This window comes from Pleomorphochaeta sp. (genome assembly GCF_050031695.1).
In the GTDB taxonomy this organism is placed as follows: Bacteria; Spirochaetota; Spirochaetia; order Sphaerochaetales; family Sphaerochaetaceae; genus Pleomorphochaeta.
The window spans coordinates 1-57,671 of sequence record NZ_JBNAIC010000012.1 but is presented as its reverse complement, the minus strand read 5'-3'; the positions used below and the strand labels follow the sequence as shown (position 1 = coordinate 57,671).

The 57,671-nt window shown below is 28.1% G+C and carries 47 protein-coding genes and 1 pseudogene (1 of these 48 running past the window's edge); 18 read left to right on the top strand and 30 right to left on the bottom strand.

Annotated elements, in window-relative coordinates; all coding sequences use genetic code 11:
- A protein-coding gene (eno, locus tag ACPKM0_RS01730; protein WP_472473070.1) for a phosphopyruvate hydratase crosses the window boundary here: on the top strand, nucleotides 1-1,231 show its 3' portion. 65 nt of this gene lie to the left of the window's left edge; only the last 1,231 of its 1,296 coding nucleotides appear in the window; the start codon falls outside the window, past its left edge; its stop codon occupies nucleotides 1,229-1,231.
- A gap of 75 nt (nucleotides 1,232-1,306) precedes the next feature.
- Here eno and ACPKM0_RS01725 read toward each other — a convergent pair whose 3' ends face one another.
- The 11 genes from ACPKM0_RS01725 to ACPKM0_RS01675 form a co-directional block, all read right to left on the bottom strand.
- On the bottom strand, nucleotides 1,307-2,350 hold the full coding sequence (locus tag ACPKM0_RS01725) for a calcium/sodium antiporter (protein WP_472473069.1): 1,044 nt from the start codon (nucleotides 2,348-2,350) through the stop codon (nucleotides 1,307-1,309).
- Nucleotides 2,351-2,398: 48 nt separating this feature from the next.
- Nucleotides 2,399-3,019 carry a regulatory protein RecX gene (locus ACPKM0_RS01720; protein ID WP_472473068.1) on the bottom strand — a complete coding sequence of 207 codons (621 nt, stop codon included), beginning with the start codon at nucleotides 3,017-3,019 and terminating at the stop codon, nucleotides 2,399-2,401.
- A gap of 9 nt (nucleotides 3,020-3,028) precedes the next feature.
- On the bottom strand, nucleotides 3,029-3,439 hold the full coding sequence (gene rpsI / locus ACPKM0_RS01715; RefSeq protein WP_472473067.1) for a 30S ribosomal protein S9: 411 nt from the start codon (nucleotides 3,437-3,439) through the stop codon (nucleotides 3,029-3,031).
- 12 nt (nucleotides 3,440-3,451) lie between these two features.
- Nucleotides 3,452-3,880, bottom strand: coding sequence for a 50S ribosomal protein L13 (gene rplM / locus ACPKM0_RS01710; protein ID WP_472473066.1), 429 nt, complete (start codon nucleotides 3,878-3,880; stop codon nucleotides 3,452-3,454).
- 494 nt (nucleotides 3,881-4,374) lie between these two features.
- Complete coding sequence (locus ACPKM0_RS01705; RefSeq protein WP_472473065.1) at nucleotides 4,375-6,660, bottom strand: ATP-dependent helicase; 2,286 nt, start codon at nucleotides 6,658-6,660, stop codon at nucleotides 4,375-4,377.
- Complete coding sequence (rimO, locus tag ACPKM0_RS01700; protein ID WP_472473064.1) at nucleotides 6,650-7,996, bottom strand: 30S ribosomal protein S12 methylthiotransferase RimO; 1,347 nt, start codon at nucleotides 7,994-7,996, stop codon at nucleotides 6,650-6,652. The genes ACPKM0_RS01705 and rimO overlap by 11 nt, the downstream gene beginning before the upstream one ends.
- A gap of 87 nt (nucleotides 7,997-8,083) precedes the next feature.
- The gene (locus ACPKM0_RS01695; RefSeq protein WP_472473063.1) at nucleotides 8,084-9,154 is read right to left on the bottom strand and encodes an ABC transporter ATP-binding protein; all 1,071 of its coding nucleotides are present in this window, start codon (nucleotides 9,152-9,154) and stop codon (nucleotides 8,084-8,086) included.
- On the bottom strand, nucleotides 9,147-10,193 hold the full coding sequence (locus tag ACPKM0_RS01690; protein ID WP_472473062.1) for an ABC transporter ATP-binding protein: 1,047 nt from the start codon (nucleotides 10,191-10,193) through the stop codon (nucleotides 9,147-9,149). The genes ACPKM0_RS01695 and ACPKM0_RS01690 overlap by 8 nt, the downstream gene beginning before the upstream one ends.
- 14 nt (nucleotides 10,194-10,207) lie before the next feature.
- Nucleotides 10,208-11,806 (bottom strand): ABC transporter permease, encoded by a 1,599-nt coding sequence (locus tag ACPKM0_RS01685; protein ID WP_472473061.1) that lies wholly within the window; start codon nucleotides 11,804-11,806, stop codon nucleotides 10,208-10,210.
- A 22-nt stretch (nucleotides 11,807-11,828) separates the two neighbouring features.
- Complete coding sequence (gene oppB, locus ACPKM0_RS01680; RefSeq protein ID WP_472473060.1) at nucleotides 11,829-12,755, bottom strand: oligopeptide ABC transporter permease OppB; 927 nt, start codon at nucleotides 12,753-12,755, stop codon at nucleotides 11,829-11,831.
- A gap of 269 nt (nucleotides 12,756-13,024) precedes the next feature.
- Nucleotides 13,025-13,597 carry a hypothetical protein gene (locus ACPKM0_RS01675; protein WP_472473059.1) on the bottom strand — a complete coding sequence of 191 codons (573 nt, stop codon included), beginning with the start codon at nucleotides 13,595-13,597 and terminating at the stop codon, nucleotides 13,025-13,027.
- Between the two features lie 191 nt (nucleotides 13,598-13,788).
- Between ACPKM0_RS01675 and ACPKM0_RS01670 the strand changes: the two genes are divergently transcribed.
- The 6 genes from ACPKM0_RS01670 (at nucleotide 13,789) to ACPKM0_RS01645 (ending at nucleotide 21,254) form a co-directional block, all read left to right on the top strand.
- Nucleotides 13,789-15,489 (top strand): peptide ABC transporter substrate-binding protein, encoded by a 1,701-nt coding sequence (locus ACPKM0_RS01670; RefSeq protein ID WP_472473058.1) that lies wholly within the window; start codon nucleotides 13,789-13,791, stop codon nucleotides 15,487-15,489.
- A gap of 88 nt (nucleotides 15,490-15,577) precedes the next feature.
- Nucleotides 15,578-16,834 (top strand): 3-phosphoshikimate 1-carboxyvinyltransferase, encoded by a 1,257-nt coding sequence (gene aroA / locus ACPKM0_RS01665; protein WP_472473057.1) that lies wholly within the window; start codon nucleotides 15,578-15,580, stop codon nucleotides 16,832-16,834.
- Nucleotides 16,835-17,842 (top strand): threonine aldolase family protein, encoded by a 1,008-nt coding sequence (locus ACPKM0_RS01660; RefSeq protein ID WP_472473056.1) that lies wholly within the window; start codon nucleotides 16,835-16,837, stop codon nucleotides 17,840-17,842.
- Nucleotides 17,843-17,854: 12 nt separating this feature from the next.
- On the top strand, nucleotides 17,855-18,631 hold the full coding sequence (locus tag ACPKM0_RS01655; RefSeq protein WP_472473055.1) for an EFR1 family ferrodoxin: 777 nt from the start codon (nucleotides 17,855-17,857) through the stop codon (nucleotides 18,629-18,631).
- Nucleotides 18,632-18,634: 3 nt separating this feature from the next.
- Nucleotides 18,635-19,888, top strand: a complete 1,254-nt coding sequence (locus tag ACPKM0_RS01650; protein WP_472473054.1) for a MalY/PatB family protein — start codon at nucleotides 18,635-18,637, stop codon at nucleotides 19,886-19,888.
- 16 nt (nucleotides 19,889-19,904) lie between these two features.
- Entirely contained in the window at nucleotides 19,905-21,254 is a 1,350-nt protein-coding gene (locus ACPKM0_RS01645) for a hypothetical protein (protein WP_472473053.1), read from the top strand.
- On the opposite strand, the gene ACPKM0_RS01640 is transcribed toward ACPKM0_RS01645, so the two are convergent.
- A complete protein-coding gene (locus tag ACPKM0_RS01640) occupies nucleotides 21,251-24,622 on the bottom strand; it encodes a UvrD-helicase domain-containing protein (RefSeq protein WP_472473052.1) in 3,372 nt (1,123 codons plus the stop codon). The two genes, ACPKM0_RS01645 and ACPKM0_RS01640, sit on opposite strands and share 4 nt — an antisense overlap.
- Nucleotides 24,622-27,318 (bottom strand): PD-(D/E)XK nuclease family protein, encoded by a 2,697-nt coding sequence (locus ACPKM0_RS01635; RefSeq protein WP_472473051.1) that lies wholly within the window; start codon nucleotides 27,316-27,318, stop codon nucleotides 24,622-24,624. Before ACPKM0_RS01635 ends, ACPKM0_RS01640 begins: the two co-directional genes overlap by 1 nt.
- Nucleotides 27,319-27,446: 128 nt before the next feature.
- Here ACPKM0_RS01635 and ACPKM0_RS01630 point away from each other — a divergent pair, with 128 nt between their 5' ends.
- From ACPKM0_RS01630 to ACPKM0_RS01620, 3 genes are all read left to right on the top strand, one after another.
- A complete protein-coding gene (locus tag ACPKM0_RS01630; RefSeq protein ID WP_472473050.1) occupies nucleotides 27,447-28,334 on the top strand; it encodes a CPBP family intramembrane glutamic endopeptidase in 888 nt (295 codons plus the stop codon).
- 82 nt (nucleotides 28,335-28,416) lie between these two features.
- On the top strand, nucleotides 28,417-29,454 hold the full coding sequence (locus ACPKM0_RS01625) for a DNA/RNA non-specific endonuclease (RefSeq protein WP_472473049.1): 1,038 nt from the start codon (nucleotides 28,417-28,419) through the stop codon (nucleotides 29,452-29,454).
- Nucleotides 29,454-30,635 carry an aminoacetone oxidase family FAD-binding enzyme gene (locus ACPKM0_RS01620; protein WP_472473048.1) on the top strand — a complete coding sequence of 394 codons (1,182 nt, stop codon included), beginning with the start codon at nucleotides 29,454-29,456 and terminating at the stop codon, nucleotides 30,633-30,635. Before ACPKM0_RS01625 ends, ACPKM0_RS01620 begins: the two co-directional genes overlap by 1 nt.
- Here ACPKM0_RS01620 and ACPKM0_RS01615 read toward each other — a convergent pair.
- From ACPKM0_RS01615 to ACPKM0_RS01600, 4 genes are all read right to left on the bottom strand, one after another.
- Complete coding sequence (locus tag ACPKM0_RS01615) at nucleotides 30,627-31,226, bottom strand: carboxymuconolactone decarboxylase family protein (protein ID WP_472473047.1); 600 nt, start codon at nucleotides 31,224-31,226, stop codon at nucleotides 30,627-30,629. The two genes, ACPKM0_RS01620 and ACPKM0_RS01615, sit on opposite strands and share 9 nt — an antisense overlap.
- Before the next feature lie 112 nt (nucleotides 31,227-31,338).
- Nucleotides 31,339-32,139 carry a hypothetical protein gene (locus tag ACPKM0_RS01610; RefSeq protein WP_472473046.1) on the bottom strand — a complete coding sequence of 267 codons (801 nt, stop codon included), beginning with the start codon at nucleotides 32,137-32,139 and terminating at the stop codon, nucleotides 31,339-31,341.
- A 5-nt stretch (nucleotides 32,140-32,144) separates the two neighbouring features.
- Complete coding sequence (locus tag ACPKM0_RS01605; protein ID WP_472473045.1) at nucleotides 32,145-32,987, bottom strand: ATP-binding cassette domain-containing protein; 843 nt, start codon at nucleotides 32,985-32,987, stop codon at nucleotides 32,145-32,147.
- Nucleotides 32,968-33,348: a GntR family transcriptional regulator gene (locus tag ACPKM0_RS01600; RefSeq protein ID WP_472473044.1), complete on the bottom strand. Its 381-nt coding sequence runs from the start codon at nucleotides 33,346-33,348 to the stop codon at nucleotides 32,968-32,970. The genes ACPKM0_RS01605 and ACPKM0_RS01600 overlap by 20 nt, the downstream gene beginning before the upstream one ends.
- A 162-nt stretch (nucleotides 33,349-33,510) precedes the next feature.
- Here ACPKM0_RS01600 and ACPKM0_RS01595 point away from each other — a divergent pair, with 162 nt between their 5' ends.
- The 3 genes from ACPKM0_RS01595 to ACPKM0_RS01585 are packed head-to-tail and all read left to right on the top strand — an operon-like array spanning nucleotide 33,511 to nucleotide 35,099.
- Nucleotides 33,511-33,891, top strand: coding sequence for an ArsR/SmtB family transcription factor (locus ACPKM0_RS01595; protein ID WP_472473043.1), 381 nt, complete (start codon nucleotides 33,511-33,513; stop codon nucleotides 33,889-33,891).
- 24 nt (nucleotides 33,892-33,915) lie between these two features.
- Complete coding sequence (locus tag ACPKM0_RS01590) at nucleotides 33,916-34,308, top strand: rhodanese-like domain-containing protein (protein WP_472473042.1); 393 nt, start codon at nucleotides 33,916-33,918, stop codon at nucleotides 34,306-34,308.
- Nucleotides 34,308-35,099, top strand: coding sequence for a sulfite exporter TauE/SafE family protein (locus ACPKM0_RS01585; RefSeq protein WP_472473041.1), 792 nt, complete (start codon nucleotides 34,308-34,310; stop codon nucleotides 35,097-35,099). Before ACPKM0_RS01590 ends, ACPKM0_RS01585 begins: the two co-directional genes overlap by 1 nt.
- Here the strand turns inward: ACPKM0_RS01585 and ACPKM0_RS01580 are convergent.
- The 6 genes from ACPKM0_RS01580 to galE form a co-directional block, all read right to left on the bottom strand.
- Complete coding sequence (locus ACPKM0_RS01580; protein ID WP_472473040.1) at nucleotides 35,096-36,151, bottom strand: GntR family transcriptional regulator; 1,056 nt, start codon at nucleotides 36,149-36,151, stop codon at nucleotides 35,096-35,098. The two genes, ACPKM0_RS01585 and ACPKM0_RS01580, sit on opposite strands and share 4 nt — an antisense overlap.
- An 8-nt stretch (nucleotides 36,152-36,159) precedes the next feature.
- Complete coding sequence (locus ACPKM0_RS01575) at nucleotides 36,160-37,515, bottom strand: sulfatase-like hydrolase/transferase (RefSeq protein ID WP_472473039.1); 1,356 nt, start codon at nucleotides 37,513-37,515, stop codon at nucleotides 36,160-36,162.
- Nucleotides 37,508-39,007, bottom strand: coding sequence for a tripartite tricarboxylate transporter permease (locus ACPKM0_RS01570; protein WP_472473038.1), 1,500 nt, complete (start codon nucleotides 39,005-39,007; stop codon nucleotides 37,508-37,510). Before ACPKM0_RS01570 ends, ACPKM0_RS01575 begins: the two co-directional genes overlap by 8 nt.
- Nucleotides 39,008-39,018: 11 nt before the next feature.
- Complete coding sequence (locus tag ACPKM0_RS01565; protein ID WP_472473037.1) at nucleotides 39,019-39,534, bottom strand: tripartite tricarboxylate transporter TctB family protein; 516 nt, start codon at nucleotides 39,532-39,534, stop codon at nucleotides 39,019-39,021.
- 67 nt (nucleotides 39,535-39,601) lie between these two features.
- A complete protein-coding gene (locus tag ACPKM0_RS01560; RefSeq protein WP_472473036.1) occupies nucleotides 39,602-40,570 on the bottom strand; it encodes a tripartite tricarboxylate transporter substrate-binding protein in 969 nt (322 codons plus the stop codon).
- Nucleotides 40,571-40,828: 258 nt separating this feature from the next.
- Complete coding sequence (gene galE, locus ACPKM0_RS01555) at nucleotides 40,829-41,833, bottom strand: UDP-glucose 4-epimerase GalE (RefSeq protein WP_472473035.1); 1,005 nt, start codon at nucleotides 41,831-41,833, stop codon at nucleotides 40,829-40,831.
- A gap of 169 nt (nucleotides 41,834-42,002) precedes the next feature.
- On the opposite strand from galE, the gene ACPKM0_RS01550 reads away from it, so the two are divergent.
- On the top strand, nucleotides 42,003-42,599 hold the full coding sequence (locus ACPKM0_RS01550) for a transcription termination/antitermination NusG family protein (RefSeq protein WP_472473034.1): 597 nt from the start codon (nucleotides 42,003-42,005) through the stop codon (nucleotides 42,597-42,599).
- Between the two features lie 45 nt (nucleotides 42,600-42,644).
- Here the strand turns inward: ACPKM0_RS01550 and ACPKM0_RS01545 are convergent, their stop codons facing one another.
- The 4 genes from ACPKM0_RS01545 to ACPKM0_RS01530 all read right to left on the bottom strand — a co-directional run bounded on the left by ACPKM0_RS01545 (nucleotide 42,645) and on the right by ACPKM0_RS01530 (nucleotide 47,290).
- Nucleotides 42,645-43,559 (bottom strand): ABC transporter permease, encoded by a 915-nt coding sequence (locus ACPKM0_RS01545; protein WP_472473033.1) that lies wholly within the window; start codon nucleotides 43,557-43,559, stop codon nucleotides 42,645-42,647.
- Nucleotides 43,559-44,608 carry an ABC transporter permease gene (locus ACPKM0_RS01540; RefSeq protein ID WP_472473032.1) on the bottom strand — a complete coding sequence of 350 codons (1,050 nt, stop codon included), beginning with the start codon at nucleotides 44,606-44,608 and terminating at the stop codon, nucleotides 43,559-43,561. The genes ACPKM0_RS01545 and ACPKM0_RS01540 overlap by 1 nt, the downstream gene beginning before the upstream one ends.
- Nucleotides 44,601-46,127 carry an ABC transporter ATP-binding protein gene (locus tag ACPKM0_RS01535; RefSeq protein WP_472473031.1) on the bottom strand — a complete coding sequence of 509 codons (1,527 nt, stop codon included), beginning with the start codon at nucleotides 46,125-46,127 and terminating at the stop codon, nucleotides 44,601-44,603. Before ACPKM0_RS01535 ends, ACPKM0_RS01540 begins: the two co-directional genes overlap by 8 nt.
- Before the next feature lie 149 nt (nucleotides 46,128-46,276).
- Nucleotides 46,277-47,290: a BMP family protein gene (locus ACPKM0_RS01530; RefSeq protein ID WP_472473030.1), complete on the bottom strand. Its 1,014-nt coding sequence runs from the start codon at nucleotides 47,288-47,290 to the stop codon at nucleotides 46,277-46,279.
- Between the two features lie 303 nt (nucleotides 47,291-47,593).
- On the opposite strand from ACPKM0_RS01530, the gene ACPKM0_RS01525 reads away from it, so the two are divergent.
- From ACPKM0_RS01525 to ACPKM0_RS01515, 3 genes are all read left to right on the top strand, one after another.
- Complete coding sequence (locus ACPKM0_RS01525; protein ID WP_472473029.1) at nucleotides 47,594-48,928, top strand: sigma-54-dependent transcriptional regulator; 1,335 nt, start codon at nucleotides 47,594-47,596, stop codon at nucleotides 48,926-48,928.
- Nucleotides 48,921-50,726 (top strand): ATP-binding cassette domain-containing protein, encoded by a 1,806-nt coding sequence (locus ACPKM0_RS01520; protein ID WP_472473028.1) that lies wholly within the window; start codon nucleotides 48,921-48,923, stop codon nucleotides 50,724-50,726. The genes ACPKM0_RS01525 and ACPKM0_RS01520 overlap by 8 nt, the downstream gene beginning before the upstream one ends.
- A 170-nt stretch (nucleotides 50,727-50,896) precedes the next feature.
- Nucleotides 50,897-51,994, top strand: a complete 1,098-nt coding sequence (locus ACPKM0_RS01515) for an ABC transporter ATP-binding protein (RefSeq protein ID WP_472473027.1) — start codon at nucleotides 50,897-50,899, stop codon at nucleotides 51,992-51,994.
- Nucleotides 51,995-52,059: 65 nt separating this feature from the next.
- Here the strand turns inward: ACPKM0_RS01515 and ACPKM0_RS01510 are convergent, their stop codons facing one another.
- The 3 genes from ACPKM0_RS01510 to ACPKM0_RS01500 form a co-directional block, all read right to left on the bottom strand.
- Nucleotides 52,060-53,358, bottom strand: a complete 1,299-nt coding sequence (locus tag ACPKM0_RS01510) for an aspartate kinase (RefSeq protein WP_472473026.1) — start codon at nucleotides 53,356-53,358, stop codon at nucleotides 52,060-52,062.
- Between the two features lie 289 nt (nucleotides 53,359-53,647).
- Nucleotides 53,648-56,017: a ribonucleoside triphosphate reductase gene (locus ACPKM0_RS01505; RefSeq protein WP_472473025.1), complete on the bottom strand. Its 2,370-nt coding sequence runs from the start codon at nucleotides 56,015-56,017 to the stop codon at nucleotides 53,648-53,650.
- 162 nt (nucleotides 56,018-56,179) lie between these two features.
- Nucleotides 56,180-56,872, bottom strand: a complete 693-nt coding sequence (locus ACPKM0_RS01500; RefSeq protein WP_472473024.1) for an anaerobic ribonucleoside-triphosphate reductase activating protein — start codon at nucleotides 56,870-56,872, stop codon at nucleotides 56,180-56,182.
- A gap of 195 nt (nucleotides 56,873-57,067) precedes the next feature.
- Between ACPKM0_RS01500 and ACPKM0_RS01495 the strand changes: the two are divergent.
- Nucleotides 57,068-57,671, top strand: a pseudogene (locus tag ACPKM0_RS01495) (hypothetical protein); the annotation flags it as partial.

Sequence of the window (57,671 nt, the reverse complement as noted above, 5' to 3'; positions counted from 1 at the left end):
GGTTGATGTTATTTTAGAAAGCGGTTTTATGGGTCGTGCAGCAGTACCTTCTGGTGCTTCTACAGGTGTTCACGAAGCTGTTGAATTACGTGATGGTGATAAAAGCCGTTTCTTAGGTAAAGGTGTTTTAAAAGCTGTAGATAATGTTAACAACATTATTGCTCCAGAAATCGAAGGTATGGATGCTCTTAATCAAGTTGCTATCGACCAAGCAATGATTGCTCTAGATGGTACCCCAAACAAAGGTAAATTAGGCGCAAACGCAATCTTAGGTGTTTCAATGGCAGTAGCTCGTGCAGCAGCTGATTACTTAGACAGACCTTTATTCGCTTACTTAGGTGCTTATCATGCATGTACATTACCTGTTCCAATGGCAAACATTATCAACGGTGGTGCTCACAGTGATAACAAAGTTGACTTCCAAGAATTTATGGTAATGCCAATTGGTGCTGATTCTATTAGAGAAGCAGTTAGAATGACAGCAGAAGTATTCCACAACTTAAAGACTGTATTAAAAGGTCGTGGTTATAATACTAGTGTTGGTGATGAAGGTGGTTTTGCACCAGATCTTAAATCTAACGAAGAAGCTTTAGAAGTTATCATGGAAGCTATTAAACTTGCTGGTTACACAGCTGGTCGTGAAGGCGACTTCATGATTGCTTTAGACCCTGCTTCATCTGAATTATATAACAAAGAAACAAAATTATATGAACTAAGATGGTCAACTGGTGATAAACTAACTAGTGAACAAATGGTTGATATGTGGGAAGACTGGGCAACTCGTTACCCTATCATTTCTATCGAAGACGGTATGGATGAAGATGACTGGGAAGGTTGGAAAATGTTAACTGAAAGAATTGGTGATAGAGTTCAATTAGTTGGTGACGACTTATTTGTAACAAACACTGAAAGATTAGCAACAGGTCTTGAAAAAGGTGTTGCAAACTCAATTCTTATCAAAGTAAACCAAATCGGTACTTTAACAGAAACTTTCGAAGCTATTGATTTAGCACAAAGAAACGGTTATACAGCTATTGTTTCTCACCGTTCTGGTGAAACAGAAGACAGCTTCATTGCTGACTTAGTAGTAGCTTTAGAAACTGGACAAATCAAAACTGGTTCAATGAGCCGTTCTGACAGATTAGCTAAATACAATCAATTAATGAGAACAGAAGATTACTTAGGTGATTCAGCTAAATATGCTGGTCGTAAAGCATTCCGCGTTCTATAGTATTAATTAATACAAAAAAAGTCCTCCAACTATGTTTTTCATAACTGGAGGATTTTTTATTTTGTTTATATTTTATTATATTGCTACGGAATAACTTAATATAGTAACAAGTAAATATGCAGATAATAATATAGTACCTACTACTCTATTTAATTTCTCTTTTGAAAATTCAATTGCTAACTTACATGTAATTAATACGAATAACATTGCAGGGAATAACAATTTAAAGAAGTTAACATCAACGAATAATCCACCTTTAGTAACTGAAGCTGCAGCACCTACTACAAATAATACATTTAGGATATCAGCACCTAAAACATTACCTATTGCTAAATCACCATAGCCTTTTCTTGTTGCAGTTACTGCTGTAATCAATTCTGGAAGACTTGTGCCAAAAGCTACTAAAGTAGCAGCAATGATTGTTTCAGGAATATGTAATCTAACTGCAGTTTCTTGAACAGTTGGAATTAATACTTTTGAAGATAAAATAACTAAAGTAATACCTATAAATAATTTTACAAATACCATAGCAGTAGAAGATTGATCAACTTCAAGGTTTTCACCACCATCTTCAACCTTTCCTTTTCTTGCTAGTCTTATTGTATTATATATATATAGTACTAAAATAACTAAAAATACCCATCCCATAAATTGAGGGATTCTCCCTCCAGTAGAGAAAGAGTTCATTCCTCTACCAAAAATAAAAGCTGTTAAAACTAATAACATACCGGCTGCAAATTGTAACCAACTTTGTCTATTCACTACTTCTTTTTTAAAAGGAAGTGGATTTATTAGTGCAGCAACACCTAAAATAAGACCTGTATCACAAATTATAGATCCAACAGCATTTCCCAGAGCTAAATCAGGAGAACCTTGAAGTGCTGAAACAACAGATACTGTAACCTCTGGTAATGTAGTTCCTAAGCTTACAATAGTTGCTCCTATTAACATCTTAGGGACACCCCATTTATAAGATAAAGTAACAGCTTCATCTACTAACATATCTGCACCTTTACCGAGTGTTCCTAAAGAAACTGCAATAATTGCAAATAGAATAAACATTCCAAGTGCTCCACTTGGTACCATATTAACTATATGTAAAATTAATTCATCAATCATAATATAGCTATATTAATTAATTAATAAAAAAAAGGCTATTAGATATTTTTAATTTTTATCAAAATAAATTTCAAAAGAATCTTTTATTATTGAATAGGAAAATCCTTTATTTTGTAGCTTATAAGAAAGTTCTTTTTTTTCTAACTTTTTATTTCTTCTACTAATTTTCATTATTGCTTTAACACAAGCATTAATTTCCATTTCTAAGTCAATTAAGTCATCATATATTTCATTTGAAAAAGAAGAGGAGATTCCTTTACTTTGTAATTTTTGTAAAACTAAATACTTTCCATCTCCATTTCTATTTTTAGAAATAATAAAAGATTCACAAAATCTCTCTTCACTTAAATAATTATTCTTAACTAAATAATTAAGAGTATTTTCTATAGAATTTTTACTAAATTTTCTTTGAGCTAATTTAGCTTTTAATTCTAGTTTTGTATGTTCACGTCTAGCTAATAAATCTAGACCTTTTTTTCTACATAAATATAATTCATTTAAATTTTGTAGAATAATATACATTTCTTCATCTACATCATCTTCTTCACTATAAAAAGGAAGGTTAAATTCTAATAATATTTTTTTGGGCACAAAAAAAGGAGAGCATCCTTTTGAAAGTACATAAATACCTTCTGGATTTTCTCTCCTTGTAATTTTTGCATAACGCATAATAATATATTAACGTTTGCTGAATTGGAATTTGCGACGAGCACCTCTTTGACCGAATTTTTTTCTTTCGACCATACGTGCATCACGAGTCATATATCCATTTGAATGTAATACTGAGCGGTAAGCTTCGTCATTATCACATAAAGCACGTGCAATACCATGACGGCAAGCACCAGCTTGACCTGATACACCACCACCATTACATGTAATAATAATATCAAATTTATCAGCAGTTTCTGTAACGCTTAAAGGTTGTCTTACAATATTTACTAATAATGGATTTGCAAAATATGTATCTGCATCTTTACCATTAACAGTGATTGCACCATTACCTTCTCTTAAATAAACACGTGCTACAGAAGTTTTTCTTCTACCTAAACCAGAACCTAGGTTTACTTTTTTTGTATCATTTTTAGCCATTTATACGCTCCCTTATAGTTCAACCGCAATTGGGTTTTGAGCCTTATGAGGATGATCAGCACCTGCATAGACCTTCATGTTTCTGAAAAGACTACGTCCTAAAGGACCTTTTGGTAGCATACCTTTTACAGCGTGTTCCATTGGGAACTCTGGTCTTCTTTGTAACATATCTTGATAACTTGTAGCTCTAAATCCACCAGGGAAGTTAGAGTGGCTATAGTACATTTTATCAGTAAATTTCTTACCTGACATTGTAACTTTTGTTGCATTAACAATAATTACATAATCACCCATATCTTGGTGAGGTACATATTCAGGTTTATTTTTTCCACGTAAAATACGTGCTGCAGTAACTGCAACGCTACCTAAATCTTTTCCAGCAGCATCGATTACGTACCATTTTTTTTCCATTGTTTGTGGTTTAACAAAAATAGTTTTCATGTTTTTATACCCTATTATTAAGAGAATTTATCTCTTTTATTTTATTTATTGGCAAAATACCAATTATTATTGACAGAAAAAAGCATATTAAAAAAAGATTTTATTATGAATATTATTTTTAATATAATCCCTAGGAAAGGTCGGGTATTAAGGATTACAGATTCCTACATCTAATTTAAAAATATCTAATATATAAAACATTTTCATACCAATTAAATATCAATATTAAACTATTTGTGACAATTAAATTGAGAGGTTCAACTATCATTTCATAATTTAAAAAAGAAATTTAACACAAAATAAATATTATTCACCCTATTTATCTTGCTGCTCTATTTTTTATGTCAAAAAACTTCATTTTTTGTACGTATTATATTAACATACGCAACTTTTAAATTTTTATCATAAAGTTGCACTTTTTGTCTAGTATATCACACACATTTTTTTATCTATTTATTTCTTAGATATGTATTTATTTAAAAATAAGTATTTTTTTATAGCTCATCATAGATTTTTTCTAATTTTGCAAATTTACTTACAAATTTGGCATCTATCCCATTATCGAATTTTACACCTATAATTTCTCTATCATTTTTAATAATTGTGCTTATAACCCAACCTTTGCCTTTTTCTTCACTATATACTCTATCTCCCACTTGATATTGAGCTTCCACACTATCATTAGATTCTTCTTTTTCAAATTTAAACTTCTTAGCTTTAGGGCTAAAACCTTTGTGTATCAAATTAGAAGTGTCATTATTATATGTATTATTATAGTTATTCCTATTTTGTTTTCTTCTAAAAGAGAGAGCACTATCACTAAATATATCTAAATCTTCTTTATATTTTATAGGTTTGTTACCAACTTCTTTAATTAATTCATCATCAATTTCATCTAAAAATCTTGAAGGAGTTCTATTATACTCAGTTTGTCCCCATGTCTTTCTAGAGGATGCACTAAAAAAATATAATCTATTTCTTGCTCTAGTTGCTGAAACGTAAAAAAGTCTTCTCTCTTCTTCTACATTTTCATCTTCTTCAACACTCTTCTTACTAGGAAATAAGCCTTCTTCTAAACCAACAACATATACATCATCAAATTCTAAACCTTTTGTATTGTGCATAGTAATCAAAGAAACACCGTCTTTTTTATCTTTTTCCTCTTTTTCATCAGAGACTACTGTTGTTCTATCTAAAGTACTATCTACTAAAAATTTCTGTAACCCTTCAAGTGAAGATTTATAGGATTCAATAATATTAATCAAATTCCCTAAATTTTCAACTTTAAAAGTATCTTTATTAGCATCCTGCTTTTTATAATATTCGATTAATCCAACATCTTCTAATAATGTCTTTACACCTTCTGACAAGTTTCCTTTAGATATTATTTCAAATGCTTTTTCCATATATGCAATAAAATTTTTTGCACCTGTAGTACATTTTGCTGATAACATCTTTCTTTCTATAGCTAGATTGATAGCATCGAAAACATCGCCTTTTGTCTCTAAAGATAAAGCTTCAATTTTATTTATGCTAGTTTTACCAATTCCACGTGGTGGCTTATTTATCATTCTTCTAAAATTTACAATATCTTTAGAATTAAAGAATAATTGTAATAAAGCAATAGCATCTTTTACTTCTTCTCTATCATAGAACTTTAAAGCACCTATTAATTTATAAGGAATTGCTTTACGTCTTAATAAAGTTTCAAATGTTTGTGATTGTGCATTTGTTCTATATAGAATAGCACTATTATTATAATTTTTATTTCTTTGAATTAATTTAACAACTTTATCAGCTTCTTCATTTTCATCACTTACATAATATATTTTCGGTTTCTCACCTTCAAAATTATTAGTAAATAAATTTTTATTATGACGAGATTTATTATTTTTAATAACACTTGATGCAACATTGAGTATAGAAACGGTTGATCTATAATTTTCATTTAAAGTAATTGTTTTCGAACCGTTAAAAACCTCTGGAAATGATAAAATATTTTTTATCTCGGCTCCTCTAAATTTATATATACTTTGATCATCATCACCAACAACACAAACTTGTGTGTTAGGACCAACTAAAGTATGTAGTAAATTAAACTGTGCAACATTAGAATCTTGATACTCATCAACTAATATTACTTTAAACCTATGCCTTACAAAATTTAAAACTTCAGAATTAGTATTTAAAAGTTTTGTTGGAATAGAAATCAAATCAGCAAAGTCTACATTTCCAACACTTCTAAGTTTATTCTCATATTCGACAAAAGCTCTTTTAAAAAAGGTATCACGAGATATTATATCTAAGTTATCGTTAGGTGTTAATCCCATATCTTTTGCCCTACTTATTCTTTTATAGGTTAAAGATAATTCATTTTTAGGCATACTAGGATAAATCCCCTTCAACAAAGAGAGAGAATCATTATCATCATATATAGTAAAAGAAGAAGCTAAATTAGCTTCTTTAGTAAAACGTCTTAATAACCAAACTCCAAAAGAGTGAAACGTTCTGATATTAAATTCACTCTCTTTATTATAAGGAAGCATTTCTAATACTCTATCTTTCATCTCTTTTGCAGCTTTATTAGTAAAGGTTACAGCTAAAATATTCCAAGGATTAATACCCAGCTCTTCAATACAATATGCTATTTTGGTAGTGATAACACGAGTTTTACCACTACCTGCACCAGCTAATACAAGTAATGGATGTGAATTTTCTAATACAGCTTCTTTTTGCTCTTTATTTAACTTATCAATCCATACTTGTACATTATTCATCATCAGAACCTACCACAATTGCATCTAAATCAACACCATTTACTTTTCTAATACCAACTTTTATTACAGTTCCTGGAACTAAATCTCTTCCCATAATAACTGTTAAACCATCAACTTCTGGTGCTTGTGAATATATTCTACCTATGGCTAAATCTTCACCTTTAATCTTTTCTTCAATTAAAGCGTCATAAACATTTCCAACAAATTTTTCTAAGTTTTCACTTGTTATTTTTTCTTGAATTGCTTCTAATCTCTTTTGATCTTTTTTAGCTCTTTCAATAACTTTTTCATGAGATTCAGCATCAATCATATCAAAAGCTTTAGTATCCTCTTCTCTACTGTAGACAAAAGAACCCATCCAATCAAAACGACATTTTTTTGCAAATGCTAATAATTCTTCAACATCTTCTTCAGTTTCACCAGGGAATCCTAACATAAGTGTTGTTCTAATTACTGCATCAGGTAAACTTTCTCTAATTTTAGTAATTAAATTATAATAACTTTCACTTGTTCCAACTCTACCCATTTTTCTCAAGATAGGAGTAGCAGCATGTTGGAAAGGTACATCAAAATAAGGAAGAACTTTATCACTATTTTTAATAAAATCTATCAACTCTAATGGGAAAGCATCTGGGTGAATATATAATAATCTTATTTTATAATCTCCCTCAATTTCACAGATTTCTTCTAATAAAGACATAAACTGTGACTTATTACTTATATCAGTACCATAAGCTGCTAAATCTTGAGCTATTATATTTATCTCCCTAGTTCCACCTTTAACAAGTTTTCTAGCTTCATCTAATATTTGATTTCTACTCCTAGATCTAAGAGGACCTCTAATTACAGGAATTGCACAAAATGCACATCTGTGATTACAGCCTTCACTTAATTTTAGATAAGCAGCACCAGGATAATTTAAAATAGTACTTCTATTATAATAATCATCTTCAGGATTAGTTGGATATTCAGGTGATAAAATAACTTGAGAATCACTTTCTAACATTTCATCTACTAAGGAGCCAATTTGTTTTAGGTCTCTATTACCAAAAATACCATCTGCTTCAGGTAAATCTAATACATCACTATATCTTTGTGCTAAACAACCACCTAATATAATTTTAGCTTTTGGAGCCATTTCTCTTAAACTAAATAGAGAATTAATTGCTTCTTCTTTTGCACTTTCAATAAATCCACAAGTGTTTATAAAAACAATATCGCCTTCTTTTGCATCAAAGACTTGTTCAAATCCTTTATTCTTCAATAAATCTATAATCACTTCTGCATCAACTTGGTTTTTTGAACAACCTAAGCTTTCTATATAAAATTTTTTACTCATTATTACTTTCCTAAAAATATTGCCAACGGCTCCTCCATTATAAGGTGTCATTGGCAATGTTAGTCAATAAGGTATCAGTAGCTATAACTATTCTTTGTTATGTTCTGCATCAGCTTTAGCAGCTTCAGCACTAATCTTTGAATAATCAGTTTCATCGTATAACCAACAAGCTACTTTATGATCATTTCCTAAATCAAATGTTGGTGGAACATGACATGTACACCATGGCATTCTCTTTGGACATCTTGCTTGGAAATAACAACCTTCTTGTTTTTTATCAGGAGATGGAACATCACCTGTTAATATAATTCTTTGTCTTTTTCTTTCAATTTCAGGATCTGGAATTGGTGCAGCAGATAATAATGCTTGAGTATAAGGGTGAGCAGGATTATCATATAAATCTTTTGCATTTGCTAATTCAACAATTTTTCCTAAGTACATAACAGCAACTCTTGTAGAAATGTGTTGAATAACAGCCAAATCGTGAGCAATGAAAATATATGTTAAATTTAATTCTTTTTGTAAATCATTTAACAAGTTTAAAATTTGAGCTTGAATAGATACATCAAGAGCAGATACAGGTTCATCAGCTAGAATGATTCTAGGATTTAAAGCTAGTGCTCTTGCAATACCAATTCTTTGTCTCTGACCACCTGAGAATTCATGTGGGTATCTATTTTTAAAGGCTTTATTTAAACCAACTCTTTCCATTAATTGTTCAACTTTATCTTCAATCTCTAGACTAGTTAATTTAGTTTCTAATAAACCTCTTTTATTATATATTTCTAAAGGTTCACTAATAATTGTTCTAACAGTCATTCTTGGATCTAAAGAAGCATAAGGATCTTGGAAAATCATTTGAATATTACGTCTTGCTAAAGCTAAATCTTTTTCACTAGCATTACATAAATCTTTACCATCAAATAATACTTCACCAGCTGTTGGTCTATATAATTGTGCAATTGATCTAACTGTTGTTGATTTACCACAACCTGATTCACCAACAATTCCTAATGTTTCACCTTCTCTTACATCAAAAGATATGCCATCAACAGCCCTAATTGAACCAATAGTTTTGTTTAATATACCACCAGATTTAACAGGAAAATGTTGTTTTAGATCTTTAACTTCTAAAAGTACTTTATTATCTTTACTCATTATTTTCATTCTCCTTTGCAGCATCAGCTAAAGCTTTTGCGACTTCTTCTTCACTAGCATATAACCAACAATTTGCATAATGGTCTTCACTTATTTTATAAGTTGGAGGTAATGCGCATTTACATACTTCCATTGCTTTATGACAACGAGGATGGAATGGACAACATGGAGGTAAATCAATTACGTTAGGTGGTTGCCCTTCAATTGAGAATAATTTAGTTTGTTTATTCTCTGTATCCATTCTTGGAACACTTTGAATTAAACCACTTGTATAAGGGTGTGCTGGATTTTTGTATAATTCTTCAGTATATGCTTCTTCAACAACTTTACCAGCATACATAACACATACTTTATCACACATACCTGCAACAACACCTAAGTCGTGAGTAATTAATATAACAGCAGTTCCAAAATCTTTACTAATATCTTGAATTAATTCAAGAATTTGAGCTTGTATAGTAACATCAAGAGCAGTAGTAGGTTCATCAGCAATTAATACATCAGCATTACACGATAAAGCCATAGCAATCATTACTCTTTGTCTCATACCACCTGAAAATTGGTGAGGATAAGCATCAATTCTTTTTTCAGCAGCAGGAATACCTACTTTTTCAAGCATTTCTATAGATCTTTTTTTTGCTTCTTCTTTTGAAACATCTTTTTCGTGCAAACGAATTGTTTCAATCATTTGAGTAGAAATCCTTAAAAAAGGATTTAAGCTAGTCATAGGATCTTGGAATATCATTGAAATTTTATTACCACGAATAGTTCTTAATTCTGATTCAGGTAAATCTAAAATATTTTGACCTTCAAATAAAACTTCACCACCAACAATCTTTCCAGGAGGAGATGGGATCAATTTCATAATTGAAAGGTTCGTTACACTTTTACCACAACCAGATTCACCTACTATACCAACTGTTTCACCCTTATCAACAGTGAAGGAAACACCGTTAACAGCTTTAACAATACCAGCATCAGTTTTAAAGTGAGTCTGTAAATTTTTTACTTCCAACATTGGTTGTTTTTTATCTTTCATTTTTATTTCATCTCCTAAAGCTGGTTCTTACTTTGTGGGTCGAACGCATCACGAAGACCATCACCAAAGAAGTTCATTGCAAATAAGAATAATGTCATTGCAATTGATGGGAAAATTAATCTCCAAGGATAAATTGTCATACTAGCTACACCATTACTAATCATTGATCCCCAAGAAGCCATTGGAGCTTGAACACCAAGACCTAAGAAGGACAAGAATGATTCTTGCATGATAAAAGCAGGAACTCTAAGAGTTGAATAAACAATGATAATTGATAATGAGTTTGGAATCATATGTTTAAAAATAATCCTCCATGTTTTAGCACCCATCGATCTAGCCGCTTCAACATATTCACTATTTTTCAAACTCATTATTTGACCTCTAACCATACGAGCAATTGTTAACCAAGAAACAATACCTAAAGCTATAAACAAGTTAAAGATAGAACGCCCAAATATTGCCATAAAAATAATAACTATCAACATATAAGGTAGACCATACATAACATCAACTATTCTCATAATAATATAGTCTGTTTTACCGCCAACATATCCAGCTAGTGCACCTAAAACAATACCAATAAATACACTAAATAAAGTACCTACTAGACCAATCATTATAGATATTTGACCACCGTAAATTATTCTACTCAATAAATCTCTACCACTATAATCAGTACCTAATAAATAATGTCTTTCATGAACTTTTGAAGATTCAATAGAAATATTTAAATCATGAAGAGTTAATTCTGTTTCATATGGGAATTCTAAATTACCACTTTCATTTTCTTTTTCTAATTCTTTAGTTACTTCTTTTAATAAATAAGCATTAATTTTACCGTATAAATTATTAACAACGTTTTCTTCATATTCTGCAGAACCCATTTTTTCAATTTCTTTATTTATTAAAGCTGTTTTATCTTCATCGGATAGAGCTTTTTTAACATCAGCATCCATTTCAATAGTATTAAAAACAAAAGCACTCATTTCTTTTTCAGTTTGAGCAGTAATTAATGAAAGATCTTCTATACCTAAAATACCTGCATAAATTTCAGTTAATGAACTACTATCTGATTTAAGTAAATCATTACCATCTTTATATATTTTATTAATTGTTACAAATAATTCTTCATCAATATTTTTTTGTAACTTATCAAGACTTTTTTGTTCACTTGCACTCCAAGTAAATGTACCTGCAGCTAATTGTTTTTCACCTTCTTCTAAACAAAGATTCCAAACACTATTAGTTTTACTATCTTCAATCCATTCATTAATTAATGCAGATTGTTCATCAGTTAATACTAAAGTACCATTTTTCCATGCCTTGAAATATAAGTCTTTCTTCTTATTTTGCATCATTAATTCACCAGCACTTTTATTAAATGAAGGTTCTAAATTTTGATGATCAAGAATAATTTCATCATATGGATGTAAAGGTAATAATGGAGCAAATGCTGAAAGTAAAGCATAAATAATAACAATAATCATACCGAGAACTGCCATCTTATTTTTTCTTAATCTTTTCCAAGCATCTTTAGTTAAACTATTTCCAACTACAACTTGATCGAATTCGTTAGTTGCGGAATTTTCTATATTTTTTTTATCTTTTTTCATTTTCTATTAAATTCCTTATATATTAGTAAGCGATTCTAGGATCAAGTAAAGCATAAACAATATCAACAATAAAGTTCATAATTACCAAGATTACTGAGAATACAATAACTACACCAATAATTAATGTATAGTCACGGTTAAAAGAACTTTGAACGAAGAATTTACCAATACCAGGTACACGGAAAACTTGTTCAATAACGATAGATCCAGTAATAACACCAGCAAATGCAGGTCCTAAATAACTTACAATAGGGAGCATTGCGCCTTTCATAGCATGTTTAAAAATAATTGTACTGTTTTTCATACCCTTTGCTTTAGCAGTTCTAATATAGTCACTCTTTAGAGTATCTAACATTGAAGAACGAGTTAATCTTGCAATAGTTGCAAAATATGCAAATGATAAAGAAAGAGCTGGAAGTACGATAGTTGAATAACCTTCTCCTGTACTATACCAACCGGATATAGGGAACCAATTGAGTTTCATTGCAAAAACTAGCTGCAACAACGGCCCTATTACGAATAGGGGTATCGATATCCCCAAGACGGCTATACCCATCGTCAGATAATCAATCCATGAATTTTGATATACTGCGGCTAATATTCCGAACAGTATACCAAACGTCAATGCAATTAAGATAGCAATAGATCCTAACACTGCTGAATTTGGTAATGATGTAAAAATGTAATAATTAACATCATTATCTACATACTTATAAGAAGGACCTAAATCCCCTCTAACTACATCAAATAGATATCTTGCATATTGTTTTAATACAGGTTCATCTAAATGATATTTAGCCTCAATGTTTGCTAAAACTTCTTCTGGCAAAGCTCTTTCGCCATCAAAAGGGCCACCAGGAGCGATTCTAACAATAAAGAAACTTAAAGTAATAATGATAAGCAAAGTAGGAATCATACCTATTAAACGTTTAATAATATATTTTGTCATATTCTTCCTCTATTTGTGAATTTTATTCACTAAAATACCATAAATGATATTTATGCATCTTTGACAGACTAAAGAACTTTACTCTAAATTACAAGTTTATTCAAGAAATATATACACATTTATGTATATTTCTAACTACTTTTACATTAACTAAATTCTATCTAGATAAGAAATAACATTTTATTTTATGAAATGAAACTTTTAAAATACACATAACTTTACTAAAGTTTAATAAAAAAATATCTAATAAAAATTATAACAAATATACACTAACCTTTAAATTTGTTTATATCTCTCAATCCTACATCAAGGTCTAAATCACGCTCTCTATCTTTAGTTAAAGGAACATTTAAAGCAGAACTAAATAGAACAGCAGCTCTCTCACAAGTACCACCACTTTTTTTCTCATCTATAATTTCAACATCAACTTTTTCATCATTTTTAAAAACTAAAGAAAATCTTACTTGAGCTCTATAAGCTCTACCTTTTTTCTTATATTCAGCATTTTCATCAAAGCTTCCTTTGACAAAATGAGTAATAGCAACTTTTCTTATTTCATTAACTTCATATTTTTTTATAGATAAAAATGGAAACACACCAAATTCATATTGAATTTGAACTGACTCTTTATCAATTACCCATCTATCAATAAATAAAACTCCGATTAATGCAACTATATCTAAAACAAAGGGAATAATTAATGTTGAAATTGATTGATTTAACAAAAGCGAATCTATTATACCCCAAGTAAAGAAAAGAAAAAAAAGCAAACTAACAGTTCTCGAAACCATACTATTTCTATATATCAATTTTGTATTTAAATTCTTTAAATGATATTTCATATTAAACCTCTCTTATGTAATAATAATAACATATATGTAACACAAATAACACAATTGGATGTTTTTTACTTTTTCTACTTGACGTAATCAATAATACATCGTTTACTATTCTATATATATTATGCTATAATATAATTATTAATATTTTAAAAGAATAGAGAATATTTAACAAATCTACAAGGAGATAATCTATGAAAAAGACATTATCTATTACTCTTAGCTTATTGCTATTAGCTACTGTATTAGTCTCTTGTGGTGGCAAAGAAGAACCTGCTGCTACTACAACTCCTGCTGCAGCTACTACTGAAAAAACCGTAGAAACTAAAGCAACAGAACCTGCAAAAGTTGAAGAACCTAAAACCGAAGCACCTGCTGTTGTTGAAGATGAAGGCGTAAAATTCGTTATATCTAATGGTGCAGAACCTCAATCATTAGACCCAGCAAAAGTTCAAGGTGTTCCTGAACACAGAATTTTAATGGCATTATTTGAAGGTTTAACATCTATCGATCCTATGACTGCAGACCCTATTCCTGGCTTAGCAGAATCTTGGGAATCAAACGAAGATGGCACACAATATACATTCCATTTAAGAGATGCAGTTTGGTCTGATGGCGTAGCTATCACAGCAAACGATGTAGTTTATTCTTGGTTAAGAGAATTAGATCCTGCAACAGCTTCACCTTATGCATGGTTCCCATGTATGTTCTTAGAAGGTGCTCAAGCATATAACGATGGTACTGGTTCTGCTGAAGGCGTTGGCATCAGAGCTCTTGATGACAAAACATTCCAAATGGACTTAATTGGACCTCTTCCTTATGCAATTGGTGCACTAGAACATTATTCATTCGCTATAGTTCCTCAACATGCTATTGAAATGTATGGTGACCAATGGACACAACCTGAAAACTTCGTAGGTAATGGACCTTTCACATTAAAAGAAAGAATCCCTCAATCAAAAATCGTATGTGTTCCTAACGAATTATATTGGGATGCAGATGCAGTTAAAATTGATACTTTAGTATTCTTATCATCAGATGATGAAAACACTAACTATATCGATTATGAAGCTGGTACAATTGATTGGTTAACAAACGTTCCAACAGACAAATTAGGTTCAGCTCAAATGAAGAGTTCTTATAAAGCTTCTCCTCAATTAGCAACTTATTACTATGTATTCCAAACAGTAAAAGCTCCTTTTGATAACGTAAACTTAAGAAAAGCTCTTCAATATGCTATCGATCGTGAAGCATTAGTTGAAGGTGTTACTAAATCTGGTCAAATTCCTGCTTGGGGTATTGTACCTCCAATGGCTGGCTATGATGCTCTTGAATTCCCTTTTGAAGATGATGACGAAGCAACTGAAATTGCACAAGAATTCTTAGCTGCTGCTGGATATCCTAATGGTGTTGGTTGTCCTACAATCACTCTTCTTTACAATACAAGTGAAGGTCACAAACAAATTGCTGAATTCGTTCAACAAGAATTAAAAGAAAAATTAAACATTGATATCGTTCTTGAAAATAAAGAATGGGGAACATACCTATCAGACAGAAATGCTGGTGCTTTCGAATTATCAAGAGCTGGTTGGGTAGGTGATTACCAAGATCCTAACACATTCTTAGATATGTTTGTTCAAGGTTCTGCTATGAATGGTGGTAGATATACTAGTGATATTTATGACCTATTAATCAAAGAAGCAGCAACAATTGCTGATCCTGTTGATAGATTAGGAACTCTAAAAACTGCTGAAGACATCATGATTAATGAAGACGCAGCAATTATGCCTCTATATTACTACATCACTCTTAATATGATTGATACAGAAGTATGGGGTGGTTGGTATACAAATACTATGGATTACCATCCATTAAAGACTATCTACAAAAAATAATAAATATTTATTATAAATTTTATCACTCCTCATTATTGGGGAGTGATTTTTTATAGACTTATATTTTTATTTAGTTTATATTTTTTTTATGGAAAAAATTATAGAACCTTCAAAAATAACAGGAATAGTAACAATTCCTAGCTCAAAAAGCCAAACTATAAGAGCATTATTAATTGCTACTTTTGCAAAAGGTAAAAGCATTATAAACAATGCCCTATTATCAAACGACACAATAAGTTGCATTAATGCATGTAGAGCATTAGGAACTAAGATAGAAATTGATAAAAATAAATTAACTATAGATTCAACAAATCTTTTAGAAGACAAAAATCCTATTACTATTGATTGCGATAACAGTGGAACTACTCTTTATTTGCTTTTAGGTTTATGTGCATCTCTTGAAAAAGAAATTACCTTTACTGGTGATAATTCATTAAAAAGTAGACCAGTAGGCCCCTTATTAAAAGCTTATAAAGATTTAGGATGCTATGTAAGTGATACAAATTACCCACCATTTACTATAAAAGGACCTATAACAAAATCAAAAACGATAATTGATTGTCCAACCTCTCAATATCTTTCTTCACTATTATTTGCTTCAGTATTAGCAAAAACTGATGTTGAAATTATAACTCCTCTATTATATGAAAAACCTTATGTTGAATTAACACTAGATTGGTTAAAAGAACAAAATATTTCTTACGAAATTTCTGAAGATTTACAACATTCTAAAGTAAAAGGAAACCAATCTTTTAAAACTATAAATGCTACAATAAATGGAGATTATTCTAGTGCAACATTCTTTTTTGCTCTTGCTGCAATTGGGAAAACAACTATAAATATCCTTGGACTTAACAAAGATGATTCTCAAGGAGATAAGCATACTTTAGATATATTAGCGAAAATGGGTTGTAAAATAGAATGGATAAAAAATGGAGTTAAAATCACAGGACCTAAACAATTAAAAGGTGGTACTTTTTCTCTTAATTCTATGCCAGATGCTCTTCCAGCTTTATGCGTAGTTGCAGCTTTTAGTAATGAAAAAGTAGTATTCAATGATGTTCCTCAAGCAAGATTAAAAGAAACGGATAGAATTGATACTATGAATAAAAATTTAAATAAACTAGGTGTTAGAACTAAAGAATTACCTGATGGAATTGAAATATATGGAACAGGGGCTATTATTGGAGCTAAAGTTAAAGGATATGAAGATCATAGAATAATTATGTCTATGGCCATTGCAGGGTTATACTCTACCTCTCCAATTATCATTGATGATATTGATGCAGTTGGTGTAACTTTCCCTACATTTTTTGAATTAATTGAACAATTAAAGGTTAAATAAATGAAAATTCTAGATTTACGAAGTGATACGATAACAAAACCAACTAAAGCAATGAGAAAAGCTATTTATGAAGCTGAAGTTGGTGATGATGTATATGGTGAAGACCCTAGTATAAATAAATTGCAAAATATGGCGGCATCTATTACAAATAAAGAAGATTCTTTATTTGTAACATCAGGATCTATGGGAAATTTACTTTCATTAATGATTAATGGTGGAGCTAGTACAGAAGTATTATGTGCAGCAAATTCTCACATAGTTCAACATGAAATCGGTGCATGTAGTGCAATAGCTTCTGTTTTACCAATTACAATTGATAAAAAATTTGGAATCTTAGACGCTTCTGATTTTGAACCTTTAATTAAAGAAAATGGTATATATGATATGGCAAGAACAAGTATCTTAGAAGTTGAAAACACTATTGGAGGCGAACCATATCCTATTTCTAATCTTCAAAGGATAAGACAACTTGCGGATCAAAAAAACTTAAAAGTTCATATGGATGGTGCTAGAGTATTCAATGCTAGTGTAGCTCAAAAAATCAGTGTTAGTGAAATTGCAAAATATAGTGATACAATTACATTTTGTTTATCAAAAGGCTTAGGAGCTCCAATCGGTTCAATGCTTTGTGGTACAAAAGAATTTATTAATGAAGCAAAAAGATTTAGAAAAATGCTAGGAAGTGGGATGCGTCAAATTGGGTTTATGGCTGCTGCTGGTATTTATGCTTTAGAAAACAATGTTAATAGATTAGAAATTGATCATGAAAGAGCAAAAAATATAGAAAAAACATTAAGAAATAATGAAAATATAATTATTCATGGTAACACTTCAACAAATATCGTATTTTTTAATGAAAAAAACACATTAGCTTCTGAAACTATTAAAAAGCTAAAAACTAATAATATTCTAGCAAATACTGAAGGCCCTTATGTACGTCTTGTTACTAATCTTAATTTAGACAATAATGATATGGTAGAACTAATAGAAAAATTAAAAACATTATAAAGTAGGATATAGATGAAAGATAAGATTATATGCTTTTCAGGTACCGGAAACAGCTATTATGTAGCAAAAAAAATAGCAGAATTTCAAAATCATGATAATATAGTTATGGTAAATGAACTTGAAAAAAATTTTGAATTACCTGAAAGATTAGGCTTTATTTTCCCAGTTTATGTGAGTAGAGAACCTATTTTTATAGAAAATAAAATCAGAGAGGTTTTTTCTCAAATAAAAGATTTTAAGAAACTTCAATTTGTATATGTGATTACTACAGCAGGTACTAATTCTTATGGATTCAGTCATATTAGATTTGAAAAAATGCTAAAAGACTTTGGAGTTGCTACCACATATGTAAATAACATTAAAATGCCAAACAATCTAATAAACCCTATATCACAAGAAAAAGCTAAAGAATTATATATTGAAGCTGATAAAAAATTAGAAATAATAAATAATGATTTATTAGAAGAAAAATTCAAATTTCCAAAATTTAGAATTTTTACAAGAACTTTTAGCAATATAACTTACTTATTTATTAAATATTTTACCCGCCATTATAGTGAAAACTTTGTAGTAAATGATGATTGTAACGGATGTGGGTTATGTTATGAAAGTTGCCCAGCAAACAATATAACAATGGAAAATGGCAAACCTGTTTTTCATGACAATTGTTATGCTTGCACAGCTTGTATCAATAACTGTCCAAAACAAGCAATAGATAAAAAAAATAAGAAAAAAATAAAATATACAAATCCAAACGGTTATTTTTATCATAAATATAGGAGTTTATAATTCATGAAATACGATTTTGATAATTTAGCAAATAGAAAAGATACAGCTTGTATAAAGTGGAATAAAAAATTCTTGAATATGTTTTGTGGAAATGAAGAAGCTACACCTTATTGGGTTGCTGACATGGAATATAAGGCTGCTCCAGAAATAACAGAAGCAGCTAAAAATTTAGTTAATTATGAAACTTATGGATATTCAGCATATTCTGATATTAAACAAATTTTTATGAACTTTGCAAAAAAACGTCATAATTTAAATCTTAAAGAATCTCAAATTTCATTTTGCCAAGGTGTTTTAAATGCTTTAGCATCTATGCTTAACATAGTTTGTGAAAAAAAAGATAAAGTAATAGTTCCTTTTCCAGCTTACAAACCTTTTGTTAATATTGTTAATGCAAATGGTTATGAAGTTCTTCCTTGGAAGCTAATTAGAACAAAAGATTCTTTTGAATTTGACTTTTCAACCTTTGAAAATTTATGTAAGGAAGCAAAAGTATTTATTTTATGCTCCCCACACAATCCAAGTTCTAAAGTTTATTCTAAAGAAACATTATCTAAAATTTGTGATATCGCAAATAAATATGATGTTTTTGTAATCAGCGATGAAATTCATGCTGATTTAGTATTTAAAAACAAAGAATTTACTTCTTTCATCGAAGTAGCAAAAGAAAAAAACACAAAAACCATGGTTGCTATGGCACCTTCTAAAACATTTAATATCGCAGGAGAGTTTTTTTCAGTTTCACTTTTTAATGATTTAGAATTAAAAAAGAAATTTGATGATTATAGAGAAGCTCTTCATTGTAGCTCCTCTCCTTACTTTTCTACAACAATTGCAAGAGAAGCCTACCTTAAAGGATATCCTTGGCTAATGGAGGCTATTGAAGTATTAGAAAGAAATGCTAGACATATAGAAAAATATATGGAACAGAACATTAAATTCATAAAACCTATCAAAGCCGAAGCTTCATTTATCTGCTTTTGGGACTGTAATGAGTTATTGCCATATATTGAAAAAGATGCTAAAGATAATCCTAGTCTATATAATATTAACAAATCATCTCAAACAGGAATTGCTTCAATGTTCTTTGCAAATAGAGCAGGAATTTGCTTAAATGATGGGACTTGGTTTGGTGATGAAGAATATAAAGGTTATGTTAGATTCAATTATGGAACAAGTTTAAGTGATATTGATTCAGCTCTATTAAAAATAAAGAATGCTGTAGAAAATCTTGTTAATCAATATTCAAATAAATAATTAAAGAGGAGATATTATGGACGCTATTCAATTAAGCGCAATAGATATAGCTGCAAAAGGTATTGTAAATAGATTTGGTGCAGTAGAACTTAATTCAATCACAAATAAAATTCATCCTGACTTAAAAGGTGTAAAAGCATCATCAATACACAAGGTATTAAAAGAAACTGAAAGCTCAGAATATGTAGTAAAAGATGACGTTTTAAAAATAATATATTTTGATATTACATATGATAGAACAGATGAAGTTTTAAAAGCTAAAGATGAATATAAAGAATGGAATACTATAACTTGGGAAGATATTGAACCTTATATAGATACTTATGATTTACCTCTTTGTGAAAAAGCTCAATTATTATTTAACTATTGTTGTAGTATAAATAAAGATTTAGTTGAAAATAAACAACTTTTTGCATTTAGATTTTCTAACTATGTAAATACGCATAAAATAATTTCTAAATGTTCTATTACAAAATTTATTCTTGAACCTTTTAAATTACCAACTTGGGATATAGAATTAGAAGCTTTAATTATTGATGCAATATATAATCAAACATCATGGTTATGCTATGGAAGATGTAGAAATGAAAGAGTTAAATATGCTTGGATTGATAAAGCAATTTCTTCAGTTGAAAAATTAACAGAAACTGAATTCAATACTATTAATCAATTAGCGCAAGCTGCAACAAATTTTTATGGTGTTATATCTTTAAAAAACTTCCATAAATTACTTAAACTTTATTATAAAGAAATAAAAATAAGTAGAGATGAATTAAATGAATTATTAAATGCATTTAATGAAGAAAGTAATATTTTCTATTTTAATAAGCATCTTGTAACAGATAGAATATATGATTGGAGTTTTGATTTATTTAAAGATGAAACTATCAGAAAAATAGATCCTGAATCTTTTGATAAATATAAAAATAATAAAAACAAACAAACTTCTATTGCTCCAATAGATACAAACTTAATTACAGAATATAGTTTTTCAGTAATTAGACAAATGCAAGAACAAAAGAAACTATTAGTTTTAAGTAAAAATGAATTATTAAAATATCTAGATATTAGTCATGTAAAAGAAACTGAAAACTATAAATATTTAGAAAATTATTACATTAATATTGGTGGAAAATATAAAGAGGATATGACTAGATTCAGAATAATCTTTAATCGATATGTAAATAATTGCGGAGATAACTCACCAAATATTATTAGACATTTCTTTTTAGCAACAGGTTTTTCTGACCATGAAGAAGCCAATGTTGAACATTTACTTTTAGTAGTACAAAAAGCATTCAATGAGGCTCCTAGATGGCTAAATAACGGATTCAGTGCTATGGAAATCAAAGGTTTAGCTAATTAATAAAAATACTCTTTATCTTTTTCTCTAAGATAAACAACACATCCTTTTACACAGCTGTTAGGATATAATCTCTTAACAGCTGTTATATAAGTTTGAATTTGTTTTTCATGGATTGCTGGATTTCTAACTTTATCAGTTTTAAAATCCACAACTAAATAATTATCATTATCATATTTTACTAATAAATCTATAAATCCTTCAAATACTAATACTTCACCATTATCATTTTCTACCTTAGAAAAAAATCCAAATTCACAACTACATTTATAATTCTTTACATAATGATTATAAAATGAGCTACTTACAAAATCTTTTGCATATTTAATAGCTTCATTTTCTATTAATTTTATATTTTCTTTATTTAATTTTGATAATGAAGAACCTTTAGATAATACACTTTCATCTAAAAGACTTAAAATTGGTTTCTCCATTATTAAAGATTGAACATAAATATGGCAAAGAGTTCCAAAATCTGTATAAACAGAAGAATTGTTTTCATATAATTTCTCTAATAATTTATCAACTTTTGAAAGAGCAAAAGGTGAACCTTGCTCAAAATTACCATCATCATTATGCCCAAAGTAAGTTGTTACCCCTATATTTTTAGGATTAGTATCATAATTAGGCTCAATACTTTCATAATATTTGATATTATCTAAATACTGTTTTCTTTCTACTATAGGTTTATTTTCTACTTTTACATAATTCTCATAAACACTAACTTTTTCAATATCTTTAATTTGTAATAATGGATTTATAGAACCATCTTCCATAATTGAAGCATTATAAATCATAGCAAGTAAAGATTTCTCTTTATTATCAATTATTTCATTATCCAAAGAGGATCTAATAGTAGCACTCATAATTAAATGAGTTTCTGCCCTTGTTAAAGCAACATATAAAACTCTTTTAATTTCGGCTATATCTTTCTCTTTTGTCAATTCTTTTGCACGATTTATAAAAACGCTATCATATTTTTCTTTCATAGTTTTTTTATCGATAGAAATACAATGTTTTAAAATAGGAACATTTTTTTCAATTGAAAAATTAACTTCTTTTTGAGTAATTGCAGAACCCATATTTGAAACTATTACAATTGGGAATTCTAGACCTTTTGACTTATGAATTGTCATTATTTGAACGCCTTTTGCACTCTCTTTTAAAACAGGTACCTCTTCATTAGTAGAACTTGAACCTAAGGAGCCTCTCATTTCATCAAGAAATAATGATAGAGGATACTGATTTAAATCATATTTTTTTGATAATCTATATAAATATTCAAAATTGTCTATATAAAGATGATAATTTGGTTCGCATACATAATAATATCTAAGACCTGCTTCCCACCATAAATAATTCAAAAGCGAAGAAATATCACTTATTTTAGATAATTCAATTAGTTTATTAAAAGTCTTTTCTATTTCAGTTAATTTAATACGATCTTTAAGAGTTAATTCAATTTCACATACAAATAAATTTTCAGGATCATAATTATCTAGAATAGAAACAATTGCCTTCTCACTAATTGCTCCAAAAGGACCTTTGAGAACACTTATATATGCTAGTTTATCATCAGGATATATTAATAATTGTAATATATTATATATATCATTAGTTAATGCTTCTAAAGGATAAGCTTTATTATCTTGTATTATAAACGGGATTTTCTTAGCTCTAAGAGCTTTTTCATATTCAATTTGATGAGTTTTAGTTCTTAATAAAATTGCTATATCATTTACATTAGGTCTTCTAAGTTTATCATTTTTATCAGATAATAAATAATCATCACTATTTAAAATATTATTAATAATTTTAGCAATTTTTGTAGCTTCGCATTCTGCCGAAGATGCCTCTTCTTCTTCATCGTCTATCAAAGAATCACTATCTTCAGTTTTTATATATAATTCTATCTTTGAATTAACACCTTTTTTAGCAGATCTATAATCTAATGGCTCAAAATTAGCCTCAAAATCTTTTTTAGAATTAGAGAAAACATTTAAAAATGTATCATTAAAATATCTTATTAAATTCGGTTCACTCCTATAATTAGTTTTTAAATCAATAACTCTTCCATTAGATTCTTCAATTTCTCTAGACAATGCTTTAAATACAGAAACATCAGCATCTCTAAATTTGTAAATACTTTGTTTTTCATCTCCAACAAAGAATAATTTATTTGATTCAATAGAAGATACATCAGGAACAACATCAAGTGAGAGATCTTTTTTTTCACTTAATAGATATGTTAAATCTTTTTGTAATTTATTATTATCTTGAAATTCATCAATCATTATATATTTAAATTTTTCTTTATATATATTTCTAAGTTTTTTATTAGTTAATAAGATATCTACAGCTAAATGAGAAATATCACTAAATGTTAATACACCTAAACGTCTTTTTTCTTTAAAAATGTTATCTTTTAATATTTCAAGAGCCTCAACAACTTCAACAATATAATTATTATTTTTTATGAATAATAAAGATTGTAAATCCTTTGCACTTTCCTTTAATGTTTTACACCATTCAACAATATCTTCAGTTATTGGATTTTTCTTAGATTTTCTAGGTGTTGAAAAATTAAGAGATTCTAGTTTCTTGTAGAAATTAGGAGACTCAAATTCATAATTAATTATTTCATCATGATATTCTTTTAAATAGGATAATGTTTTTTTCATACTTGCAGATAAATCCTTAGCATCAATTTCACTTAAATTATTTAAAATCAATAATAAAGAATTTTCATATTCTGAAATTGAATTATTAATTAAATTATAACAATCCTCATAAACCTTATCTTTTTCAAATTTTAATGGAAAATAAAAACTTGATACTGCTAACTTTACTATAATATTATCAATTAGATCATTTGGATAATACGCTTTAGATAAAAATTTAAAACCGTCAAGCATATCATCATTTTCTATTAGTTGTTGAGCACATCTTTTTGTTATATCTGCAGCTTTTGCATTATCTATAGTGAAATCACTAGGAATCCCATATCTGATACAATCTTGTTTTACTATTTGATTACAAAAAGAATCTATTGTAGAAATAGTAGCTTTATTAAATAAGGCAAACTGCCTTTCAATTATTTTTGACTTATCTTTTAGTAATAATAATTGTTTATATATTCTTTCATACATTTCAGCTGCTGCTTTTTTAGTAAAAGTCAAAGTTAAAATTTCATCACAATTAGCTTTATTTTGTAATATTAAATTGAGAAATCTATAAGAAAGAACTGTTGTTTTACCAGCACCTGCACCAGCTTTTACAACGCAATTATCAAAGCAAGATACAGCCTCTCTTTGATCGCTATTTAAACTATGTTTTGTCTGTAATAATTTTTCTATTTCTAATTTTTCCATTATTTTGTTGAATACCTTTTTCTACATACTTGTCTATAATCACAATGCTGACAAGTTTCTTTAGAAGGAGTAGCTTTATAATTACCATCTAATATTTGAGTAATTATATCAGTCATAACTTTATCAAAAATTGTATCAATTATTTCTAAATTATCTGGCTTATTTAAATTCCACATATCACAGTATTTAGCTGAAGTAACTGAATAATAAGAAGCAATAGAGACATTCTTATTATCCTTAGCTAAAAGCTTTTTGTAACAAGGAAATTGATAATCTGGCAATTCTTCAGGCGCTTCATCATAAGCCTTTTTATGCCAAGATGCAGATATAGGAGTATGACCACTCTTATAATCAACAATAGCATAATCTCCATTATTTTGATTAATTACTCTATCAATCTTACCATTTAGGCTATAGAAATATGATTTACCATTAATTTTTATCTCTTCAATAGATTCATATTTTTTTTCCATATCTGTTGATCTAAAAGTATCAAAAACTTTAATTTCTACATTAAGAAAATCCCTTGCCAAATTTTTAAATCTATCTTTGATGTATATCTGAGTTGAAAAAGGTGGAGAATTTTTACTCATAAAATAATCTTTAAATTCAGCTTCTTGTATATCTAATAAAAGTGATAAATACTCATTATATTTTGAGCTATAAAACTGGCCATCTTCTTCTTTTATCTTTCTAAAAAAGTTTTCAAATATTTTATGAATTCTAGTTCCTATTTCTAAAGCATCATATTGAATAACATCATATTCATTCTTTTGAACTTTGAATAAATATTTAATGGCATATGCATAAGGACATTTTTTAAATAAATTTATACTAGTTGATGAAAAATTTAACATCTTATAATTATCTTTAGATTTAATTCTATCTAAAAGATATTCATTAACATCATTCTCCATATTATTATTTACATATCCATTGTCATTAAAATCTAAAACATTAATACTTGCTTTTTCAAAAGCTTCTGATTGGAAAGCTGTTAATTTTAAATCTTTCTTCTTGTTATTTGTGTTCCACAAATCAATCTCATCAATATATGGCTTATTATTAAATTGTAAATTTGATTTTTGAATTCTATCTTTCTCCATAAATAAGGAAGGAGCTATTTGTGCACCATCATAAGTACTATTACTGAATAGAAAAATTGATAAACCACTATTAAAACAATAGTCTTTTATTACATTAGAGGTTAAGTCTTCTTCTTCTCTTAAATCTTGATCATCAATTGATGGCGGCAACAAGAACAAAGGTTTATCAATAACTTCACAATTTTTACTATTTATATCTACAATAAAATGATAAGGAATATCTATAGAAGCTGACAAAGGATATTCATATATTCTTATACCATCTCTTTTCCCTTGTTCAACATAATTTTCTTTTTCTATCAAGCGATTAAATATCTTAAAAAGTTGTTTTGATTTAGCAATCTTACAGATTTGCATAGCTTCTCTTAATTTATCTAATTTATCAATTGCAAAACTATAACTTTTTTCACCACTACTGTCTTTCCATCCAACATTTTCAACAAAGATTAAACTTTCTAAAATATGTAAAGATTTTTGTAATTCTGAAATGGTTTCTACAGTATTAATTTTTATTATGATATTTTTAAATTTCCAATAATACTCTCTTAAATTTGGTTTAATTGATAATCGTTTAGTCCAATAGTCTTGTTCAACAATATTGCTACCATGATCTATATTAGCATCAATTGCAGACCTAATTAATTCTCTATTTAGTGAAATATCTTTAAAAGGAAAAGATCTATCTAAAAAGAAACTTTTCATATCATCAAGTGAAAAATTATTATCATATAAATTTGACAAATATGATAAAAATTTACCCCCTGGATATTTTAATAAAGGATATCCTTTAGCTTTTGATATAGGAATATTATATCTTTTCGCCTTATATTCTATATCTAAAATATCACTATCAAAATTACATAAAGTAATAGCTATATCTCTTGAAGGAATATTCGTATCTAAAAGCTCTTTAACTTTTCTTAATAAATTGTTTTGTAATTCTTCTGAATTCTCATAACTATATAAATTAAAATTATCATAAAAACTATTATTTTCTTCTAAGTTTTCAATCTCAATAGTTTTTATAAAACTCGGATTATTTAGATTATTTAAAAGTTGTTTACACCCCGCTTTAGTATCACTAGATATAATAGTATAAGAATTTTCTAAAACAGATTTTGGAGCATATTCTAAGGAAGGGTTTTCAAAAGAAGGTTCAAATAATTTATTTATTTCTAAAAATTCACAATATTTTTCATATAGCAAATCAACATCATAAATAAAATTCGCTTCTAATGTATTAAATACATCACTTTCTTTAAGTCTTTTTAACTGTTGAATAACAATTACTAAATAAGAAGTAAATCTACTTATAGATTCAGGATATTCATTATTTATTAAATATTTTAATTTATTTTTTCTAAAAAAATCTATTAAGAAAAATTCTCTAATTTGATTATTAACTTCTTTAAGACCTTCATGACTTGGTAGAAAAAAATCTCTAAAAGTATCATATGAAATTACTCTATCAGCTTCTATAACATCATATTCATAGGCATATTCTATAGCAAAATATCTTGCTATTACTTCATTATGAAAAACACAAATTTGATTATTCTTTAATTCATTAAAAACTATCTGTCTGTTCATTTTTTTTGTCCCTAATAGGTTTTTACCCTAATAATATTATTATACTATATATAAATGATTTAACAAACTAATATACTTTTAATTCTTTCTAAACTTCTATATTATCTGACATATAAGGATTACATAATATGATTGAAAATAAAAACAAAAGAGGTCTTTGGATCACAACATTTATTATAGTAATTATATTTTGGCTATTTTTAGGATCAACAATAATTAACTTATATGCAAATATAATATATTCTATTGATACAAATCAGATTTTTTTTAATAGTATTATTTATAACTATATTGGAGTAAACCTTCCCTTTCTATGTATTACTTTAGGCTTTTATTTTAGTTTTAAATATATTAATAAAATTCACATAGTAGAATTAATTAACAGTAGTACAAAAATAGATAAACCTTTGTTTTTTAAAACATTATTAGTATCATTAGGCTATTTTATTCTAATAACAATAATAGGTAGTCTTTTTAACCTTTATGAATTAAAAACAATTGAAACCACGTTTACAAATAGAATTCTATTTATCTTATTAGCAATAATTTTTACACCTATTCAAGTTCTTGCAGAAGAAGTATTATTTAGATCAATTATAATAAAAATGATAATCAAAAATTACGATGCATTAAAAAATAGAAAACTAATTTATTCAGTTTTATTTTCTTTTATTGTAGGATTTATCTTTATAATACCTCATTTAAGTAATCCAGAAATATCAACAAATTTTATTAGTGCTATATTATACTACTTTATCTTTGGAAGTTTTGCTACTTTTTCAATACTTATATCTAATGGTTTAGAAATACCAATTGCAATACATTTAGCAAATAATTTACTAATAGCATTATTCTGTAATTATGAAAATTCAGCACTTCCATCCTTTTCCCTGTTTTTAAGAATAAATGAATCATCTTTTTCTAAATATTATGAAGTAATTACCCTTATATTATTATTCATAATTATTGGGATACATAATAAATTAAAAATTGTTAAATATTGTGATAAAGATTAAAATAACTTATTATCAACTAGAAGATAATAAAAAGTTATAAATTATATAAAGGTTTTTACCAATAACTATATTAGGAATTAAAATGGCAAAAAAGAAAAAAAGCTCAGCAAAAAGGACCCTCAAAAATATTATTACTTTAATAATAGTATTTATTATCATATCAATAATATCTTTATTTGTTGCACCTACAGAAGAAGAATGGATTGAACAACAATCTTATTCTATTGAAATAATTGATAATCTTGAAATGCCTTATCCTATAGAAGGTGAACAAATAGTTGAACATGATGGTTATACTCTCAGCTATAATGAGGAGTATGAACAAGCTAGTTATGTAACTTATAAACTAACTCAAAATGAACTATATGGACCAGCAGAAAGAAAAGATAATTTCAGAGAAGATCCTAGTATAAAAGGGGGAAGTGCCTCTTTAGATGATTATAAAAAGAGTGGGTATGATAGAGGACACTTATGTCCTGCTGCAGATCAAAAAGAAAGCGAGAATGCAATGTCAGAATCCTTTTTCATGAGTAATATGAGCCCTCAATCTCCACAATTCAATAGAGGTATTTGGGCTGATTTAGAAGGATATATTAGAAACTTTGCTGACAATAATTATGAAATATATGTTACAACGGGTCCTGTATTAACAGATGGCCCTTATGAAACTATTGGAGAAAATAAAGTAGCTATACCTAAATACTATTATAAAGCTATTCTCGATTACACTGAACCTGAAATAAAAGCAATTGGTTTTATACTTCCAAATAAAAAAGGTGAGAAAGATATAGTAGATTATGCTACAAGTATTGATAAAATAGAAGAAATAACCCAAATTGATTTTTTTACTAATCTACCTAATGAAATAGAAGATAAAATTGAAAGTTCTTATAATATAAAGGACTGGGAAATGAAAGAATTCTATGCTTCTAATGGGGAAGGGTCCTTTAATGAAGATTTAGAAAGTACAAACAAAACTACTAATTCAACACCACAAGGCTTTAGTGAAATATTAAAAGAAGGCTCTATGTATATCTTAGTTGAATTAAGAAAAGAAACCATTAAATTATTAAATCAATTTGTATCAAGTGAAACTCTAGCATCATTAGGATTGAAATAATGAATGAATATAATACTATTATTATAGGAGGAGGAGCCTCCGGCCTTTTCCTAGCAAAAAACCTTGCTGAAAATAATATAGAAACACTTGTTATTGAAAAAATGGAATCTCCTGGTAAAAAATTACTAATTACCGGAGGAGGTATGTGTAATTTAACACGAGATGAAAAACAACATGAATTTTTAACACATTATGGAAATGCTAATAAATTTTTAGGTGCGGCTTTTGCACAGTTTTCTCCTAAAGATACTATCAACTGGTTTGAAAATAGAGGATTAAAATTAGCCATTAGGGAAGATAAAAAGATTTTTCCAAAAGTTAAAAGTGCTAAAGCGGTATTAGAAACTTTATTCGATAAAAGATATACGTTAATTAATAATTATAAAATTAATGAAATTAAGAAAGAAGAAAATTATTTTATAATAGATAATAGTTATAAATCTAAAAATCTTGTAATAGCAACAGGGGGGATGTCTTATCCTTCAACAGGGTCTACTGGAGATGGATACCATTATGCTAAACTATTTAATCACTCTATTAATGAAATAAGACCCTCTTTAGCTAGTTTTAAAATAACAAGTGAAGATGTTTCTAAAATTGAAGGTATTTCACTACAAAATATCACTATTTCTTTAATGGATTTTCATTCTAAGAAAAATAAAATTATTAAAAACACAGATGATTTAATTTTTACTCGTATTGGAATCTCAGGCCCAGTTGTTTTAGACATTTCTAAATATGCAACAACAGATCAAGCTATATATTTAAATTTTAATAAGGAAGTTATTAAAGAGAATAATAATAAATTATTATCAACGAGTATTAAGCAACAAACAAAATTACCAATGAGATTTATTAATTATCTCTTATTATCTTTATCTATCGAAGATGATATTTCTTCGAATATATCAAAAAAGAAAATTAACATCATAAATGAAAAATTAAAGAGATGGGAATTTAAAATTTCTCTAAAAGGACAACTTAAAGGCGCTATGTCTACAGCTGGCGGAATAGCATTAAAAGAAGTTAATAGAAAAACATTTGAATCTAAACTCTGTCCAAACTTATATTTTTGTGGAGAGGTTTTAGATTATAGTGGCGATTGTGGTGGATTTAACCTTCAAGCTTGTTGGTCAAATGCTTATTGTGTTTATAAAAACATTTTAGATAATTTAGATTAAATTTATTCTAAAAATCCTTAAAAAAAATGATAAAATCAAAGCAATTAAAACAAAAGGAATAAAAGTAATTAACATTACTAACTCATAAGCAATTGTTGTTCTTTCGTCTCTTCCACTTTTATCTTTTTTAAATCTTGAAATAAATGAACCTAATGCAATTCCATATACATTCCCTACAGTAATAATTCTAATGGCACCTAATATACCTAATGCTTTCTTTTTACCATAATCATTAAGAATTTTATTCCAAATATTTTTATCAACTTTTGCTCTAGTTTCAGCATAATATGATGCAAACATTATAGCATCTAGCTCTTCACTTGGGATATTTTCTCTATCTTCAGTCTCTAACAATTGTCTAATTTCTTTTTCAGAAAGGCCTGCTTCTAAAGCCATTTTAGTATGGGCATAAGAACACATTGCACAACCATTAACACTTGTTACAGCAAGCATAATTCTTTCTTGAAATTCTTCACTGATTTCTTTATTTCTTTTTGCCTTACTTAAATAAGGAATAGTTACAAATGCTTTAACTAAATGACAAAAAGCTTCTCTTAAATTATATAATTTTTTACCTAATTTGTTTTTCATTATTACCCTCTAATACAAACATAATATACTATTTTATCTCATTAACAAGTGTAACAAACTCACTCTTTATCACATTAAAAAAATAACCTCTAAAAAGAGGCTATTTAATTGTTTATTTTTTCTTTCCATATAATGGTTTTTTACGCATTATAAAATAAGAAATTATTATAAGCGGTATTAATATTACTAAAATAGAAACTAAAATATACTGATATGAAAATCCATTTTGTAAACCGAAGAAATGAATTATTTTATTCATTGTTCTAATAGCTTTTTCACTATTGTCCATTTGGAACATTATTAATCTAGGGATACTATATGCAATTAATACTGGTATAAAAATAAATGCAATCCATCTATAAATTTTTTCTAATCTAACCCATAGGGAATATATAAAGAGACCAATAACAGAGGCATAAAAAGATATAAATGAATAATAAGCAAAGTTATATAAAAAATATGAGAAATTACTTATATATTTAGCACCAGATCCTACAAATAATTGTTTATTATTAAACCTTACATTAGTAAAGTATGATTTTTTAAACATATAATCTTCTAAATCAAAACTATAAAATATTGATTTTAATAGAGAAAAAATTAGTGCAAAAACAATAGAAATAGAAATCATAACTAAAATATTTGAAATAAAGGCAGTTGTTCTACTTCTACCAAATTGATTACAAATCAAATCACTATTTCTGTTAGAGACAATACTCATAATAAAAACAACTATAAATACTGTAAAATAGTTAGGTATTAGATTTCTTAATTCATTAAATTCAAAATGATTTCCCATTAGATTAGCAAACATAAATATTATGAAAGTTATTCCCATTACAATTAAATAAACTATTGCTGATGTCTTTAAATAATCAACAACAAAAAATGAATAAGTTTTTTTTATGTCCATAATTATTATCCTTTTGTTATCTCAATAAACATTCTTTGAAGATCGACAGCATTTACACTAACACCTTCAGTTTTCTTAACATCCCCTTTTACATAAACGGAATATACTTTACCAACTTTATTAGTACCTAATACTTTTAAACCACTAACAACTGAATCAACTAATTCTTTTGATCCAACAACTTCGTTAACGCTAGCACTTAATTCTTCTACTAAACCATTAGCTACAACTTTTCCTTTATTAATAATAATTGCATCTTGAGCTAGATTAGAAATTTCATCTATCAAATGAGTACTAACGATATAACAAACATCATTAGATTTATCATTAAATGTTGAAATTAACAGTTTATAGAACATGTCTCTATGAGAAGCATCTAATCCTAAAACAGGTTCATCAAACAATACAAAATTTGCACTAGAACAAAAGGCTAAAATAACCTTAAAAATTGAACAATAACCAGTAGATAGTTTAATTACATCTGTTTTTATATTTAATTCAAAGTCTTTTGCTAATTCTAGGGCATAATCTAAATCAAAATCAGGATCAAAATGCTTTGCCATTTCGAAAACTTTTATACAAGACACACTACCAAAAAAGTCATCATCACTCATTAGATATACTTTTCTCATTAATTCATCATTACTAAATATATTTTGACCATCAATAGAAACTAATCCTGAATCAGGGAATATTCTATTTGAAATAATATTCATTAATGTTGATTTTCCAGCTCCATTTCTACCTAATAAGGCATATATTTTTCCAGTTTCAAACTCTATTGAGACATCATCTAGAGCGTCGACTGTTTTAAATTTTTTTGAAACATTAGTTATTTGTAATTTCATCTTCAATTCCCTTTCCAATTAATTCTACAATTTCTTTTTTATCAAAACCAAGATTTATAGCTTCTTTTACTAATGGAGATATAAAATCATTTTTAAATGAAGCCATTCTTTTTTCTTTTATCATTTCTCTTGCACCTTCACTTACAAACATACCAACTCCTCTTTTTTTGAAAATAATATTTTCTTGAACCAAAATATTTATTCCCTTCAATACCGTTGCTGGATTTAGCTTATATCCTACAGATATTTCAGTTGTTGAAGGAATTTGATCTCCTTCTCTATAAATACCTATAAAAATATCATCTTCTAATCCTTTTGCGATTTGGATATAAAGTGGAAGATCCTTTTGCTTAAATTCCATAGGCTCTCCTTCTACCATAATGTTATATGGTTAACTACTACAGTAACTAACCATATAACTAAAAAACAATTTTGTCAAATATTTTATTTACAAATGTAGACATAAAATTTTTGAAGGTGTATATTACTATATAATCATATAAGAATACAAAGGAAAGTATTTATGGAATTAACAACAATTATTAAAATATTTTCAGATCAAACAAGATTAAGAATTATTAATTTAATAAAAGAAAACCAATTATGTGTTGGGGAAATTCAAACTATCCTTGAAATAAAACAATCTAATGTATCAAGACATTTAGATAAATTAAAAATTGCAGATATAATTAATCAAGAAAAAAAAGCTCAATGGGTTTACTATTCATTAAACAAAGAGAAATTATCTAAATACTCATTCATTCAAAATTTATTATTTAAGGATATCAACAACTATGAAATTTATAATAAGGATATTGAAAAACTTAAAAAATATAAAAATAGCAATATGTGTTGTCAAGATTTGAAAAATATTGACTTCGATATAAATAAAATTAAATTCTAAATAATAATAAAGAGGTATTTTATTATGGACAATTATGAAGAGATGTTTAAATCTTATGATTTAAATTTTTTTGGAAAAGCAAGTCACAAAGTTACTTTTGAACAAATGATTGAATTACTAAAACAGGACAAAGCTTATGTTGTTGATTTAAGAACTAAAGAAGAGAATGATATTCTAAGTTTTTCTTTTGCAACAAGTATTCCTGTTGAAAATTTTACATCAAAAATGAATGAATTACCTAAAGATAAAACAATTATTTTATTTTGTTCAACAGCTACAAGAGCTACTATGATTTTTACCTATCTAAGAGCTAATGGATATGAAAACACTAAAATTTTAACTGAATCTATTGGAGACTTAGCTAACCACTTTAAACCTGGTTTTGTATTAAAAAATTTAGAAGCATTTAAAAAATAATGGATACTAATTTATTAATGTATATAATTATATTAATTATCTCTGTAACTATGGCTATGGTTGGAAAAGGCGGAGGTAATTTTTATGTTTTAGTAATGGTAATAGCTGGAATTTCAATGACCAATGCTGCAACAACATCACAATTGATTATGATGGCAACAGCATTAACTTCTATGCTTATATTCCATAAAAGTAAACGAGTAGATTGGAAACTTGCATTAATAATTGATCCGCCTACAGATATAATGGCCTTTGTAGGTGGATATTTTGCTTCGAGTTTTCAAGCAACTACTCTCAAAATCATGTTTGCATCGGTTCTAATAATTATATCTATATTTATGTTTATACCAGTAAAAGAAAAACCTACTTCTCAATCTAACAAAAAGGGATACTGGAATAGAACTTTTAATGGCTACAAATACAGTGTTAACTTATGGATAATGCTACCCTTAACAGCAACAGTTGGGTTCTTTGCTGGTGCTCTTGGCATATCTGGTGGAGCTTTTAAAATTCCACTTATGGTTATGCTATGTGGAGTTCCAATGGAAATTGCCATCGGTACATCTTCAGCAATGGTTGCTGCAACAGCTTTGATGGGTTTTATAGGACATAATATTAATGGTGGATTTAATCCAACTTTAGCTATTCCTCTAGCAATAATAGCAGTTACAGGAGGAATAATTGGAAGTAAATTTGCTCTAAAAAGCAAACCTAAAAACCTAAAACAAATTTTTGCATTTACAAACCTTTTTGCAGGGATAATGATGTTAATTAATATTATTACAGGCTAAGGATAATAAATAGTTGGTTTAAATATATAGGAATAATCATGGATTTTATAATTACTATCTTCGAGCATTCTAAGAATATTTTTACCAACTTTCTTTCCAACTTCATAAGAGGGACTAATTGAACAAAGTATTTTTTCCTCTTCCCAATTATTTCCTGAATAATCAAAACAAGCTAATTTTCTAGGATATTTTGTTTTCTTTTGAATATGCTTCAAAATCATAAAGTTACAACATACAATAGCTGTACTTTTATTTCTTTTTAAGAATTGTGATATGATTCGATCAAATTCTTTTTCTTCAGAGATATTATCACTAATTAACCATTTAATATTTTCATCTTTAATTTCTATTTTATAAGAATTTAAAGCTTCTATAAAACCTCTATATTTCTCAGTCCCTTGATAATTATCACAATAAAAAATACCAGCAATATCTTTATGTCCTTCTTCAACTATTTGTTTCACTAGCAAGTGAGCACATTTTTTATCATCAATAATAATTTTTGGAAAATTCGTTTCTGGATAATAATTATTATAGAAAATACACTTAATATCTTTTTGTTCAATTTTTTGATAAATATCTAAATTAGGGTTCATTAAACTAGCCTTAACACCATCAATGATCAAAGCATCAAAACCTTTTACACAAGCTTGTAAACAAGCTCTTTCATTAGAAAATTTATTATCAGTATAAAAAATTCTAAGTTCTATATTTTTATCTTTTATCTCTTCTTGAATACCTTTAATAAATAACTTATTTGCATTCTTATCTTGCCCCTGTATTATTGTGGCTATTCTATATCTACAATTAGAATCAAGTATATCATCTTGGAAAGTTACAGCTTTAAAATACGTACCAGAACCTTTAATAGAATATACTATCTTTTCATCTTTCAATATCTTTATTGCAGAGCGAACCGTTTCACGACTTGCATTAAATTTTTTACATAGATAAGGTTCTGATGGTATTTTATTTATAGAATTGTATTTATTTTGTTCAATAAAGACTTTTATATAATCACATATTAAATCTTTTTTAAATTTTTTAGCCATAATTCTCTCTATTCAATAGATATAGTTATATCCTCTATTTCTTTTATCCAAGAAGATAATCTATCTCGTAATTCTAATTTAATAGTAAAATACTTTTCATCTTTAATTAAATTATTTAATTGATAAGGATCTTTCTCCATATCATACAAATAATCATCTTTATAACTTGTAGCTGATGCTAGTGATCCACCATTAATTCCAGGAGCATAAATACTGTACATATACTTATCGGTTCTAATACACCTTCCAACTCTACTCTCAGAAATTTGGGCATACACTTCATTAAATCTATTATCATTTACCCCATTTACAACGTCAAGAAGATTTTCTCCTATCATCGTTTTATTATCATCAATATCTGCAATTGCTAAAATAGTCTTTGCTAATGAACCAGTACTAACTAAATCATGAACTACTTTACTTTGATTATAATCTCCTCCCCTTATGATTAAAGGAACTTTTAATGCAGCATCATGAGCAGTTCTTTTATAATCATCATATCCATTTAAATGATTATCCTTATTTCTTGTATTAAAGTGAGAACCATGATCGCTAACATAAATTATAACAGTATCTTCATATATACCTTGCTGTTTTAGAGTATCAATAATTCTTCCTAAATTAGTATCCAAAGAATTACATTGCCCTAAATAATCAGGATATTCTTCTCTAGCATCTCCACCACCAAGTGCTTCTAAATCTTTTGGGAGCACATAATCTTTAAACTTTTCTTTACTACCTAATGGCCCTTGATAATGTTTTGCGTCATTTTGATGATGTGGTTCAATATGTGATAAAAATAGCATAAAGGGTTTTTCTCTATTTCTATTATTTAAATATTCAAGTGCATAATCTGTTATACAATCGCATCTATAACCTTCAAATTCACATTTATTATTATCTTCATCAAATACATATCCACCATATCCATCAGAAGTAAATTCTAAAATATCACTAACTCTCCAGAATCCAGAATAGCCTCCTCTAAGTTCTTTAGGAATAGCTATCCTTTGATAGTCTTGATATGGTTTTTCTTCTAATCCTCCAGTTGATGCTAAATGCCATTTACCAACATAAGCTGTATCGTAACCATTACCTTCAAGATAATGAGCAATAGTTTTAGAATCTAAAGGAAGAGCTATAGAATTCCTAAAACAGCCTGTATCTGTAGCATATTTACCAGTTTGAAAGATAGCTCTACAAGGACCACAAACAGGTTGTGGTGAAAACGCATTCTCAAACCTTACACCCTCCTCTGCTAATTTATCTAAATTTGGTGTTATATTTAGTGGTTGTCCATAACAGCCAATAGTATCAGATCTTTGTTGATCAGAAAAATAGACAACTATATTTTTTTTACTCATTATTAACTTCCTTCTTATTTCTTTGAATTTGACTCTTTAATATCAAGAACACTGTAATTACAATCATTGCTATGAAAGCAATACAGATTGGACTTGATATAAATATTGACCAATTTCCATCACTTAATACTAACGATCTCCTAAAGTTCTCTTCAGTTAATGTTCCCAAAACCAATCCTAATAAAATTGGTATTGTTGAGAAACCAAACTTATTAACAATATAAGCAATCACTGCAAATACTAAAGTAACTGAAATATCAAAAAGGGATGAATTAACACTGAATGCTCCAGCAAAACAGAACATAACAATAATGGGAGTTAACACTTCAACTGGAACTGAAATAATTCTTGCAAACCATTTTGTTAAAAATTTCCCTTGTAAATACATAAATATATTAACAAAAATTAATCCTATCATAATGGCATACATGATCGATCCATTCTCAACAAAAAGATTAGGACCTGGAGTCAATCCATTTATCATTAATGCACCAAGCATTATTGCAACAGAGCCATCTCCTGGAATACCCATAGTTAATAATGGAATCAAAGTTGCTCCTGTTACAGCATTATTTGCAGTTTCACAAGCACTAATACCTTCAATAGAACCATTACCAAATTCTTCTGGATGCTTGCTAATTTTTCTTGATCTATCATAACTAAAGAAACTTGCCATAGAAGCTCCAGTACCTGGAATTATTCCAATAATAACTCCAATTATTGCTGATAATATCATTGGTTTCCTAATTCTCTTCTTTTCTTCTTTTGATAGCTTATCATCATGTTTCTCTAGTGTTTTTGTATCAACTTTTTCTTTTTTAGTCTGTTTTTCACTCTTAGCTAATACTTCAGATAAAGCAAACAAACCTATTAATGAAATTACCAAGGCTATTCCTGAATATAGATTTATATTATTAAAAATAAATCTTGTTCCACCAGACATTGCATCAATTCCAATAGTTGATAAGAAAAGTCCAAAAGCTCCTGTTATAATACCTTTAGTTAAGCTATTACCAGAAACACCAGCTATAATAGTTAAACCAAAAGCACAAATTAAAAAATACTCAGGGGTACCCATCATTTGTGCAAATTTAGCAACTTGAGGAGCAAAAAACAATAATAATACTGCTGAAAAAATTCCACCAAAGGTTGAAGCTCTAAGTGCAACAGATAAAGCCTTCATGCTATGGCCTCTTTTAGTTAAAGGGTATCCATCTAACATAGTTGCTGCAGCATGGGGAGTACCTGGAGTTTTAATTAATATAGCTGATATTGATCCACCATAAGAACCTGAACAATATATTCCAAGAAGAAACATAAAGGATTCAACGGCACCTAAAGAATAAGTAAAAGGTAAAAACAATACGATACACAAAATAACTGTTAAACCTGGAATTGCTCCAAAAATAACACCTAGTAACAAGCCTAAATTCATATATAGAAAATTAGGAAGGTTAAACAACAATTCAAAACCTTGTAAAAATAAATCCATTCTCTAATCTCCTATGGTAAACGTACATGTAATACATTTTGAAACAAATACCCTATTAAAATGGCTGCCAAAATAATAATAATATAACTAGTTATTTTTTTAGCTCTAAAATAAAATAACATTAATATTCCAAAAACAATTGAACTTAATATAAAACTTGTGAAATGTAACATTACTAAAAATAGAATTAATAAAGAAAGTAAAATTAAAAATCTTACTTCAACTAATAAATTTATTTCTTTATATTCTCTCTCATTTTTTCTAAAAATAGCAACAATCTCTTTAATCAATAGAACAATTGAAAAAATTAACATAATTCTTAGCATTAACACAGGAAAAGTTTGTGCTGTAACCTGTGAAGTAGTATTTATTTTTATTTGACTAGGAACTAAATAAAGTAAAACCGATGAAATTACAATGAAAATAATTGATCCAACAGTATTAATCGGAATTCTTACAGAATGAGCTTCTAGTTTTTTTGCAGTATTATCAATAAAATTATCAATTTTCTCAATAAATCTATTCATATTCACCCCTTATGTTCATAGGTGATTCAAATATGAATCACCTATGCATCTTTAATATTTCTTATTCTTATTGGTTATCTTTAACGATTTGAATTACATTTTCGATATGTGCATCCATTTCTTCTGGAGTCCAAGTACTAGGAGCAACCATTAATTTATCGAATAAAGCTGTCATTTCAGGTTTTTGCATAATTTCTAAGTAAGCAGTTCTAATTTTTTGAACAACTTCATCAGATGTACCTTTTCTGATTAATAAGAAACAAGTATTTGGATAATAAGCCTCCATACCGTAAGCTCCAACAGGTTTAACATCTTTAAATAAATCACTAGTTACATAATCTTTACTAAACATAGTAACAGGTGTAATTAATCCACCTTCTACAGCACCTTTAGCTTGTGATTGATGAGATATAGCAAAATCTGTTTCACCTTTAGCTACTGCATCAAGAGCTAAGTTTGCACCATTATAACTAACTAGAGTTAATTCAACACCTAATTCTTTAAATAAAGCTTTTGCTAAGAATGCTTCTGATCCGGCAACACCGTTTACAGCTACTTTACAAGAATGAGTTTGCCCATAAGCTTTTAATTCATCTAAATTTGTAATATTTAAATCAGCATCGGCTGTCATTACAAATGTAGCACTATACATATTCATAACAGGCATGTAGTCATCATATTTAAACATAATTGCTTCTTTACCTTCTACATTTGGAGCAATTGAGAACCCGCCTTCTCCACCAAAGATTAAATTATGAGTATTTCCTTCATTTTTAAGATAATTTGTTAAAGCAACATTACCGCCAGCACCAAGTTCATTAGTAGCTAAAACTGGTTGACCTAAAAGTTCTTCACCAAAAACAGCAGCTTGTCTGTTAACTAAATCAGCAACACCTCCTACAGCCCAAGGACAGATTACAGTAATAGGTTCTGTTGGCCAATCACTAGCTGTATCCTTTACTTCTCCACTACCATTAGCAAAAACTATTGATAAACTTGTTAAACACATTAATAGCATTAATAAAATTTTTTTCATTTATTTTTCTCCTTTCTGAATATATGAGAATACTAAAAGACAAATTTGCACCTTGCAATACAGAAAAAAATATTTTTGATAGAAAATTGTCTACTTTTTTAATATTTAAATTAAGTTGTCTAGTTTTTTTATCAATCAAAAATATATAATAAGTTCATTATATATAATTGCTGTTAGACAATAAAAAAGACTACTTATATATATATTATTATATATAAGTAGCCTTTTTTGTATAATAATTTATGATTATTCTACTTTTTAATTATAACCCTTTGGATTCTTACTTTGCCAATTCCAAGAATCTCTACACATAGTTGTCAAATCATATTTAGCTTCCCAACCTAATAATTGTTTAGCTTTAGTAGCATCAGCATAGCATGTTGCTATATCTCCAGGTCTTCTTGGTGCAATAACATATGGTATTTCAATATTATTAGCAGTTTCAAAAGCTTTTACCATATCTAATACACTATATCCAATACCTGTACCTAAATTTATTATTTCAGTACCTTTATGCTTATATTCACAAGCAGCAACATGACCACTAGCTAAATCAACAACATGAATATAATCTCTTACACCTGTTCCATCAGGAGTTGGATAATCATCTCCAAAAACAGAAAGCTTTTCTAATTTTCCAACTGCAACTTGACAAATATAAGGCATTAAATTATTTGGAATACCAACTGGATCTTCTCCAATCATACCAGATTCATGAGCACCTACTGGATTAAAATATCTTAATAATACTACATCCATATTTTTATTAGCAGCTGCAAAATCACTTAAAATTTGCTCTATCATATACTTAGTCCAACCATAAGGATTAGTACAACCTGTTGGCATACCTTCTTTTAGAGGTACAGTTTCAGCTAATCCATAAACAGTTGCAGAAGAACTAAATACAATTTTGTTTACATTATATTCTTTCATCAACTCACATATAGTTAAAGCAGAATCAATATTATTTCTATAATAAGCAAGAGGTTTCGCTACAGATTCTCCAACAGCTTTATAACCTGCAAAATGTATTACAGCATCAATTTTATTTTCTTCAAAGATAACTCTAGCTGCTTCTTTATCACATACATCCAATTCATAAAAAGGGATTTCTTTTTTTACAATTTGCTCAACTCTCTTAATAGCTTCTTTTTGGCTATTGTAAAGATTATCAACAATAATTGGTTGATGATTTGCTTTAACCAACTCAATACAAGTATGAGAAGCAATATATCCAGCTCCTCCTGTTAATAAAATTTTCATACATTCCTTCCTCTTCTATTTATTTTATATTTATATTCTCTAGTATATTTATTATTTTGTTAAGGGTAAAATATCTATTTTTTTTGCACAATATTCTACTTTTTATAAAACTGAAGCCAAAACACTTTTTTTTCTTGAATATTAATAATATATCAAGTATTTTCTTTATATGAATTATTATTGTGTTGCATGTAAAGTTTCAAAAGAAGAAAATGTTAAAAAAGAATTATCCTCAATTATTAAAAAACTTATAAAAGAAGATTCCTTATTTGAAATCTCTTTTCCAACTAAACAATATAAAATTAATAAAAAAAAGGCAAAAGATAAAATTATTAAACCATTAACTCCAGGCTATATTTTTATTAAATCTGAAATAGAAATAGATAAATTTTCAAGAGAAATTAGAAAAGTAAATGATTGCTACGGAATGGTACAAAGTAAAAAGACGAATAATAAAGAAAACAATATAATATATAAACTGCAAAAAGAAGATTTGATTTATGCTCAATGGATTTTTGAAAATGGTGGGAAAATTACTCCTTCAAAGATAACTTTGGAAATAGGTGAAGTCGTAAATGTTATTTCCGGACCTCTTGCAACATTTAATGGGAAAATTATCAAAGTTGACAAAAGAAATAATAAGGTTTGTTTATTTTCTGAAAATTCTGGAACATTACAAAAAGTATGGGTTCCTGTAGAAATAGTTAAAAAAGAAGACTTAGATACCAATGAATTAATTCTTAAAGAATTCTCAAAAGTATATTAATTACTGTTAGCTTGTATAAATACAAACTAACAGAATAATAATATTTTAGTTTTCTTTTACATATGCAGTTCCAAGTTTTGCAGGAACATTAAAGGATTTTCTACTAATTGTTAATACAATTGTTAAAATGTATGGTAGCGCAATAAACAATTCGTTAGGTAAAATTGTTGAGGAACTTGATTGCATAAGAATAGCAAAAGCTTCTGCTAAACCAAAGACTATTGTACCGATAAAAGCTCCAATTGGATTCCAGTTTCCTAAGAAACATATAGCAAAGGCTATCCAACCTCTACCACCAATTATATTTGTTGTAAACATTCCTAAATATCCAATTGAATAGAAAGCTCCAGCAATACCACACATTAAGCCTGATACCATAACAGTAATAAATCTAACTTTAGTAACATTTATTCCGGACACATCTACTGCTTCTGGATTTTCACCAGTTGATCTAATCACTAAACCAAGAGAAGTTTTATATAATATAAAAAAACCTAAAGGGACTAAAATATACATTGTATAAGTTAAAATATTCTGATTAAACAAAATTGGTCCAAAAAATGGTATTTGGGATAATAAAGGTAAAGCTATTTTCTGTAATGGCTCAACTGTTAAAGGAGACAAAGGTACTCCAAAAACTACTCTATGTAAAAAAGCACATAACCCCGCAATCAAAATATTAATAGCTGTACCTGTTACAATCTGATGTTGTTTTAATGTTACACATAAAAATGCATATAATACAGCAACTAATAAACCAGCAATTGCTGCAAAAAATAATCCAACAGCTAAACTACCAGATATATAAGCTGTAGTAAATCCAGCCCAAGCACCCATAAGGAAAATTCCTTCAATTGCAGTTACCATCATCCCAGTTCTTTCAGAAAAAACTTCAGATAGAGCTCCAAATAATAAAGGGGTACTCATCATAATCGCTCTTGATAATAAATTTACTAACATTATTTATCCCCCTCTAATAATAATTTCTTTTCTCTATTTACTTCTAATTTATTTCTAACAAAATAAGAAATTATAACGAAGACCATTACAAAACCTTCCATTAAATCAATAATAGAAGAAGGCACTCCTGAAATTTGTCCCATAATTGTTCCACCGACATGTAATGCACCAAATAAAATTGAAGCAAATATAATTCCAATAGGATTAGCGTTTGCAAGTATTGCAATACCAATACCAATGGCCCCTATTGAAGGATTAAACCCTTGTAGCAACATGTGTTGTACACCATTTACTTCTGTTACACCAGCTAGCCCTGCTAATCCACCACTGACGAAAAAGGCAAATACGAATATTAATTCTGGATTTACACCACTCATTCTAGCAGCTTCTTGATTTTGTCCAACAGCTCTAATTCTAAACCCTAGAGTTGTTCTATATAATAATAACCAAACTAATATTGCAACGACAATTGCTAAAATAAAGCCAAAATGTAATCTTGTATGAGGGACAATTTTAAACAACCAAGTACTTCTTGCTAAAGAATCTGTTTGAGGATATTCACCTTTAGCTTCAATTAAAACAGTTCTTAATAAAAAGTTCATTAAATTTAATGCAACATAAGTACTCATCATGCTAATTAAAAATTCATTTGCTTTAAAACGAGCTTTAAAAAATCCAATTAAACCACCCCAAAGACCACTTATCAAAAAAGAAAAGATAATAGATAAAACTATTGCAATAGGATGAGGTATTAATAGAGATATAGAAACAGCAGTTAAAGCACCAATATAAAACTGACCTTGAGCTCCAATATTAAATAAATTAGCTTTAAAAGTAAAAGCAAAAGCTAAAGATGTAAATATTAATGGTGTAGCTTTAACAAAAATTTCACCGATAGTATATCCATCTCTAAACATAGAAGAAAACAACAAAGCAAAAACTGAAATTGGGTTCTTTCCTAAAAATAAGATCATCATTCCACTTAAAAATAAACCCATAATAACAGCTAAGAAGCTTGTGATTAAAATATCACGAGTCTTTTTATCCATTTATATCTCTCCCTTGATTTTTATAACCTGCCATTAATAATCCAATCTTTTCACTATTCAAATCTGATGTTTTATAAACACCTTGTATTTCACCTTTATAAAAGATTGCAACCCTATCACATAAGGTAAATATTTCTGAAAGTTCTGTTGAAACTAGCATAACAGCTTTTTTATTCTCTTTTTCTTGTAAAATAGATGAATGAACATTATTTATAGCACCTAAATCTAAACCCCTAGTTGGTTGGTCAAAAATAATAAAGTCTCCACAATTAATAACTTCTCTACCAACAATAACTTTTTGTTGATTCCCTCCTGATAACTCTTTAGCAAGAGAAGCAGGGGAAGGTGCTTTTACATTAAAATCATTAATAATTTTATTTGTTTTATCATTTAATTTTTTTCGGTCAATTAAACCATTCTTTTTTAATTCATTCGAATAACTTGATTTTAATAAAATATTTTCTGCCAAACTCATAGACATAACCATACCATATCTATGTCTATCGGATGGTACATATCCCATACCTAATGCTATTCTTTCTTTTATTGATAAATGAGTAATATTTAAATCATTTAGATGAATTGAACCATTATCAGTTTTAATAGCTCCACAAATTGACATACAAAGTTCTTGTTGTCCATTTCCTGATACTCCAGCAATACCAAAGATTTCACCTTTATGAATATCGAAAGATATATCATTTAACAAAGGAATTCCACTTTTACTTTTTACGGTTAAGCCTTTTACTGATAGGCATACGTCATCACTATATTGAGAAAACTCATCTCTCTCAACTTGTTCAAAATCACCTTCAATCATCATCCTAGATAATTTTACTTCATCAGTTTCTTCTTTAATTACATTACCAAAAACTTTTCCAGATCTCATAACAATAATTCTATTTGCAACTGACATCACTTCTTTTAATTTATGAGTAATAAAAATTACAGCATTTCCTTGCTTAGAATAATCTTTAACAAAATTCATTAAATTATCAATTTCTTGAGGAGTTAATACTGCTGTAGGTTCATCCATAATTAACAAATTAGCTTCAAGGTATAATGCTTTTAGAATTTCGACTTTTTGTTGTTCTCCAACAGTTAAATCTTTTATTTTTTTTCTAGCATCAACTTTTAATTCATATTTATTAGCAAGATCCTGTATTTTTTGTTCTTCATAATTCCAATTAATTTTACCCTTTACATTTCCAAGTATTATATTTTCAGTGACAGTATGAGCTGAAACTAAAGAAAAATGTTGTTGAATCATTGATATTTTATATCTCATAGCATCTTTAGGAGATTTAATAAAAATTTGTTCACCATCTTTAAATATTTCTCCTTCATCAGCATTATATAAGCCATAAAGGATTTTCATACAGGTACTTTTGCCTGCTCCATTTTCACCTAGTAGAGCTAACACCTCTCCTCGACTAACTGAAAAGGAAACATCTTTATTAGCTATTACTTTTGCAAAATATTTTGAAATACCTTTAAGCTCAAAAAAAGGTTTATACATTTCTTTTTCCCTATTTCTTTATTTATTTTTTATTATTTTTTATGAATTGTTTATAATTAAATTGTAAAATCTAATTATAAACAAAAATATCTCTTTAATTATCATATTTATTACACAATATCCCAAAGGGATATGTGTAATATTAATTTTTATTTAAACATTGAAGCAAAATCTATTTCACCAGCTTCTGCTTTAGCCATACCAGATTCAACATTTGCTTTTGTTTCAGCTGAAATTAAATCAGTATAAACAGGTTTGAAAATACCTTCTTTTATACCAGCTTCATGAACCATACCACCGTCTAAAGTACCATCATAGTATTTTTGAACAGCCCATGTGTAGAATGTTTGGAAATCAAATAATACTGAAGCTACAACAGTTCCAGGTGCTGTATCATTTTGATTACTTGAGAAACCAACAAATTTAACACCTTTTTCTTTTGCTGCTTGAATTGCACCTAAACCAACTTGGTTAGCATAAACAAATAAAGTATCTGCACCATTATCAATCATTGTTTCAGCCATTTGTTTACCTAAAGCAATATCAGACCAACTATTCGCATAAGAACGAGTAGCTACAGCTTTATTTAAACCTCTATCTTTTGCAATATCAACAGAAACAGCTTCATATACATCTAAAAGTTTTTCCATAGCTTCATTAGGGAATCCACCAATAGTTGCAAAATTACCAGAATCTGAAACTTCACCAGCTATTAAAGCTGCAACAAAACTTGCTTCATATTCTTTTGGGAAAATAGGAGAAACATTATCATAATCAGCTCTAAATCCATTTACAACACAGAAAGTAGAATCAGGATATTCACTTGCTATTTTATTTGCAGCATCATCAAATTGAGTACCTGCAGCCATAATTAAATCATATCCTCTTTCAGCATAGTTTCTAAAAGTAGATTCATAATCAGATGCTTGAACATTTTCTAAGTACTCCATATTAGTACCAAGTTGTTCATTACAAGCTACTAAACCGGCATAGTTAGTTGCATTCCATGATTGATCATTAATAGGACCAGGAAGAACTAATACAATTTTTAAATCCCCTATACCTGCTTCACTAGAACTTTCTTTTTCTTCACTATTTCCTTGAGCAAAAATTGAAGTTAATGCTAAACTTGAAATCAATAATAATGTTAATAATTTTTTCATACTCTCTCCTCTTTACTAACTCTTAATCAATTATAAAATTAATTCTAATAAATAATAGAATTATTTGTATAAAGATTTTGATTAAATTGATATAGGCCTAATCAATATAATAATTTAAACTTCTTATACAATAATTTTATAATGCAAAAAACATGCCAACCTTTATATATTATACATATCTTTTTATAGCATAATAAATTATTTATTTTATTTTATTGCCAAAATTGATTTATTGACTTACAATTGTCCTAAAATAGTACACCAAGTGTTCAAAACTGTACTATAAAAGATAGGAGAAATAATATGCATATCCTTTTAATTGATGACAATCAGCAATTATTCGAAGTTTTACAAGATAATTTTTCTTTTGTGGGTCATTATCTTTTTTATGCTAATAATAGAAAAAACGCCTTAAATATGTTATCTAAAGAAACTATTAATTTGATACTACTTGATGTCCGTTTAGGTGAAGAAAATGGTGTTGAAATATTACCAGAATTAAAAAAAATGTATGAAAACATTCCTATTATAATGATAACAGGATATGCGACAGTTGAAACTGCTGTTAAAGCTATGAAACTTGGAGCATATGATTTCGTAAAAAAACCTATTGATTTTAATACACTATGTAATAGAATTGATGCAGCTACACAAAACATAAAAGTTAAAAAAGAAAACGAAAATTTAAAAGAGCGACTAAAAGAAGGAAGTCCATTATTTGAAAGTAAAAACATTGCTTTTAACAATATTATTACTAGAGCTGAAAAACTAGCAGCTTCAGATATTTCAATATTAATAATTGGAGAAAATGGTTGTGGAAAAGAAATACTAGCAGATTATATATATAAAAACTCAAATAGAATTAGTGAGAAATTTATCAAGATAAACTGTGCAGCTTTTCCTGAAGCGCTTTTAGATAATGAATTATTTGGCCATGAAAAAGGAGCTTATACTGGAGCTGAAAGCGATTATATTGGTGTCTTTGAGCAAGCTGATAATGGAACATTATTGCTAGATGAAATTGGAGATATGCCAACAACTCTTCAAGCTAAAATATTAAGAGTTATACAAAACCAAGAAGTTAGAAGAATAGGTAGCAAAAAAACTAAAAAGATAAATGTTCGTTTTATTGCAGCTACAAATAAAGATTTATTTAAAATGGTAGAAGATAATACTTTTAGAGAAGATCTATTTTATAGACTAAATGGAGGCCTTTTAAAAATTCCGGCATTAAGAAATAGAAAAGAAGATATGGATGACTTATTTAACACACTTCTTTTTGAAATTAGCAAAAATACTAAAACCCCTAAAAAAATATTATCTAATGAAGTAAAACAAATATTTTTTAATTATCAATGGCCAGGAAATATAAGAGAATTAAAAAATGCTCTTTTATATGCTGCAACAATCTCACAAGATAATGAAATACAAATAGAAGATTTACCTCCAAGTTTTGAATTGTATGGAACAAAGAGCAAAGAGTCTTTAAGTATAATTCAACAAAGAGAAAAAGAATTAATTAAAAAAGTATTATTAAGAAATAATAATAATAAAACAGAAACTGCTAAATTTTTAAAAATGAGCAGAAATACTCTTTATCTAAAAATAAAGAAATATGGAATAGTAATTGATGAGTAATAATATTAAGATTAATGATATTTGCCTAAATTATAATGCGGTAAGAGCATTAGATCATACAACTATAGACTTTAAACAAGGGACTATTCATGCTCTTGTAGGAGAACATGGTGCTGGCAAATCTAGTATTGGACTATTATTATGTGGTTTACAAAAGCCTTCCTCAGGAACCATTACTATTAATAATAAAGAATACTCTTCTATTAAAACCAAATTTGCAAAAAACAATAAAATAGAATTTGTTCATCAACAATTACTTTTAAACCCTTATTTTACTGTCGCAGAAAATCTCTTTTTTTGTGACAATAAATCTCCATTCTTTTCTTTAAATCTTAAAAAGAAAATACAAGAGCTATCAAACAATTATATAAATGAATTAGGATTTAACATAGATTCAAGTAAAATAACAAAGAACTTAACTTTAGCAGAAAAAGCTTTAGTTGCAATATTAGCTAAAATCAAAAATAATCCAAAAGTATTAATACTTGATGAAGCCTTAGACAAGATATCAGTAGAATCCTTTTCTGTTTTAAAACCAAAACTAGTTGAACTTAAAAATAATGGCTGTTTAATTATCATAATGACTCATAAAATAGACTGGATTTATGATATTGCTGACACAATATCTGTAATTAGAAAAGGACAGAATATCATAACTGAAAATATTCAAGGAATTGGTAAAATGCAAATTATTAAAATGGCATATACACAATTTTCAGAAAAACCAAGTTATCAACATGAAATTAATTCTTTCTATCATCTAATAAAATATAATGAAGCAATTTTAGAAACATTGCCTGTTAATTTAATTATTTTAAATAATGAAGGAATATTAAAATTAATTAACAAATATTTTATTAACAACTTTACCATCGATATAAATGAATATTTAGATAAACCTGGTGAACTTTTATTACTTAATTCTAATGAAACAACAATAAATTTAATTATGGGATTAATTCAAAATACTGAAGAAAGCACCATTTTTCATTTATCCATTTGTATAAATAACAATAAAGGAATTTATAATGTTCATTATTCTCCTATTTATGATGAAAAAGATAAAATAGGTGCAATGATTATTTTTTATGATATTACCGAATATGATAATGTACAATTTAACAACCAATTATCTGAAAAATTATCTTCTATTGGACTACTATCAGCAGGTGTAGCTCACGAAATTAATAACCCTCTTGAAATAATAAGCAACTATTTAACAAATATTAAATTCAGATACAATGAACCAGATTTATTAAAAATAGTTAATAAATTATCAAAACAGGTTGATTATATTACTAAAATAATTAGCAATCTACAGAACTTTTCTAATCTCGATAAAGTTTCTGTTGAAACTGTAAACTTGAATGATTTAATAAAAGAAATGATAGATTTATTAAAATTAAATGCAAAATTAAAAAATATAAAGATAGCTCTAATTGAAAAAAATAAGAATTCAATTGTTTTTATAAACGAAAATGAATTAAAACAAGCTATTTTAAATATTATAAAAAACAGTTTTGAATCTATAAAAGAAAATGGAGAAATTGAAATTATTATCGATCAAATAAACAATAATACAGAATTAGAGATTAAAGATACAGGTTTTGGGATTGATGAAAGTAAAGATTATTTCACACCTTTCTATTCAACAAAATCTCATAACGGAGTAAATACAGGCTTAGGTTTATCATTAGTATATGGAATTGTTACTAAATACAAAGGAGTAATTTCTATTAAAAACAGGCTAGACAAACAAGGATGTATTGTTAAAATTTCTTTCCCAACGATAGTATAATTATTTAATTATTAATAAATTATAATGTATACTATTCACTAATATGCTTTCATTTATTTACCTAATAAAACGATATTAAATTTATATAAAAATATGCACTAAAAAAGATTTGACAACGCAATAAATTCCTAGTATTCTATTACCAAATAAAATAAATATAGGAGCTTAATATGGCAACTGTAAATCTAAAAAACATCTGTAAAATTTACGATGGTAATGTTAAAGCTGTAGATAGTGTTAACATTGACATTGAAGACAGAGAGTTTGTGGTTCTAGTAGGACCTTCCGGTTGTGGTAAATCTACCACTTTAAGAATGGTAGCTGGTTTGGAAGATATCTCTTCTGGTGAGTTATTAATTGATGGAAAATTAGTTAATGATGTACCACCTAAAGATAGAGATATAGCAATGGTATTCCAAAACTATGCACTTTATCCTCACATGACAGTTTACGATAACATGGCATTTGGTCTAAAAATCCGTAAATTTGACAAGGCAGAAATCGATCAAAGAGTTCGTGAAGCTGCAAAAATTCTTGACATTGAAGAATTATTAGAAAGAAAACCTAAAGCATTATCAGGTGGTCAAAGACAACGTGTAGCTGTAGGTCGTGCTATTGTTCGTCAACCAAAAGTATTCTTGTTCGATGAACCTTTATCTAACCTTGATGCAAAATTACGTGTACAAATGAGAGCTGAAATCTCTGGATTACACCACAGATTACAAGCAACAATGATTTATGTTACTCACGACCAAGTTGAAGCTTTAACTATGGCTGATAAAATTGTTGTTATGAAGTTTGGTGTTATTCAACAAATTGGTAAACCTTTAGAATTATATAACGAACCAGTTAATAAATTCGTAGCAGGATTCATTGGATCTCCTCCTATGAACTTTATTGAAACTAAAGTTGAAGCTGAAGGCGATGATATCTTTGTAAATGAAGGTACTTTCAGATTAAAAGTAACTGCAGACCAAGCTATAGCTCTTAAGAGTTATGTTGGCAAATCTGTTACATTTGGTATTCGTCCTGAAGATGTACAATACAGTGAACAACCTGTAAAAGATACAACAATTGTAGGTAGTGTTTCAGTTGTTGAACCTTTAGGTAGTGAAACTCACGTTTATGTATCAACATCTAAAGCTCAAGTTATTGGTAAAATTGCTCCTCAATTTGAAGTATTCCCTGATGACAAAGTAGCACTTATCCCTGTTATGGAAAAAGCAAAATTCTTTGATTTAGAAAGCGAATTAACTATTAACAAATAATAAGAAGCAAAAAAACAAGGCTGTTCATTGAACAGCCTCTTTTTTTTATAATAATTTAAATAGCATTAAAATAATTTATCAAAAATAACTTCAACAGCTTTAGATGCTTTATCATCATCAACTACAAAATATACAGAAAGAGAAGAAGCCCCTAATACACTTTGATGAACTGTAATATTGTTTTCTTTTAACGCTTCAAAACATTTACTAATACAATCAATATCATTATTAATATCTTGACCAACAACACCAACTACAGATAAAGAATTTAATATATCTATTTCACTAATATCAAAATCTTCTTTAAATCTTACTTTTATGTCATTTAGGATTTTACCGCTAATTAATTCTGAATCAAACAAGAAAGAAAAAGAATCAACACCTTGAACTGCAAAATTAGGGGTAATACCATATGATTTTAATACAGCATGAAGAGTATTTATCATTCCTGATTCTTTATATAACATTAATTTTTTACCCAAGAATTTAGAAAAAGAAGATACTTTTGATACACCTATTGGTCCACTATTATCTTTCGATGAAACAATCATTGTACCGTTAGCTTCTGGATCATTAGTATTTTTAATATTAATTGGAATACCGGCTTCCATTACAGGAGCTATAGCATCAGCATGGAAAACACTAGCACCAAAGGCTGACAATTCTCTCACTTCACTATAGGTCATTGTTTCAATAGGATATGCTTTTTTTATAAATCGAGGATCTACATTATAGCAACCTGCTACATCTGTCCAATTTTCATAAACAGAAGCATTCATTGCTTTAGAAATTATAGCACCTGTAATATCTGAACCACCTCTTGAGAAAGTAGTAATAATGCCACTTTTATTTACTCCATAAAATCCAGGTATTATATATTTTTTAGTTGAATCTAATTTTTTAGTTATTTTATCCCAAGTTTCATCAGCTACATAACCATTATCATTTATAACAATTAATTCTGCAGCATCTACAAATTCATAACCAAAATATTGTGAAATTACTATAGCGTTTAAATATTCACCTCTTGAGGCTGCATAATTCTCATTAGCATTCAAAGTAATTTCTTCTTTAATTTCAGATAAAGCTTTCTTCATTATTGAAGTATCTAAATTAAAATCTTCAAGTATTTCAATAAATCTTTTTTCAATTTGAGTAAAAGATTTATCACAATTTCCAGTTTCTTTTACTTCTTTACAACAAGAATAGAGCAAGTCAGTTACTTTAATATCAGAACTGTCTCTTTTCCCTGGAGCTGAAACAACAACTATTTGCCTATCTAAATTAGATTCTACAATAGATTTTACTTTTTCTAATTGCTTCGCACTAGCAACAGAACTTCCACCAAATTTACAAACTATCATACGCTTATTCCTTATATAATTTTAATTTAATATATAGATAGTTTGATTTTTCATCAAGAGATGAACAAAAAAAATAAGGAGAGAGCCCTCAAAACTCTCCCCAATGGAATATGTTAACTATTTGGAGACCTAACTTACTATAAGATAAAAAAACTTATAGCTTCTTCCATTTTATGTTTCATGTAGAAACACAAAGACATAATCTTTAGTATCTATATGATAAGCTATCATTAATAATATGGCAAGGGATTTTTTAAATTAAACCTTTGCCATATTATAACAATTTCAATTATGCTCTTCTTTCACAATAACCTTTTATTGCAGAAGCATTTGTATAAGTACTTACATCACCATTATTTACAACGACTAGAGTTGGAGCTTGCATGATACCAAATTCTTTTACTAAATCCAATTCCTTAGTAGCATCTACAACATTATAAATTATTCCAGCTTCATCTAAGAAACGTTTAGCAATTTTACAATTTGGACATGTAGGTGTAGTAAATAACATAACACTATCACTTGAATTAGCAATAAGAATTTCTTTTGAATCTTCTTTTTTTACTCTATCTGTTTTTTCTAAAGTACTTGTTTTAAAATTATATTCAGTTCTTTTTTCGAACTCTTTACTTTTCCCAATATTCCAGTTTTGAACAGGTCTATAGTAACCTGTAATTCTACTATAAACTTCTGCATCTCCACCACATTTTGGACAAGTATAATGTTCACCTGCAATATATCCATGTTTCGGACAAATTGAATAAGTAGGACTGATAGTATAATAAGGCAACTTAAAATTATCAGCTATTTTTTTAACCATTAATGCAGCTTCTTTCCAAGATGAAAGCTTCTCTCCAATAAATGAATGGAAAACAGTTCCTGAGGTATATAATGTTTGTAAATTATCTTGATGCTCTAAAGCTTCAAAAACATCAGAAGTATAATCAACAGCTAAATGAGAACTGTTAGTATAGTAAGGTCTATTATCATCTTCACTTGCAGTAATAATTCCTGGATAATGTTTTTTATCATGTAAAGCTAATCTATATGAAGTACTTTCTGCAGGAGTTGCTTCTAAGTTATAAAGATCTCCATACTCTTCTTGATAGTCTGATAAGCGTTCTCTCATATAATTTAATACATCTTGTGCAAACTTTTTACCTTTTTCACTTGAAATTCCATCACTAACCCATGAAGCATTTAAACATGTTTCATTCATACCAACTAAACCAATAGTTGAGAAGTGATTATCAAAAGTACCTAAATATCTCTTAGTATAAGGATATAAACCTTCATCTAATAATCTTGAAACAATATTTCTTTTGACCTTTAAACTTCTTGCAGCTAAATCCATTAAATAATCAAGTTTTTCATAGAATTCAACTTCACTCTTTGCTGTATATCCAAGTCTAGGTAAATTAATAGTAACAACACCGATACTACCAGTAGATTCTCCACTACCAAAGAAGCCACCACTTTTCTTTCTAAGTTCTCTTAAATCTAAACGAAGTCTACAGCACATACTTCTAACATCGCTTGGTTCCATATCACTATTTACATAGTTTGAAAAATAAGGAGTACCATATTTTGCAGTCATTTCAAACAACAATTTATTATTTTCTGTTTCTGACCAATCAAAATCACTAGTTATTGAATATGTTGGAATAGGATATTGGAATCCTCTACCATCTGCATCACCTGAAATAAATACTTCAATAAAGGCTTTATTTACCATATCCATTTCTTTTTTACAGTCTTTATACTTAAAGTCCATTTCTTTACCACCAACAATTGCTGGTAGTTCAGCTAAATCAGAAGGAACAGTCCAGTCTAATGTAATATTAGAAAATGGAGCTTGAGTTCCCCAACGTGAAGGGGTATTAACACCAAAAACAAAAGATTCAATATTTTGTTTTACTTGTTCATAAGATAAATTATCAACTTTAACAAAAGGAGCTAAATAAGTATCAAAAGAAGAAAATGCTTGTGCACCAGCCCATTCATTTTGAAGGATGCCTAAGAAGTTAACCATTTGATTACACAATGAAGATAAATGTTTTGCAGGTTTACTAGTAATCTTTCCAGCTATTCCACCTAAACCTTCTTTGATTAACTGTTTCAATGACCAACCAGCACAATAACCTGTTAACATGGATAAATCATGAATATGGAAATCACCATTTCTATGAGCATTACCAATTTCTTCATCATATATTTCACTTAACCAATAATTAGCTGTAATAGCACCACTATTTGAAAGGATTAAACCACCTACAGAATAAGTAACAGTTGAATTTTCTTTTACTCTCCAGTCATCTAATCTTAAATAGCCATCTACAACATCTTTATAATCAACGATTGTTGAACGCATATTTCTAATTTTTTCTCTTTGCTTTCTATAAAGAATATATGATTTAGCTACATCACCATAACCAGATAATTGAAGAATATTTTCAACTGAATCTTGAATAGCTTCAACAGTTATTAAATTATTTTCAACTTTTTCTTCAAAATTAGAAGTAGTTTGCAAAGCTAATAAATCTATTACACTAGAATTATAATTCCTTCCTGAAGCTCTAAAAGCTTTTTCTATAGCATGTGAAATTCTATTAATATCAAATTCAACAACACTTCCATCTCTTTTGGCAACTTTATACATCTCAACTACCTCGTTCTTTATTAATTCTTTGTACATTTTTATCAATTCTTACTTAATGAAAAACATTCTCGATAACATTAAGTATAGCATAGCATTTATTAATACGCAATATGTATTGTACTATTTTTTTTATTACACTATAGATAGTGTTTTATCCAATAATTAAACCCCTCGAACTTCTACAAAATTTATATAACTCTTTAATATATTTTTAATAGAATTCATTTCATTTACATTAAATCCTGTTAAATTTTGTTGAATATTTGTACCAGAATCTTCAAATTTTTGTAAATACAGTTTTTGGTTTTTTTTAAGCCACAAACCAATTCCTTCAATCTCTTTTTCACCATGTAATTCTTTGACTAAAGTAGTTCTAAATTCATGATCAATATTTGATGATTGTAAAAGATCTACACTTTGTTCTATTGAAGTGATATCAAAATTATCAATACCAACTGCTTTTGAATATCCTTCTTTACTACTTTTTAAATCCATAGCAACATAATCAACTAAATCTTTCGATAATAGGTTTTCTAACTTATCTGGAAAAGATCCGTTTGTATCAAGTTTTACCAAATAACCTAAATCTTTTAAATACTTAATATAATCAATAACATTTTTTTGGAGTAAAGGTTCTCCTCCAGTTATACAAACACCATCTAAATAACGAATTCTTTTTTTAAGAAACTTATCTAATTCTATGCTATCAATAACAGGTTCACTTGACGGGTTTAAAACTAATGCTGAATTTTGACAAAAAGGACAGCGAAAATTACATCCTCCCGTAAATAAAGTACACGCTAATTTTCCAGGATAATCTAACAGTGTAGATTTAATTAAACCATGAAATACCATATCAAATCCTCCAAAAGTTTAGAATCATTATAATTTGACAAATCGTAATTGACCCTTTAATTTATAATTATACTACTACAAGGCATAAAGTAAAATTTATTTTAATTTTAAACCAAAGTTAAAATATAGAATATAAAATATACTTACAACTTATCATAAGTTAATGGTAAAGCTAAAAAGTCAATTTGGAGCAACATGTTTAAATTAGCATTTAGAGGAATAAGCAGATATAAAAAAAGAACTATTATAACAGTATTTGTTGTTGTAATAGCTGTATTTTTTTCAGTATTTATGCACACATTTATTACTGGCATAAAACTAGATTCAGAAAAAAACTTAATCTATAACGATACTTCAAGTGCGAAAATTTATGCTCAAGAGTATTTTGAAGAAAGGGATTATCTTCCCATTGATTATTTAATTAACCAAGAACAAAGCTCTAAGCTTGAAAGATTATTAAGTGATAATGGTTATGATAATTATACAAAAGAGTTCATATCTTCAGCACAAATAATGTTCTATGAAGACCCTTATCCAGCATCTGGTTCACTTTCAGTAACATTAAAGGCTATAGATTCTAAAAATACTAATGCTTATAATTTTGACGACGCTACAATCAGAGGTGATTGGATATCTAAAGATAATGAAGGTGTTGTAATAGGTGCTAAACTTGCTGATGATATAAATGCAGATATCGGATACTACTTAACTATACAAACTAAAGGTAAAGGTGGTTTTATCCAAGCTTTTGATATTCCTATTATTGGTATAATCACATCAGGTGACCCTGTAGTAGACT

Bases quoted from the DNA above. Each gene is read 5' to 3' on its own strand.
- ACPKM0_RS01530 (WP_472473030.1), bottom strand. From the start codon at position 47,290: ATGAAAAAATTATTAACATTATTATTGATTTCAAGTTTAGCATTAACT.
- ACPKM0_RS01515 (WP_472473027.1), top strand. From the start codon at position 50,897: ATGGCAACTGTAAATCTAAAAAACATCTGTAAAATTTACGATGGTAAT.
- ACPKM0_RS01640 (WP_472473052.1), bottom strand. From the start codon at position 24,622: ATGGAAAAATTAGAAATAGAAAAATTATTACAGACAAAACATAGTTTA.
- ACPKM0_RS01615 (WP_472473047.1), bottom strand. From the start codon at position 31,226: ATGAAAAACAAATTAGGTAAAAAATTATATAATTTAAGAGAAGCTTTT.
- ACPKM0_RS01620 (WP_472473048.1), top strand. From the start codon at position 29,454: ATGAATGAATATAATACTATTATTATAGGAGGAGGAGCCTCCGGCCTT.
- ACPKM0_RS01550 (WP_472473034.1), top strand. From the start codon at position 42,003: ATGAATTATTATTGTGTTGCATGTAAAGTTTCAAAAGAAGAAAATGTT.
- ACPKM0_RS01625 (WP_472473049.1), top strand. From the start codon at position 28,417: ATGGCAAAAAAGAAAAAAAGCTCAGCAAAAAGGACCCTCAAAAATATT.
- ACPKM0_RS01545 (WP_472473033.1), bottom strand. From the start codon at position 43,559: ATGTTAGTAAATTTATTATCAAGAGCGATTATGATGAGTACCCCTTTA.
- ACPKM0_RS01580 (WP_472473040.1), bottom strand. From the start codon at position 36,151: ATGGCTAAAAAATTTAAAAAAGATTTAATATGTGATTATATAAAAGTC.
- galE (WP_472473035.1), bottom strand. From the start codon at position 41,833: ATGAAAATTTTATTAACAGGAGGAGCTGGATATATTGCTTCTCATACT.
- rpsI (WP_472473067.1), bottom strand. From the start codon at position 3,439: ATGGCTAAAAATGATACAAAAAAAGTAAACCTAGGTTCTGGTTTAGGT.
- ACPKM0_RS01630 (WP_472473050.1), top strand. From the start codon at position 27,447: ATGATTGAAAATAAAAACAAAAGAGGTCTTTGGATCACAACATTTATT.
- ACPKM0_RS01595 (WP_472473043.1), top strand. From the start codon at position 33,511: ATGGAATTAACAACAATTATTAAAATATTTTCAGATCAAACAAGATTA.
- ACPKM0_RS01645 (WP_472473053.1), top strand. From the start codon at position 19,905: ATGGACGCTATTCAATTAAGCGCAATAGATATAGCTGCAAAAGGTATT.
- ACPKM0_RS01635 (WP_472473051.1), bottom strand. From the start codon at position 27,318: ATGAACAGACAGATAGTTTTTAATGAATTAAAGAATAATCAAATTTGT.
- ACPKM0_RS01560 (WP_472473036.1), bottom strand. From the start codon at position 40,570: ATGAAAAAAATTTTATTAATGCTATTAATGTGTTTAACAAGTTTATCA.
- ACPKM0_RS01590 (WP_472473042.1), top strand. From the start codon at position 33,916: ATGGACAATTATGAAGAGATGTTTAAATCTTATGATTTAAATTTTTTT.
- aroA (WP_472473057.1), top strand. From the start codon at position 15,578: ATGGAAAAAATTATAGAACCTTCAAAAATAACAGGAATAGTAACAATT.
- ACPKM0_RS01720 (WP_472473068.1), bottom strand. From the start codon at position 3,019: ATGCGTTATGCAAAAATTACAAGGAGAGAAAATCCAGAAGGTATTTAT.
- ACPKM0_RS01690 (WP_472473062.1), bottom strand. From the start codon at position 10,193: ATGAAAGATAAAAAACAACCAATGTTGGAAGTAAAAAATTTACAGACT.
- oppB (WP_472473060.1), bottom strand. From the start codon at position 12,755: ATGACAAAATATATTATTAAACGTTTAATAGGTATGATTCCTACTTTG.
- ACPKM0_RS01685 (WP_472473061.1), bottom strand. From the start codon at position 11,806: ATGAAAAAAGATAAAAAAAATATAGAAAATTCCGCAACTAACGAATTC.
- ACPKM0_RS01535 (WP_472473031.1), bottom strand. From the start codon at position 46,127: ATGTATAAACCTTTTTTTGAGCTTAAAGGTATTTCAAAATATTTTGCA.
- ACPKM0_RS01565 (WP_472473037.1), bottom strand. From the start codon at position 39,534: ATGAATAGATTTATTGAGAAAATTGATAATTTTATTGATAATACTGCA.
- ACPKM0_RS01660 (WP_472473056.1), top strand. From the start codon at position 16,835: ATGAAAATTCTAGATTTACGAAGTGATACGATAACAAAACCAACTAAA.
- ACPKM0_RS01575 (WP_472473039.1), bottom strand. From the start codon at position 37,515: ATGAGTAAAAAAAATATAGTTGTCTATTTTTCTGATCAACAAAGATCT.
- ACPKM0_RS01500 (WP_472473024.1), bottom strand. From the start codon at position 56,872: ATGGTATTTCATGGTTTAATTAAATCTACACTGTTAGATTATCCTGGA.
- rplM (WP_472473066.1), bottom strand. From the start codon at position 3,880: ATGAAAACTATTTTTGTTAAACCACAAACAATGGAAAAAAAATGGTAC.
- ACPKM0_RS01525 (WP_472473029.1), top strand. From the start codon at position 47,594: ATGCATATCCTTTTAATTGATGACAATCAGCAATTATTCGAAGTTTTA.
- ACPKM0_RS01670 (WP_472473058.1), top strand. From the start codon at position 13,789: ATGAAAAAGACATTATCTATTACTCTTAGCTTATTGCTATTAGCTACT.
- ACPKM0_RS01725 (WP_472473069.1), bottom strand. From the start codon at position 2,350: ATGATTGATGAATTAATTTTACATATAGTTAATATGGTACCAAGTGGA.
- ACPKM0_RS01600 (WP_472473044.1), bottom strand. From the start codon at position 33,348: ATGGAATTTAAGCAAAAGGATCTTCCACTTTATATCCAAATCGCAAAA.
- rimO (WP_472473064.1), bottom strand. From the start codon at position 7,996: ATGAGTAAAAAATTTTATATAGAAAGCTTAGGTTGTTCAAAAAACCAA.
- ACPKM0_RS01510 (WP_472473026.1), bottom strand. From the start codon at position 53,358: ATGATAGTTTGTAAATTTGGTGGAAGTTCTGTTGCTAGTGCGAAGCAA.
- ACPKM0_RS01650 (WP_472473054.1), top strand. From the start codon at position 18,635: ATGAAATACGATTTTGATAATTTAGCAAATAGAAAAGATACAGCTTGT.
- ACPKM0_RS01610 (WP_472473046.1), bottom strand. From the start codon at position 32,139: ATGGACATAAAAAAAACTTATTCATTTTTTGTTGTTGATTATTTAAAG.
- ACPKM0_RS01695 (WP_472473063.1), bottom strand. From the start codon at position 9,154: ATGAGTAAAGATAATAAAGTACTTTTAGAAGTTAAAGATCTAAAACAA.
- ACPKM0_RS01605 (WP_472473045.1), bottom strand. From the start codon at position 32,987: ATGAAATTACAAATAACTAATGTTTCAAAAAAATTTAAAACAGTCGAC.
- ACPKM0_RS01570 (WP_472473038.1), bottom strand. From the start codon at position 39,007: ATGGATTTATTTTTACAAGGTTTTGAATTGTTGTTTAACCTTCCTAAT.
- ACPKM0_RS01505 (WP_472473025.1), bottom strand. From the start codon at position 56,017: ATGTATAAAGTTGCCAAAAGAGATGGAAGTGTTGTTGAATTTGATATT.
- ACPKM0_RS01705 (WP_472473065.1), bottom strand. From the start codon at position 6,660: ATGATGAATAATGTACAAGTATGGATTGATAAGTTAAATAAAGAGCAA.
- ACPKM0_RS01585 (WP_472473041.1), top strand. From the start codon at position 34,308: ATGGATACTAATTTATTAATGTATATAATTATATTAATTATCTCTGTA.
- ACPKM0_RS01540 (WP_472473032.1), bottom strand. From the start codon at position 44,608: ATGGATAAAAAGACTCGTGATATTTTAATCACAAGCTTCTTAGCTGTT.
- ACPKM0_RS01675 (WP_472473059.1), bottom strand. From the start codon at position 13,597: ATGAAATATCATTTAAAGAATTTAAATACAAAATTGATATATAGAAAT.
- ACPKM0_RS01520 (WP_472473028.1), top strand. From the start codon at position 48,921: ATGAGTAATAATATTAAGATTAATGATATTTGCCTAAATTATAATGCG.
- ACPKM0_RS01655 (WP_472473055.1), top strand. From the start codon at position 17,855: ATGAAAGATAAGATTATATGCTTTTCAGGTACCGGAAACAGCTATTAT.